53 protein-coding genes and 1 riboswitch are annotated in these 46,807 nt (G+C 69.1%); of the genes, 30 read left to right on the top strand and 23 right to left on the bottom strand.

The window, feature by feature from the left end; translation table 11 throughout:
• Nucleotides 1–343 (top strand): FCD domain-containing protein (locus AOZ53_RS33210; RefSeq protein WP_156333202.1); only part of this gene is annotated, 343 nt, incomplete at its 5' end.
• Between the two features lie 32 nt (nucleotides 344–375).
• Here the strand turns inward: AOZ53_RS33210 and AOZ53_RS01155 are convergent.
• On the bottom strand, nucleotides 376–921 hold the full coding sequence (locus tag AOZ53_RS01155; protein WP_054431535.1) for an antibiotic biosynthesis monooxygenase: 546 nt from the start codon (nucleotides 919–921) through the stop codon (nucleotides 376–378).
• A 208-nt stretch (nucleotides 922–1,129) separates the two neighbouring features.
• Here AOZ53_RS01155 and hpxZ point away from each other — a divergent pair, with 208 nt between their 5' ends.
• Together hpxZ and AOZ53_RS01145 are read left to right on the top strand one after the other, a co-directional pair.
• Nucleotides 1,130–1,507, top strand: coding sequence for an oxalurate catabolism protein HpxZ (hpxZ, locus tag AOZ53_RS01150; protein ID WP_054431536.1), 378 nt, complete (start codon nucleotides 1,130–1,132; stop codon nucleotides 1,505–1,507).
• An 87-nt stretch (nucleotides 1,508–1,594) separates the two neighbouring features.
• A complete protein-coding gene (locus tag AOZ53_RS01145; RefSeq protein WP_054431537.1) occupies nucleotides 1,595–2,149 on the top strand; it encodes an NADPH-dependent FMN reductase in 555 nt (184 codons plus the stop codon).
• 884 nt (nucleotides 2,150–3,033) lie between these two features.
• On the opposite strand, the gene AOZ53_RS01140 is transcribed toward AOZ53_RS01145, so the two are convergent.
• Entirely contained in the window at nucleotides 3,034–3,252 is a 219-nt protein-coding gene (locus AOZ53_RS01140; RefSeq protein ID WP_054431538.1) for a dodecin, read from the bottom strand.
• A 190-nt stretch (nucleotides 3,253–3,442) separates the two neighbouring features.
• Here AOZ53_RS01140 and AOZ53_RS01135 point away from each other — a divergent pair, with 190 nt between their 5' ends.
• Nucleotides 3,443–3,949, top strand: coding sequence for a DUF6496 domain-containing protein (locus AOZ53_RS01135; RefSeq protein ID WP_054486628.1), 507 nt, complete (start codon nucleotides 3,443–3,445; stop codon nucleotides 3,947–3,949).
• Nucleotides 3,950–4,018: 69 nt separating this feature from the next.
• On the opposite strand, the gene AOZ53_RS01130 is transcribed toward AOZ53_RS01135, so the two are convergent.
• On the bottom strand, nucleotides 4,019–4,927 hold the full coding sequence (locus tag AOZ53_RS01130; RefSeq protein ID WP_054486627.1) for a LysR family transcriptional regulator: 909 nt from the start codon (nucleotides 4,925–4,927) through the stop codon (nucleotides 4,019–4,021).
• Between the two features lie 112 nt (nucleotides 4,928–5,039).
• Here AOZ53_RS01130 and AOZ53_RS01125 point away from each other — a divergent pair, with 112 nt between their 5' ends.
• The 5 genes from AOZ53_RS01125 to AOZ53_RS01105 all read left to right on the top strand — a co-directional run bounded on the left by AOZ53_RS01125 (nucleotide 5,040) and on the right by AOZ53_RS01105 (nucleotide 9,106).
• Complete coding sequence (locus AOZ53_RS01125) at nucleotides 5,040–5,834, top strand: SDR family NAD(P)-dependent oxidoreductase (RefSeq protein WP_054486626.1); 795 nt, start codon at nucleotides 5,040–5,042, stop codon at nucleotides 5,832–5,834.
• 27 nt (nucleotides 5,835–5,861) lie between these two features.
• Entirely contained in the window at nucleotides 5,862–6,875 is a 1,014-nt protein-coding gene (locus tag AOZ53_RS01120) for a zinc-binding alcohol dehydrogenase family protein (RefSeq protein ID WP_054486625.1), read from the top strand.
• 117 nt (nucleotides 6,876–6,992) lie between these two features.
• On the top strand, nucleotides 6,993–7,298 hold the full coding sequence (locus tag AOZ53_RS01115; protein ID WP_231689775.1) for a hypothetical protein: 306 nt from the start codon (nucleotides 6,993–6,995) through the stop codon (nucleotides 7,296–7,298).
• 153 nt (nucleotides 7,299–7,451) lie between these two features.
• A complete protein-coding gene (locus AOZ53_RS01110; RefSeq protein WP_156333167.1) occupies nucleotides 7,452–7,844 on the top strand; it encodes a DUF4156 domain-containing protein in 393 nt (130 codons plus the stop codon).
• 2 nt (nucleotides 7,845–7,846) lie between these two features.
• Nucleotides 7,847–9,106, top strand: coding sequence for a DUF418 domain-containing protein (locus AOZ53_RS01105; protein WP_054486624.1), 1,260 nt, complete (start codon nucleotides 7,847–7,849; stop codon nucleotides 9,104–9,106).
• Here AOZ53_RS01105 and AOZ53_RS01100 read toward each other — a convergent pair.
• From AOZ53_RS01100 to AOZ53_RS01085, 4 genes are all read right to left on the bottom strand, one after another.
• Nucleotides 9,064–9,417, bottom strand: coding sequence for an antibiotic biosynthesis monooxygenase (locus tag AOZ53_RS01100; RefSeq protein ID WP_054431545.1), 354 nt, complete (start codon nucleotides 9,415–9,417; stop codon nucleotides 9,064–9,066). The two genes, AOZ53_RS01105 and AOZ53_RS01100, sit on opposite strands and share 43 nt — an antisense overlap.
• 134 nt (nucleotides 9,418–9,551) lie before the next feature.
• On the bottom strand, nucleotides 9,552–9,908 hold the full coding sequence (locus AOZ53_RS01095) for a hypothetical protein (RefSeq protein WP_054431546.1): 357 nt from the start codon (nucleotides 9,906–9,908) through the stop codon (nucleotides 9,552–9,554).
• A 110-nt stretch (nucleotides 9,909–10,018) separates the two neighbouring features.
• Nucleotides 10,019–10,924, bottom strand: coding sequence for an aldose epimerase family protein (locus AOZ53_RS01090; RefSeq protein WP_054486746.1), 906 nt, complete (start codon nucleotides 10,922–10,924; stop codon nucleotides 10,019–10,021).
• 91 nt (nucleotides 10,925–11,015) lie between these two features.
• Nucleotides 11,016–12,032 carry an NAD-dependent epimerase/dehydratase family protein gene (locus AOZ53_RS01085; RefSeq protein ID WP_082385466.1) on the bottom strand — a complete coding sequence of 339 codons (1,017 nt, stop codon included), beginning with the start codon at nucleotides 12,030–12,032 and terminating at the stop codon, nucleotides 11,016–11,018.
• An 86-nt stretch (nucleotides 12,033–12,118) separates the two neighbouring features.
• Here AOZ53_RS01085 and AOZ53_RS01080 point away from each other — a divergent pair, with 86 nt between their 5' ends.
• Nucleotides 12,119–13,018 carry a LysR family transcriptional regulator gene (locus AOZ53_RS01080; RefSeq protein WP_054486623.1) on the top strand — a complete coding sequence of 300 codons (900 nt, stop codon included), beginning with the start codon at nucleotides 12,119–12,121 and terminating at the stop codon, nucleotides 13,016–13,018.
• A gap of 108 nt (nucleotides 13,019–13,126) precedes the next feature.
• Nucleotides 13,127–13,390 (top strand): hypothetical protein, encoded by a 264-nt coding sequence (locus AOZ53_RS01075; protein WP_006390414.1) that lies wholly within the window; start codon nucleotides 13,127–13,129, stop codon nucleotides 13,388–13,390.
• Nucleotides 13,391–13,842: 452 nt separating this feature from the next.
• Here AOZ53_RS01075 and AOZ53_RS01070 read toward each other — a convergent pair whose 3' ends face one another.
• Together AOZ53_RS01070 and AOZ53_RS01065 are read right to left on the bottom strand one after the other, a co-directional pair.
• Nucleotides 13,843–14,454 (bottom strand): hypothetical protein, encoded by a 612-nt coding sequence (locus tag AOZ53_RS01070; RefSeq protein WP_054431548.1) that lies wholly within the window; start codon nucleotides 14,452–14,454, stop codon nucleotides 13,843–13,845.
• A 65-nt stretch (nucleotides 14,455–14,519) separates the two neighbouring features.
• On the bottom strand, nucleotides 14,520–14,726 hold the full coding sequence (locus AOZ53_RS01065; RefSeq protein ID WP_054474257.1) for a hypothetical protein: 207 nt from the start codon (nucleotides 14,724–14,726) through the stop codon (nucleotides 14,520–14,522).
• A 228-nt stretch (nucleotides 14,727–14,954) separates the two neighbouring features.
• On the opposite strand from AOZ53_RS01065, the gene AOZ53_RS34025 reads away from it, so the two are divergent.
• The 4 genes from AOZ53_RS34025 (at nucleotide 14,955) to AOZ53_RS33205 (ending at nucleotide 19,616) form a co-directional block, all read left to right on the top strand.
• A complete protein-coding gene (locus AOZ53_RS34025) occupies nucleotides 14,955–15,185 on the top strand; it encodes a CrpP-related protein (protein WP_156333165.1) in 231 nt (76 codons plus the stop codon).
• 141 nt (nucleotides 15,186–15,326) lie between these two features.
• Nucleotides 15,327–17,981, top strand: coding sequence for a DNA mismatch repair protein MutS (gene mutS / locus AOZ53_RS01060; protein WP_054431550.1), 2,655 nt, complete (start codon nucleotides 15,327–15,329; stop codon nucleotides 17,979–17,981).
• Nucleotides 17,978–19,171, top strand: coding sequence for a ribosomal protein uL16 3-hydroxylase (locus tag AOZ53_RS01055; RefSeq protein ID WP_054486622.1), 1,194 nt, complete (start codon nucleotides 17,978–17,980; stop codon nucleotides 19,169–19,171). The genes mutS and AOZ53_RS01055 overlap by 4 nt, the downstream gene beginning before the upstream one ends.
• A gap of 217 nt (nucleotides 19,172–19,388) precedes the next feature.
• Nucleotides 19,389–19,616, top strand: a complete 228-nt coding sequence (locus tag AOZ53_RS33205; RefSeq protein ID WP_006386500.1) for a hypothetical protein — start codon at nucleotides 19,389–19,391, stop codon at nucleotides 19,614–19,616.
• Nucleotides 19,617–19,779: 163 nt separating this feature from the next.
• On the opposite strand, the gene bamC is transcribed toward AOZ53_RS33205, so the two are convergent.
• From bamC to AOZ53_RS01030, 4 genes are all read right to left on the bottom strand, one after another.
• Nucleotides 19,780–20,904 (bottom strand): outer membrane protein assembly factor BamC, encoded by a 1,125-nt coding sequence (gene bamC / locus AOZ53_RS01045; protein ID WP_054431553.1) that lies wholly within the window; start codon nucleotides 20,902–20,904, stop codon nucleotides 19,780–19,782.
• Nucleotides 20,905–20,921: 17 nt separating this feature from the next.
• Complete coding sequence (dapA, locus tag AOZ53_RS01040; protein ID WP_054431554.1) at nucleotides 20,922–21,827, bottom strand: 4-hydroxy-tetrahydrodipicolinate synthase; 906 nt, start codon at nucleotides 21,825–21,827, stop codon at nucleotides 20,922–20,924.
• Nucleotides 21,828–21,914: 87 nt separating this feature from the next.
• Nucleotides 21,915–22,562, bottom strand: a complete 648-nt coding sequence (locus tag AOZ53_RS01035; protein ID WP_006390425.1) for a site-2 protease family protein — start codon at nucleotides 22,560–22,562, stop codon at nucleotides 21,915–21,917.
• 119 nt (nucleotides 22,563–22,681) lie between these two features.
• Nucleotides 22,682–23,308: an L-threonylcarbamoyladenylate synthase gene (locus AOZ53_RS01030; protein ID WP_006390426.1), complete on the bottom strand. Its 627-nt coding sequence runs from the start codon at nucleotides 23,306–23,308 to the stop codon at nucleotides 22,682–22,684.
• Nucleotides 23,309–23,393: 85 nt separating this feature from the next.
• Between AOZ53_RS01030 and AOZ53_RS01025 the strand changes: the two genes are divergently transcribed.
• From AOZ53_RS01025 to AOZ53_RS01015, 3 genes are all read left to right on the top strand, one after another.
• Complete coding sequence (locus AOZ53_RS01025) at nucleotides 23,394–24,248, top strand: KPN_02809 family neutral zinc metallopeptidase (RefSeq protein ID WP_054486621.1); 855 nt, start codon at nucleotides 23,394–23,396, stop codon at nucleotides 24,246–24,248.
• Nucleotides 24,249–24,478: 230 nt separating this feature from the next.
• Complete coding sequence (locus AOZ53_RS01020) at nucleotides 24,479–25,015, top strand: hypothetical protein (RefSeq protein WP_054486620.1); 537 nt, start codon at nucleotides 24,479–24,481, stop codon at nucleotides 25,013–25,015.
• Nucleotides 25,012–25,779 carry a hypothetical protein gene (locus tag AOZ53_RS01015; RefSeq protein WP_054486619.1) on the top strand — a complete coding sequence of 256 codons (768 nt, stop codon included), beginning with the start codon at nucleotides 25,012–25,014 and terminating at the stop codon, nucleotides 25,777–25,779. The genes AOZ53_RS01020 and AOZ53_RS01015 overlap by 4 nt, the downstream gene beginning before the upstream one ends.
• Nucleotides 25,780–25,861: 82 nt before the next feature.
• Here the strand turns inward: AOZ53_RS01015 and AOZ53_RS01010 are convergent, their stop codons facing one another.
• From AOZ53_RS01010 to AOZ53_RS01000, 3 genes are all read right to left on the bottom strand, one after another.
• On the bottom strand, nucleotides 25,862–26,134 hold the full coding sequence (locus AOZ53_RS01010; protein ID WP_006390430.1) for a hypothetical protein: 273 nt from the start codon (nucleotides 26,132–26,134) through the stop codon (nucleotides 25,862–25,864).
• Between the two features lie 236 nt (nucleotides 26,135–26,370).
• On the bottom strand, nucleotides 26,371–27,021 hold the full coding sequence (locus AOZ53_RS01005) for a hypothetical protein (protein ID WP_054431558.1): 651 nt from the start codon (nucleotides 27,019–27,021) through the stop codon (nucleotides 26,371–26,373).
• A gap of 150 nt (nucleotides 27,022–27,171) precedes the next feature.
• Nucleotides 27,172–27,915, bottom strand: a complete 744-nt coding sequence (locus tag AOZ53_RS01000) for an ArsR/SmtB family transcription factor (protein WP_054486618.1) — start codon at nucleotides 27,913–27,915, stop codon at nucleotides 27,172–27,174.
• A gap of 91 nt (nucleotides 27,916–28,006) precedes the next feature.
• Between AOZ53_RS01000 and AOZ53_RS00995 the strand changes: the two genes are divergently transcribed.
• Nucleotides 28,007–29,269: an MFS transporter gene (locus AOZ53_RS00995; RefSeq protein WP_054486617.1), complete on the top strand. Its 1,263-nt coding sequence runs from the start codon at nucleotides 28,007–28,009 to the stop codon at nucleotides 29,267–29,269.
• Nucleotides 29,270–29,371: 102 nt separating this feature from the next.
• Here AOZ53_RS00995 and AOZ53_RS00990 read toward each other — a convergent pair whose 3' ends face one another.
• From AOZ53_RS00990 to AOZ53_RS00980, 3 genes are all read right to left on the bottom strand, one after another.
• Entirely contained in the window at nucleotides 29,372–30,004 is a 633-nt protein-coding gene (locus tag AOZ53_RS00990; RefSeq protein ID WP_054431561.1) for an FMN-binding negative transcriptional regulator, read from the bottom strand.
• A gap of 178 nt (nucleotides 30,005–30,182) precedes the next feature.
• Entirely contained in the window at nucleotides 30,183–30,668 is a 486-nt protein-coding gene (locus tag AOZ53_RS00985; protein WP_054486616.1) for a GNAT family N-acetyltransferase, read from the bottom strand.
• Nucleotides 30,669–30,698: 30 nt separating this feature from the next.
• Nucleotides 30,699–30,893, bottom strand: a complete 195-nt coding sequence (locus tag AOZ53_RS00980) for a hypothetical protein (RefSeq protein WP_054431563.1) — start codon at nucleotides 30,891–30,893, stop codon at nucleotides 30,699–30,701.
• Nucleotides 30,894–31,339: 446 nt separating this feature from the next.
• On the opposite strand from AOZ53_RS00980, the gene AOZ53_RS34020 reads away from it, so the two are divergent.
• From AOZ53_RS34020 to AOZ53_RS00955, 7 genes are all read left to right on the top strand, one after another.
• The gene (locus AOZ53_RS34020) at nucleotides 31,340–31,585 is read left to right on the top strand and encodes a hypothetical protein (RefSeq protein ID WP_139122249.1); all 246 of its coding nucleotides are present in this window, start codon (nucleotides 31,340–31,342) and stop codon (nucleotides 31,583–31,585) included.
• Between the two features lie 131 nt (nucleotides 31,586–31,716).
• Nucleotides 31,717–33,336: a PQQ-binding-like beta-propeller repeat protein gene (locus AOZ53_RS00975; RefSeq protein WP_054486615.1), complete on the top strand. Its 1,620-nt coding sequence runs from the start codon at nucleotides 31,717–31,719 to the stop codon at nucleotides 33,334–33,336.
• A 54-nt stretch (nucleotides 33,337–33,390) separates the two neighbouring features.
• Nucleotides 33,391–33,762, top strand: coding sequence for a tRNA-binding protein (locus AOZ53_RS00970; protein WP_054431565.1), 372 nt, complete (start codon nucleotides 33,391–33,393; stop codon nucleotides 33,760–33,762).
• Between the two features lie 43 nt (nucleotides 33,763–33,805).
• Nucleotides 33,806–33,976: riboswitch (yybP-ykoY riboswitch) on the top strand.
• 13 nt (nucleotides 33,977–33,989) lie between these two features.
• The gene (mntP, locus tag AOZ53_RS00965) at nucleotides 33,990–34,553 is read left to right on the top strand and encodes a manganese efflux pump MntP (RefSeq protein WP_054431566.1); all 564 of its coding nucleotides are present in this window, start codon (nucleotides 33,990–33,992) and stop codon (nucleotides 34,551–34,553) included.
• A 207-nt stretch (nucleotides 34,554–34,760) separates the two neighbouring features.
• Nucleotides 34,761–35,984: a DUF3440 domain-containing protein gene (locus AOZ53_RS00960; protein WP_054486614.1), complete on the top strand. Its 1,224-nt coding sequence runs from the start codon at nucleotides 34,761–34,763 to the stop codon at nucleotides 35,982–35,984.
• The gene (locus tag AOZ53_RS33200) at nucleotides 35,981–36,529 is read left to right on the top strand and encodes an N-acetyltransferase (RefSeq protein WP_156333163.1); all 549 of its coding nucleotides are present in this window, start codon (nucleotides 35,981–35,983) and stop codon (nucleotides 36,527–36,529) included. Before AOZ53_RS00960 ends, AOZ53_RS33200 begins: the two co-directional genes overlap by 4 nt.
• Nucleotides 36,414–37,049, top strand: a complete 636-nt coding sequence (locus AOZ53_RS00955; protein ID WP_054431724.1) for an IbrB-like domain-containing protein — start codon at nucleotides 36,414–36,416, stop codon at nucleotides 37,047–37,049. Before AOZ53_RS33200 ends, AOZ53_RS00955 begins: the two co-directional genes overlap by 116 nt.
• Here AOZ53_RS00955 and AOZ53_RS00950 read toward each other — a convergent pair.
• Both AOZ53_RS00950 and AOZ53_RS00945 read right to left on the bottom strand, forming a co-directional pair.
• Nucleotides 36,985–38,244 (bottom strand): sensor histidine kinase, encoded by a 1,260-nt coding sequence (locus AOZ53_RS00950; RefSeq protein ID WP_054486613.1) that lies wholly within the window; start codon nucleotides 38,242–38,244, stop codon nucleotides 36,985–36,987. The genes AOZ53_RS00955 and AOZ53_RS00950 overlap by 65 nt on opposite strands.
• On the bottom strand, nucleotides 38,241–38,906 hold the full coding sequence (locus AOZ53_RS00945; RefSeq protein ID WP_054431570.1) for a response regulator: 666 nt from the start codon (nucleotides 38,904–38,906) through the stop codon (nucleotides 38,241–38,243). The genes AOZ53_RS00950 and AOZ53_RS00945 overlap by 4 nt, the downstream gene beginning before the upstream one ends.
• 72 nt (nucleotides 38,907–38,978) lie before the next feature.
• Between AOZ53_RS00945 and AOZ53_RS00940 the strand changes: the two genes are divergently transcribed.
• From AOZ53_RS00940 to AOZ53_RS00925, 4 genes are all read left to right on the top strand, one after another.
• Nucleotides 38,979–39,770: a sulfite exporter TauE/SafE family protein gene (locus tag AOZ53_RS00940; protein WP_369816774.1), complete on the top strand. Its 792-nt coding sequence runs from the start codon at nucleotides 38,979–38,981 to the stop codon at nucleotides 39,768–39,770.
• A gap of 543 nt (nucleotides 39,771–40,313) precedes the next feature.
• The gene (locus tag AOZ53_RS00935; RefSeq protein ID WP_054486611.1) at nucleotides 40,314–40,892 is read left to right on the top strand and encodes a fimbrial protein; all 579 of its coding nucleotides are present in this window, start codon (nucleotides 40,314–40,316) and stop codon (nucleotides 40,890–40,892) included.
• 184 nt (nucleotides 40,893–41,076) lie between these two features.
• Nucleotides 41,077–43,539 (top strand): fimbria/pilus outer membrane usher protein, encoded by a 2,463-nt coding sequence (locus tag AOZ53_RS00930; protein WP_231690538.1) that lies wholly within the window; start codon nucleotides 41,077–41,079, stop codon nucleotides 43,537–43,539.
• Nucleotides 43,540–43,586: 47 nt separating this feature from the next.
• The gene (locus AOZ53_RS00925) at nucleotides 43,587–44,333 is read left to right on the top strand and encodes a fimbria/pilus periplasmic chaperone (RefSeq protein WP_054474269.1); all 747 of its coding nucleotides are present in this window, start codon (nucleotides 43,587–43,589) and stop codon (nucleotides 44,331–44,333) included.
• 39 nt (nucleotides 44,334–44,372) lie between these two features.
• Here the strand turns inward: AOZ53_RS00925 and AOZ53_RS34015 are convergent, their stop codons facing one another.
• Together AOZ53_RS34015 and AOZ53_RS00920 are read right to left on the bottom strand one after the other, a co-directional pair.
• On the bottom strand, nucleotides 44,373–44,585 hold the full coding sequence (locus AOZ53_RS34015) for a hypothetical protein (protein ID WP_156333161.1): 213 nt from the start codon (nucleotides 44,583–44,585) through the stop codon (nucleotides 44,373–44,375).
• A gap of 96 nt (nucleotides 44,586–44,681) precedes the next feature.
• Entirely contained in the window at nucleotides 44,682–46,301 is a 1,620-nt protein-coding gene (locus AOZ53_RS00920; RefSeq protein WP_054486609.1) for a methyl-accepting chemotaxis protein, read from the bottom strand.
• Nucleotides 46,302–46,807 lie beyond the last annotated feature (506 nt).

The raw sequence follows: 46,807 nt of genomic DNA, 5'->3' as shown, positions 1-46,807 counted from the left end.
GCTGGTGGACAGCGCCCGCCAGTCGCACGACGGCGAGTGGCTGGCGGGGCTGGACGAGCGCTTCCACACGGACCTGGTGGCAGCCGCCGGCAACCCCGAGATCGCCCGCGTGCATCGCGCCGCCACCGAACGCATCCGCATCGTGCGGCGGCTCGACTTCACCCAAGCCGAACGCATCACCCGCACCTACGCGGAACACGGCGCCATCCTGCAGGCGATCCTGCGGCGCGACGCCGAACAGGCCACCGCGCTGCTGCGCGCCCACATCGGCGACAGCCAGGCCGCCGTGCGCAAGATCACGCTGCACCGGCTGTACGCCAGCCGGCGCGCACAGGCGGCGTAGCCGGCATGGCCGCGCCCCGGCGCCCGCCCGCGTCAGCGCGGCCGCAGCCAGCGGCCCAGCCGCCGCGTCACGAACGGAATGCAGACGAACACCATCACCGGCGTCATGGTCACGCTGGTGATCAGCGCGCGCCAGAACACCGGCAGCGCGCTGAGGTGTTCGCTCACCAGCAGCGTGAACGCCAGCAGCACCGGAAAGTACGCCAGCCAGATGCTCACGGCCTGCTTCCAGCGCGGCGGCGCGCCGGTGCCGCCCTGCGGGCCGAACCAGCTGTCCATGCCGCTCACGCGGCGCGCATGGCTGGCCCGCACCAGCGCGGCGCCGCGCTCCAGCCACATGCGGCGCGGCAGCGATTGCTCCCAGCGATTGAGGCTGGCCTCGTCAACGAAGCGCAGCACGATCTGGTACTGGTCGCCGCCCTCGGGCGGTTGCAGCACGCCCGAGCCGAGAAAACCGGGAAAGCCCGCGGCCAGGATCTCGCCCTGGCGCATCCAGGACAGGAAATCGCTGTAGCGTTCGGGCGTAATGTGCCGGGTGACCAGCATGGTGACCGGGGCGGGAACGGCGGAACTGGACATGGTGAAACTCCTGGGGCGGCGTGCAGCGTGTTATGTGGTGTAAACCCTAGCAAGCCGCGTGCCAGCCTTGCACCGCAGCATCCGCCCGTGCGCAGCGTGATGGCCGCCCGCTGTCGCCGAATTTGCGCACCGCAACACACACCATATTGGTGATTACCCTAAATAACGCACCATCGTGGTGCATTCAACCCGGAGCCCGCCGCCCGCCATGGATATCAACCTGCCCGACGTCGTCGCCGAAGTCACCGTGGCCTTCGCCCGCTATGAGGCCGCCCTGGTCGCCAACCACGTCGAGGTGCTGGACGAACTGTTCTGGAACAGCCCCCACACGCTGCGCTACGGCGCCGGCGAGAACCTCTACGGCTACGACGCCATCCGCGCCTTCCGCGCCGGCCGTTCGCCGCAGGGCCTGGCGCGGCGCGTGCTGCGCACCGCCATCACCACCTATGGCCAAGACTTCGCCACCACCAACATCGAGTTCCAGCGCGACGGCAGCGACCGCATCGGCCGCCAGAGCCAGACCTGGATGCGCACGCCGCAGGGCTGGCGCGTGGTCTCGGCGCACGTCAGCCTGATGGGCGCGTGACCATAACCTTATAGGTCCGCCGCCATTGAGCCGTCATGAGGACAGGTCTACACTGGGCCTTCCCCCGTCCCCAGGAGCACCTGCCCCATGAGCACCTACAAGATCGCTGTCTTCGTCGGCAGCCTGCGCGCCGCGTCGATCAACCTGCGCCTGGCCCGTGCGCTGGAAAAGCTGGTCCCCGCGGACTTCAAGTTCGATTACGTCAGCCTCGGCGATGTGCCGCTGTACAACCAGGACAACGAGAACAACCTGCCCGCCCCGGCCGCCAAGCTCAAGCAGCAGATCCTCGACGCCCAGGGCATCCTGTTCGTCTCGCCCGAGCACAACCGCTCGGTGCCCGCCGCCATCAAGAACGCGATCGACTGGGGCACCCGTCCGTGGGGCCAGAACTCGTGGGCCGGCAAGGCCGTCGGTATCCTCGGCGCCTCGCCCAGCGCCGCCGGCACCGCGCTCATGCAGCAGCACCTGCGCAACATCCTGGCCGCCGAAGGCGCCAATGCCCTGACCACGCCGGAAGTCTTCCTGCAGTACACCGATGGCCTGGTCGATGACCAGTACAACATAACCAACGAAGGCACGCGCAAGTTCCTCCAGGGCTGGATCGACCGCTACGTCGACTGGGTCAAGAAGTTCAATAGCTGATCGCCGCCGTTGCCGGGTCAGGGGCGCCTCCCCGCCCGGCACCGATCGCCCGTCTACCTCCGGGCGATCAAGCCCTCCGGCTCAAGCCGGAGGGCTTTTTTTACGCGCGAAGCCCGCACCATCAACAACCGATCCCTGCGCCAACGAAAGCTCCCACGCCCCGCCCTGCCCCAACGCTCGCCACCCCGCGCAGCGCCCCCCTCCGCAAAAACAGCCGCCCGGCCGCCCGAAGGCCGGGCAGCCCCCTCGGGGGGCAGCAAGCGCGCAGCGCGCCGCGTGGGGGCCCACATATCCCCGGCAACTGTGGAGAAGCTTGAGGACAGCCATGGGGCAGTTGCAAAAAAGCCCATGGCAACAAGCACTTGCACCCTGCGGTCAAAAAATGCGCAATCCATCCAATGGATGATTTTTGGCGCACTTATCCACCGACCATGGGCGCAAACCGGCGGTTTTCCGGTCGTCGCCGCATCCCCCCGACGCGCCTGTGCATTTGTCCCAGCATTCTGTGGACAAGCATGAGGACAGAATGAGGGCAGGTCCGCTTTTCCCTTTCGCATCAATGACCTGCGAGGGGTGGTCAAGAAAGGCCCAACGCGGAGAAAAGCGGCGCCGGGTTGTCCCCGGGAAATGTGGATAAGGCTGAGGACAGCCTGCGGGCAGCCGCAAAAAACCCTTTGCCGCCAAGGCCTTGCGGGCGGCGGGCAATAAACGCCCAGGTCCGCTCCGCCGGCGCAGCCGCCGGGGCGGACCGACGCGGACCCTTCGGGACCGCCGGGTTTGTCCCCACGAAATGTGGACAAACCTCTGAACAGTCTCATGACAAGCTGAAAAAAGCCTTATCCGGCAATCACTTGGAAGGGCCGCTCAAAAAAGGAGCAAAGACCTCAGACGTCGTTGCCTTCCAGGCGCATGCCGATCTTCAGGCCGACCTGCCAATGCGCCACCTTGCCGTCCTTGATGTGGCCGCGCACCTCGGTGACCTCGAACCAATCCAGGTGCCGCAGCGTCTCCGATGCGCGCTCGATCGCCTTGCTGATGGCATCGTCGGTGGACTTGGTGGAAGAACCCACCAGCTCGATCTGCTTGTAGACGTGATTCGACATGGCTCATCTCCGTTGAGGGGGAAGCGTTGCGAATCGTCGGCCGCGCACGATGTTCCGGCGCTTACGACCGGCAATCCATTCGAACACACAGGATACCGCGTGGGGCATAGAGTGGTGTTACGAGTTCCGTCCACGCGGCCTCGGCCGCGGCCCGGAACCCGCTTTCCGCAACGCAAGCCAGGAGGTTGTCATGCCTGAACGAAAAACGCTGCAACGCGCCGAGCGCGACAGGAAGCAAGGCAAATCCGCATCCACCCAGGCGGGCGAATTCGTCCGCGAGGAAATCGAACACGTGCGCGAGGGCAAGCATGGCGTGCGCTCGACCAAACAGGCCATCGCCATCGGCCTGTCGAAGGCGCGCCGCGCCGGCGTCGATCTGGCGACGCCGAAGAAGGCCAGCGCGTCCACCCGGCGCAAGGCCGAACAGGACAGCGAGGCCGCGCACGACGGCCATGCCAAATCCGCCACGCGCGCCCGCGCCACCACCCGCGCCCTCAAGCGTGAAAGCGCCAAACCGGCATCCAAATCCGCGCTGTCGCGGCATGCGTCCAAGACCGCCGCCACGCGCACGGCCGCGGATCGGTCCGCCGCCGCGAAGAAGGCCGCCGCCACCAAGGGCGCGGCGGGACGCTCGGCCGCGGCCAAGAAAGCGGCGCGCACCCGCGCCGCGAACCAGCGCGCCGCGGCGCATCACTGAGCGGCGCCGCGCCTGCTGGCGTGACCGTCATCGCCCGCGCATCATGGCCTGCGCGTCAAGGCGCGCCGGTCATGCGGCGCCCGCTTCGAACTCGCGCAGACGTGTCTGCAGGAATTCACGCAGGCGCTTGACCGCGGGCGACAGCAGCATGCGGTGCACGCACAGCAGGTACAGCGGCGACGGCTCGCCGGTGTAGTCGGGCAAGGCCTGCACCAGCCGGCCCGCGCGCAGGTCGCTCAGCACGTCGAAGCGCGACTTGTAGGCCACGCCATGGCCGGCCAGCGCCCAGCGCCGCACCAGGTCGCCATCGTCGCCCACCCGGTCGCCCTTGACCGGCACGGTCAGCGCGCCGCCCTCGTGCTCGAAGGCCCAGCGGTCGTGCAGCGATTCGCCCAGCACGAAGCACAGGCAGTTGTGGCGCCGCAGGTCGGCCGGTGTGCGCGGCATGCCGTGGCGCGCGAAATAGGCCGGCGAGGCGCACACCACGCGGCGGTTGTGCTCGCTCAGCGGCAGCGCCACCAGGCCGGAATCGCCGGGCGTGCCGTAGCGCAGCGCGATGTCGACGGGCTGCCGGTACAGGTCCGCCAGGCGGTCGCTGATGCGCACCTGGAAGTTCACGCGCGGATGCTGCTGCTGGAAGTCGTCCAGCCACGGCAGCAGCACGTGGCGCCCCAGGTCCGACGGAATCGCCACCGACAGCGTGCCGGAGATCGCCGTCTTGTCGCGCGCCAGCGCGCTCTGCCCGGCCTGCAGGCTCGACAGCGCGGCGCGCGCATACTCCAGGTAGCGCTCGCCATCGCCGGTCAGCCGCAGGCTGCGCGTCGAACGCACGAACAGGCGGGTTTCGAGCGACAGCTCCAGCCGCTTGAGCGCGGCGCTGGCCACCGCCGGCGTCAGGTCCAGCTCGCGCGCGGCGGCCGAAAAACTGCCGTGGTCCGCCGCGGCGACAAAGATGCGCAGGTCTTCAAACCGAACCATGGGCAACCCATTTTCAAAGAAATATTGAAACTGAGTCCGATGCTAGCCGGTTTTTCACCGTCCGCCACTGGGTAATGATGGCGTCACCCCCGCAACGCTTTTGGAGTCCCCCATGAAAATCGAACTCGACGGCAAGAAAGCCCTGGTCACCGGCTCGTCTGGCGGCATCGGCCTGGCCATCGCCCAGGGCCTGGCCGAGGCCGGCGCCCAGGTGGTGCTGCACGGCCGCAACGCCGACAAGCTCAAGCAGGCCGCCGACGCCGTTGCGCGCCAGCATCCGGGCGCCCAGGTCCACACCGTGCAGGCCGACCTGTCCACCGCCGACGGCGCCGCCTCGATCTGCGCCGCCCATCCCGACGTCGACATCCTGGTCAACAACGCCGGCTACTTCGCGCCCAAGTCCTTCACCGAAATCACCGACGACGACTGGCGCTACATGCTCGACACCAACGTCATGAGCGGCGTGCGCCTGTCGCGCTATTACCTGCCGCGCATGCTGGCCGCCGACTGGGGCCGCATCGTCTTCATCTCCAGCGAATCGGCGCTGCACATTCCCGCCGAGATGATCCACTACGGCGTCAGCAAGACCGCGCTGCTGGGCGTCTCGCGCGGCCTGGCCGAGCTGACCGCCGGCAGCGGCGTCACCGTCAACGCCGTGCTGCCCGGCCCGACCCGCTCCGAAGGCGTGGTCGACTTCTTCGCCGAAATGGCCAGGGAACAGGGCCTGCCGCAAGAGCAGATGGAACGCGACTTCATCGCCCAGCACCGCCCCAGCTCGCTGCTGCGCCGCCTGGCGACGGTCGAGGAAGTGGCCAACATGGTCGTCTACACCTGCTCGCGCCAGTCCTCGGCCACCAACGGCGCCGCCCTGCGCGTCGACGGCGGCGTGGTCCGCACCATCGCCTGATCCCCTTTTCCCGTCCAGAGATCCCCCATGAAAGCCATCGCCTACTTCCAGAACCTGCCCGCCACCGACCCGCAATCGCTGCAGGACATCACCGCGCCCGAGCCCGTGCCCGGCGACCACGACCTGCTGGTCGAAGTCAAAGCCATTTCCGTCAACCCGGTCGATGTGAAGATCCGCGCCAACCGCAAGCCCAAGGACGGCCAGCCCGAGATCATCGGCTGGGACGCCGCCGGCATCGTGCGCGCGGTCGGCGCCAAGACCAGCCTGTTCGCGCCCGGCGACCGCGTCTGGTACGCCGGCGCCCTGACCCGCCCCGGCGCCAACAGCGAACTGCACGTGGTCGACGAACGCATCGTCGGCCGCATGCCGCAGAGCCTGGACTTCGCCCAGGCCGCCGCGCTGCCGCTGACCACCATCACCGCCTGGGAGCTGCTGTTCGACCGCCTGCGCGTGCTCGACAACGCCGCCCCCAGCCAGGGCACGCTGCTGGTCGTCGGCGCGGCCGGCGGCGTCGGCTCGATCCTGGTGCAGCTGGCGCGCCAGCTGACCGGCCTGACCATCATCGGCACCGCCTCGCGGCCCGAGACCCAGGCCTGGGTCACCGAGCTGGGCGCGCATCACGTCATCGACCACACCCGCCCGCTGGCCGAGGAACTCAAGCGCATCGGCCATCCGCAGGTCGGCTTCATCGCCGGCCTGACCCAGACCGACCAGCACTTCGCGCAACTGGCCGAGGCCATCGCGCCGCAGGGCAAGATCGCGCTGATCGACGACCCCTCGGCCATCGACGTGCGCCTGCTCAAGGGCAAGTCGGCCTCGCTGCACTGGGAATTCATGTTCGCCCGGCCGCTGCACAACACCCCCGACCTGATCGCGCAGCACGAACTGCTGAACCAGGCCGCGCGGCTGATCGACAACGGCACCCTGCGCACCACGCTGGGCGAACACTACGGCCGCATCAACGCCGAAAACCTGCGCCGCGCCCACGCCTTCATCGAGAGCGGCAAGGCGCGCGGCAAGGTGGTGCTGGAAGGCTTCTGAGGCGCCCTCCCCGTCCCCCGAAAAAATTGGGACGGGCGTCTCGCATTACAGCGAAGAAAGAGGTAAAAACTCGACTGCGCGCCGCGGGCTGCCAGCCCGCCGCCGCGCTTTCGGGAGTTGGCTCTGATTTCTCACCTGTTCGAACAAGCGCTGGAACCGATGCTCTGGGGCATGGTGGCGGTCGCCCTGCTGATGCTGCGGCTGGTGCCGCTGCAAGGCTGGAAGGCCGTCATCGTCGCCGGCATCACCGCCGGGCTGGTGTTCGACACCATCCAGTTCCGGGTCGGCCCGCCGCGCCTGTGGGATGCCCTGGTGCTCGGCTCGATCCTGGCCGCCTTGCTGGTGGCCGCGGTGCAGGAACTGCTGGTGCTGGTGGCGCGGCGCGTGCGCGCCGCCCTGGCGCGCGCCCGGGCCGGCGCCTGACCCCTCCCCGAGCCGCCGTTACATCCTGTCGGCGCCGCTCTACGTTTCTTCACACAGCTCGATCAAATGGCGCGAAGCCTGGCGCGCCGCTGGCGCCAGAATGGCACGTGCCCGGCCGGCCGGCGGCCCGCGACGCCTCCAGGAGATCGATCCATGAAAGTAGCCAGAGCAGCCATGCTCATGTCGATGGCGGCCCTGTGCGCCGGCTGCGCCGACGGCACCGCCATTCCCACCGGCAACCGCCATGCGCCATCGCTGGCGTCGGCGGTCAGGTTCTATTCTGATCCGCCGCATGCGCCGTATGAGGTGGTCGGCCTGGTCAAGGCCGAGAGCTCGGCCGGCCTCACCGCCCAGGAATCGATGGAATACGCCATCGAGGAACTGAAGAAGCAGGCCGCCAGCCTGGGCGCCAACGGCGTGCTGCTGACAGGCAACGGCGCGCGCACCACCGGCACCGACATCACCTACAACAAGGACTCGGGCCAGATCTCCAGCAACAGCACCACGGCGCAATTCGTCGAAGGCCGCGCCATCCTCGTCAAATAGGCATGGCATCCTCCGCGGCAACGCCGCCGCGCGCCGGCGCGCCGGCCCGGCTCGAGGTGCTGGACGCGCTGCGCGGCGCCGCGCTGCTGGGCGTCCTGCTGGCCAACCTGCGCGCCTTCTCGCTCCACGACTTCCTGCCGGCGGCGGCCGGCGCCGGCCCGGCCGACATCGCCGCGCAATGGCTGATGGCGGCGCTGGTCGATGCCAAGGCCGCCACCCTGTTCGCGCTGCTGTTCGGCGTCGGCTTCGCGCTGCAGCTGGGTCCGGCGCCGCTGGCGCCAGGCCGCCGCCGGCGTCACGCGCTGCGCTTGCTGGCGCTGCTGGCCATCGGCCTGCTGCACGCGTGGCTGCTGTGGTGGGGCGACATCCTGCGCTATTACGCCTTGCTGGGCCTGCTGATGCTGCCTCTGGCCGGATGGTCCGCCCGGCGGCTGGCGATCGTCGGCGCGGCCCTGGCGCTGTTCGCCTGGCCCTTGCTGCTGCCGTGGGCGCGCCTGGCGCTGCCGCCGCAAGTGCCCTCGGCGCAGGCCACCGCCGCCGCGCTGTCGGCCTTCAGCGCGCCAGACCTGATGCGCGCCTGGGCCGCCAACCTGGACTACGACCTGCGCATGCGCATCGCCAACTGGAGCCTGCTCATCTTCGTGCTGGGCCGCCTGATGATCGGCGCGGCGCTGGGCCGCGCCGGCCTGTTCCTCGACCCGGCGGCGCATCTGGCCGCCTGGCGCCGGCTGGCGGGCGCCGCCTTGCTCGTCGGGGTGCCGGCCAGCGCCTTCGTGCTGCTGTGCGACGGCGCCATCCTGTTCGCCGATGGCTGGTGGTCCGGCGGGCCGGGGCGCGACCTGGCGCGCATCGTGCGCAGCGCGGCGTCTTTGGCGCTGGGGCTGGGCTATATGGCGGGTTTCGTGCTGCTGTTCCAGTGGCCTCGGGCGCGCCGCCTCCTGGCAGGCTTCGCGCCGGTCGGCCGCATGGCGCTGACCAACTACCTGGGCCAGAGCCTCCTGGCGATCAGCCTGTTCTACGGCGTCGGCCTGGGGCTGGGGCCCGTCGCCAGCCTGCCTCGCATCCTGGCGCTGGGCGTGCTGCTGTTCATCGTCCAGGCCCTGGCCAGCGCCTGGTGGCTGCGGCGCTACGCGCTCGGGCCCTGCGAATGGCTATGGCGCAGCGCCGCCGCCGGCCGTTGGCAGGCCATGCGCCTGCCCGCTTTGCAGCCCCGGCCGGCTCAGGCCGCGGGCAGCCCGGGCAACACCAGGTCGTCGACCTGATAGGTGTGGAATTCGCTGGTCGATACCGCATCGAGCTTGCGGAATTTCTCCAGGAACACCGGATCGGAAAAGAATTCGTCCACCTTGCCCGCCCCCGAGATCGCCTCGATGTTCACCACGGTCTTGCCGTCCGTGCTCTTGGCCAGGTTGCTCCACAGGAAACCCGGCTTGGTGCGCGCGACGTAATGCACCACGTCCTGGATCGCCTGGAAGGCGTCCTCCTGCCGGCCCGGGTGGGCGTGAATCACATTGACGATGAATACCGTGCCATCCGGCGCGGGCTTGAAGGTGGCGGAAACGGGAAAGGCCATGTCGGCTCCTGCGGTGAAAAACAGGCAACACTATGGCCCGGCGCGACGCCGCGAAAAAGAGGCCGGCGGGCGCGAGAGTACGGACATGGCCGTCCGCAATCGCGCAGCGTCCTTGCCAGGCCTCCCGGCCCGGATCAGGCGTTCCCGTCGCGCTTGGCGCGGGCGTGCGGATCGCGGATCTCGTCTTCCAGTTGCGCGATCAGCCACGCGAACCAGCCGTTCTCGGTGCGGGCATACACCGCCGCGGCCGGCGTCTTGCCGTCGCGCCAGCCCGGCTGGTGCGCGTCCATCCAGGCCGACAGGCTCTTGTGCGGCGCCAGCAGGCCCGACAGCCACGACCAGACATAGTCGGGCACGGTCCGCCGGAAGCCCTTGGCGCTGGCGTAGATGGTCGGCTCCAGCGGCAGGCTGCCCGAACGGGCCAGCCTCGCCTGCACCCGGCGCAGCGTCTCGGCGGCCGCCTGCAATTGTTCGGTGCTGAGCTTTTTCACGTAACGACTCCTGGATTGGGTTTTGCCGGATTATCGCCGGAGCGTCCGGCCGTTGCCAGCGGCGCGCGCGCCTGCCTCAACGCCTGTCTCAAAGCCTGCCTTGGCCCGCCTCAACGCGCGCCGCGCGGCGGCCGCAGCGCCAGCAGCAGCGTCGCGCTGAAACGCTCGCCCGGCGCCAGCACCTGCAACCCGGTACGGGTCTCGCCCGCCGCCGCCAGATTGAAGGCATCGGCCACGTTGGTCACCGGCTCCACGCACAGGAAATCCGAGCCCGGCGCGGTGTAGACCACCAGGTGCGCGAACGCCGCATCGGCGTGCAAGGCCAGTTCGTGCCCGTCCGGCCAGTGCAGCGTGGCGCGTCCGCCCCACTGCGATAGATAGGTATCGCAGCCTTCGGCCGACTGCCCCAGCTCGCGCACGTGCGTGGTCTGGCTGGCGCCGGGCAGGCCATCGTCGTCGGTCGGCCAGATGCGCCGCGCGTGCAGCGCCACGCGCGTGGCGGTGAAATACGGATGGATGCCGCAGCCGAACGGCATCGGCGTCTCGCCCTGGTTGATCATCAGCAGCGTGAGCGACAACCCGCGCGAATCCAGCCGGTAGCGCTGCACGCATTCATACGGCCAGGGCCAGCCCAGCACGCCGGCCGGCTGCTGCAGCACCAGGTCGACCGCGTCGTCGGCCGCGTGGCGCACCTGCCAGGCCTGGTACAGGCCGCCGCCATGGATCGCCTGCGGGCGTCCCGGCAACGATTGCAGCGCATGGCGCGCCCCCTCGAAGGCGAACACGCCATCGCGCACCCGGTTCGAGTACGGCGTCAGCGGGTACGACCCGGCGCGCGGCCATTGCGCCGGCGGCCAGCCGGTCTCGACCAGCGGCACGATCCAGTCATGCTCGCCAGTCGACAGCCGCGTCAGGCGTCCGCCCCCGCCCGGCGCGAACTCGGCGCGGTGGGAACCGTGGGCAATGGTCACGCGTTCGCTGGCGTCCAGCGTGGCGGGAAAGGACAAATCAGGCATCGGGCGCTCCCGCGGCGCTGCAAACGGCCGCGTGGCGCCATTGTGCATGGCGCGGTCCGGCGCCAGCAAGCCGCGCGCGCCGGAGCCCGCGTCAAGCCGTGGCGGGCATCGCCGGCAGCGCTTGCGGCAGGCACCCCAGTCCGCGCAGCGTCGCCTCCACCGCCACGTCGAGCGGCGTGTGCGGCTCGGCGCCCAGCACCCCGACCAGACGCGCGTTGTCCATGCGCAGCGGCTGGCGCCACAGGTAGCGCATCTGCATCAGTTCGCGCAGCGTCTCCGAGAACGGCGCCGCCAGCCGCAGCAGTCCCCACGGAAACGCGCCCACCCGCGGCGCGGCCCCATGGCGGCGCGCGACCCGCACGATCGCCTCGGCCATCCGCGTGCCGTCCGCATCCCAATGCCCCGCCATGTGGAACGTCGCGAACGGCGCCAGCGCCTCGCGCCGCCCCAGCAGTTCGACCAGCGTCCGGCCCACGTCCGGCAGGTAGCTCCATTGATGCCCCACGCCGGGCGCCCCCGGCACGCTCACCCGCCGCAGCGGCCGTCCCGGCTTGACCAGCCCTTGCGAGAACCAGTTGTTGCCGGCGCGCGGCCCGAAGAAATCACCCGCCCGCAACACCACGGCGCGCGCGCCCTGCGCGCTGGCCACCTGCAGGCGGCGTTCGAGCTCGACCCGGATCGCGCCCTTGCGCGTCAGCGGCTGCTGCGGCGAGGTCTCGCGCAGCAACGGAAAGGCGTCCGGCCCGTAGTTGTAGATCGTGCCCGGCAGCACGATCGTCGCGCCCTGCGCGACCGCCACCGCGATGGTGTTGTCGATCATCGGCAGCACCAGCTCGCCCCAGCGGCGATAGCCCGGCGGATTGACGGCATGCACGATCACCTCGCACCCCAGCGCCGCCCGCGCCACGTCCTGGCGGTTCATGGCATCGCCGCGCAGCCACGTCATGCCGTCGCGCGCCGCCGTCTCGGTTTCCAGCCCGCGCGCCAGGGCGCGGATGCCCCAGCCCGCGTCACGCAGCTGGCGCGCCGCCTCGCCCCCCACGCCACCGGTGGCGCCCAGCACCAGCGCGGTGCCCGGCCGGCTCGATTCGATCGTCGTCATGGTCATCTCCCGTGAATCCATGACGTTCATTCTGGCGCCGCGACCATACAAAATAAATTGCCGAACTCAGCCTCGCAGCTATACATTTATGCATGACCAAACCGATCGGCTGGGAACTCTACCGCAGCTTTCTCGCCGTGCTCGCCGAGGGCTCGCTGTCCGGCGCCGCGCGCGCGCTCGACATCACCCAGCCCACGGTGGGCCGCCACATCGCGGCGCTCGAACGCGCCCTGGGCCAGGTGCTGTTCACCCGCTCGCAGACCGGCCTGCTGGCCACCGACGCGGCCCGGTCGCTGCGCGGCTACGCCGAAGCCATGCACAGCCACGCCACCGCCCTGGAACGCGCGGCCGCCGCGCAGGGCCCGGGCGTCGCCGGCACCGTGCGGGTCTCGGCCAGCGAAGTCATCGGCATCGAAGTGCTGCCCTCGGCGCTCGCGCGCCTGCGCCAGGAACACCCGCGCCTGACCATCGAGCTGGCGCCCACCAACCGCGTGCAGAACCTGCTGCTGCGCGAGGCCGACATCGCCGTGCGCATGGCCCCGCCCCGGCAGGAACAACTGATCGCGCGCCCGGTCGGCCAGGTCGAGATCGGCCTGTACGCCCGCAAGGACTACCTGCGCCGCTGCGGCACCCCCACCGCTCTGGCCGATCTGGCCAGCCACGCCCTCATCGGCTACGACACCGAGACGCCTTTCCTGCGCGGCGCCAGCAAGCGCTTTCCGATCCCTTGGGGCCGCGAACGCTTCGCCCTGCGCGCCGACAGCGACCTGGCGCAACTGGCCCTGATCCGCGCCGGCGCCGGCATCGGCGTCTGCCAGGTGGCGCTGGCCCGCCGTGACAGGCAGCTGGTGCGGGTGCTGCCGGACCAGGCCGCGTTCCAGCTGGACACCTGGATCACCATGCACGAAGACCTGCGCGCCAGCCCCCGCTGCAAGACGGTCTTCGACGCGCTGGTGGCCTGTCTGCTGGCCCATACCGGCGCGGCAGGCTAGCGTTCCCCCCAGACCCGCAACGATGCGACATTCCCGACGGGAATCGGTCCGACGTTCGGATATACTGTTCATCCATACAGTTATCCGGCCGCAAGGGAACCCCGCCCCATGACCAGTCTGATCAATTCCCCGCCCAGCCGCAGCATCTGGCTCAGCGCCTTTCCGCGCCTGTCCGGCGTCAAGAACGGCGACTACCTGCCCCTGGACCGCCTGTGCGAAGCCACCGGCCTCGAAGGCGGCCAGAAGCTGCGCGAGGTCCTGGCCGCCGCCGAGCGCGAAGGCCTGCTGCTGATCGACCGCGGCGCCACGCCCGCCAGCTACCGGGCCACCTACGCGCTCGAGCGCCAGGTCACGCTGTTCGCGGCCGACTAGGGCCTGTTCAGGGAACGGCGTCCCGCCCCGGCTCCCGCGCCGAGCGAGTGCTAACGATCCCTTGCAATGCTGTTACATCTGGGGAAATAGAATTTCCCCGGAAATGCACGACACGGAGAAAAACATGCAAGAAGACACCGCCAAGCCCGAACCCACCCGCCGCCGCTGGCCCTTCGGCTACGGCCAGGAAGCATAAGACCGGCGCCGCTGGCGCCCTTGCCGCCCCGGGGCACCGGAATTCCTCCCGTCCCCCGCCTGCCTCCCGCTCGTAGCAGACCCTGTCGAAGAACTTATGTCGGCTGCCGCGGGCCCCCCTCCCGCGATCAGGTGCAGGCGCAACAGACCGTACAGGCCCTTCTGCTCCTGGCCCCACGGGTCATAACGCGTGGTCAGCGGCACATTCATGTCGGGATTCCAGGCATTGCGAGACGCGTGTGGCGGCGACGGTTCCGCTACAGCATCTCGTCCCGCGCCTTTTCCGCGCGCGAAGCGCCAATGGCGGTTGCGACTTTTTTGACTTCCTCGGGCGGCGGCAGCACCGCCGGAAAGCCCAGTGCTTCGATCCACAATTCCCGCGTCCACCCTTTCGAGTGATACAGGTGGTGGTCTTCGTCCTGTTCCACCGCGTCGTGGGCCTTCTTCAGGATCTGCGCCACCTTTCCCGTCAGCTTTTCCGCCACCAGGCCGATCAGCTCCCAATTCTGGTGATCTTTGGTTTCGGCAAGCACGACGCATTCGCCCGCCGCGATCTGCGCGGCCGCGGGATCGCTCCCGCTTTTCGCCAGCGCGATGGCCGTGACCAGCGATTCCCCGTGGTGCCGGACCACGTGGCGGCTCGGCACGTACGCCATGGCGTCCAGGCCCAATTCTTCAAAAACGGTAAGCAGGACCTGCTTGTGGGTTTTGGTTTCCTCGAGATAGCCACGCCATTCCTTGGCCAGGTCCTCGTTGCTCGCGCAGGCGATTGCCGCGGTGTAGACATTGATGCCGCCTAGTTCGGTCTCCAGGGCCTGATACAGCAAGTCATGGATCATCTCCATGTTTCCCTTCGCGTTTGCAGCCATTTGTGGCTCCTCGGTGTAATGCGTGGGCGCGCGTCCAGGAACAGGACGCGCGCGCTGTCCCGGCGTCAATCCGTCCGCTGGTTGGCGGCCGGATCGCCGACAGGCTCCTCGGGCTCGAGGTCCTCCAGGTCCTGCTGCGCGTCTTCGTCCGCGTCGGGCGCGAGCGGCGTCGTGCCGGGTTGCTGTCCCGGCGGCTGGGTCGAATCGGACCGCGGGTCCGTGGGGGGCCGGTTGGTCTCCGGCAACGTGGATTGCGATTGCGATTGCGTCATGGCATCACCTTTAGACGGCCACCTGGCCGCCTCCCCCTACCGCAAGTGCCGCTCCCAAAACAGCGCCCGATCCAGGCACCGCGCGGCGTCCGCCCCGCGGCGGCGCGGCCGCGCCGGCAAGCAGCCTGCGGGGGGTGGCGGCGCACGGGTGCGCCTGGTATGGCCACACTATTGCGGCGCCCGCGCACGCGCCGCATACTGGTTCGACCAAAACCTTCCGGAGTCGCCATGCGAGAAGACCTGCGCAAACTCGGCGCCGACGCCGCCCGCCAGGGGCTCGGTCTGCTTGATTGCCCCTATTTCCGGGCAGGGGCCATGCCGGCACACACCGGTGAATCCATCTCAGAATGGTCGCGATGCGTCCAGGCCTGGGAAATGGGCTGGCGCGAAGCCACCGCCCAACGCCTGGCTCGCTGCGATCGCGCGGCAATGCTGGGCGCGCTGACACACAACCACTGACGTTCCGCCTGCATCCAGTCGCGCCGATGGCGCCGACGCGACGGATGCCCCTTTGCCGCCCGCGCCATCGGCCCGCCGAAACCGTCCGGTCGTTCCCCGCCGGGCGCCCCGCCCCCGCCCCGGCCCGATACAATCACGGGCATGAATTCCGCAACACAGACCACCGCCGCCGAGGCCCACGCCGGCCACACCCCCATGATGCAGCAATACCTCCGCCTGAAGGCGGAGGCCGGCCCCTTGCTGCTGTTCTACCGCATGGGCGACTTCTATGAAATGTTCTATGAAGACGCGGAACGCGGCGCGCGGCTGCTCAACCTGACGCTGACCAAGCGCGGCTCGTCCAACGGCACGCCGATCCCGATGGCCGGGCTGCCGGTGCACGCGATGGAGCAGTACCTGGCGCGGCTGGTGGCGATGGGCGAGTCCGTCGCCATCTGCGAACAGATCGGCGATCCCGCGGCCTCCAAGGGCCCGGTCGAACGCCGCATCGTGCGCATCGTCACGCCCGGCACGCTGACCGACGACGCGCTGCTGCCGGCCAAGGCCGACCGCGCGCTGGCCGCCGTGTTCGTGTCCGGCAATGCGCGCGCGCCGCGCGCCGGGCTGGCCTGGCTGAACCTGGCCAGCGGCGACTTCCGCGTCACCGAATGCGCGCCGGCGCAGCTCGAATCCGAACTGCATCGCGTCGCGCCGGCCGAGATCGTCTGCGCCGACAGCGCCGAATTCGACTTCCCGTTCGAAGGCGCCCGTTCGCGCGTGCCGGACTGGCACTTCGAAAGCGACGGCGCCCGCGCGCACCTGCTGGCGCATTTCAAGACCGACACGCTGGCCGGCTTCGACATCGAAGACATGCCGGCCGGCATCTGCGCCGCCGGCGCGCTGCTGCGCTACGCCGCCCGCACCCAGTCGCAGGCGCTGGCGCACGTGCAGAGCCTGTCGGCCGAGCGTCCCGGCCAGTTCGTGCTGCTCGATCCCGTCACGCGCCGCAACCTCGAACTGACGCAGACGCTGTCGGGCGAGGATTCGCCCACGCTGTTCTCGCTGCTGGACGGCTGCCGCACGCCGATGGGCAGCCGCCTGCTGCGCCGCTGGCTGCACCATCCGCTGCGCGAGAACGAACAGGCCCACGCCCGCCAGCAGGCCATCTCGACGCTGCTGGCCGGCCGCATGGACGTCGAACAGACCTTCGGCTCCGCGGGCCTGCTGGAAACGCTGCGCGGCGCGCTCAACGCCTTCCCCGACATCGAACGCATCGCCGCGCGGCTGGCGCTGCGCTCGGTGCGTCCGCGCGAACTGGCCAGCCTGCGCGACGCGCTGGCCGCCCTGCCCGCGCTGCGCGACCTGGTCGCGCCGATGGCCGCCTCGCCGCGCCTGAACGACCTGATCTCGCACCTGTCGGTGGACCCGGCGCTGGCGGCCCTGCTGGTGCGCGCCATCGCCGCCGAGCCGGCCGTGGCGATCCGCGACGGCGGCGTGCTGGCCGCCGGCTTTGACGCCGAACTCGACGAACTGCGCGGCCTGGCCGCCGACGGCGGCGACTTCCTGGTGCAGCTGGAAGCGCGCGAACGCGAGCGCACCGGTATCAGCAACCTGCGCGTCGAATTCAACCGCGTGCACGGTTTCTACATCGAGGTCACCAAGGGCCAGACCGCCAAGGTGCCCGAAGACTACCGCCGCCGCCAGACGCTCAAGAACGCCGAACGCTACATCACCCCGGAACTCAAGACCTGGGAAGACAAGGTGCTGTCGGCGCAGGACCGCTCGCTGGCGCGCGAGAAGTGGCTGTTCGAGCAGTTGCTGGACGTGCTGGCCGAACACGTGCGCCCGCTGTCCGACTGCGCCGGCGCGCTGGCCGAACTCGACACGCTGGCGGCGTTGGCCGAACACGCGCGGCGCCACGACTGGATCGCCCCCGAACTGTCCGAGCAGGCCGACATCGATATCGACGCCGGCCGCCACCCGGTGGTCGAGCAGGCCATCGAACGCTTCACGCCCAACGGCTGCCGCCTCGATCCGGCGCGCCGCATGCTGCTCATCACCGGCCCCAACATGGGCGGTAAATCGACCTACATGCGGCAGGTGGCCTTGATCGTGCTGCTGGCGCGCATCGGCAGCTTCGTGCCGGCGGCGCGCGCCCGCATCGGCCGCATCGACCGCATCTTCACCCGCATCGGCGCCGCCGACGACCTGGCGGGCGGACGCTCGACCTTCATGATGGAGATGACCGAGGCCGCCGCCATTCTCGCGGCCAGCACGCCCAACAGCCTGGTGCTGATGGACGAGATCGGCCGCGGCACCTCCACCTACGACGGCCTGGCGCTGGCCTGGGCCATCGCCTGCCGCCTGCTGGCGCACAACCGCGCCCTGACGCTGTTCGCCACCCACTACTTCGAACTGACGCGCCTGCCGGCCGAGCAGCCCGCCTCGGCCAACGTGCACCTGGCCGCGGCTGAATCCGCCGGCGGCATCGTGTTCCTGCACGAAGTGCGCGAAGGCCCGGCCAGCCGCAGCTACGGGATCCAGGTGGCGCAGCGCGCCGGCGTGCCCGCCGCCGTCATCCGCCAGGCCACCCGCGAACTCGAACGGCTCGAAGCGCAAGGCGCGCCCACGCCGCAGCTGGGCCTGTTCTCGGCCGCGGCCGACGCCGACGCGCAGGCCTACGCCGCAGCCGATCGCGCCGACGCCATCGAGGCGCTGGACACGCTGCGCGAGGAACTCGCCGGCATCGACCCCGACAGCCTGACCCCGCGCGAAGCGCTGGACGCCCTCTACCGCCTGAAAAAGCACCTGCAATGAACCTCGACCATCCCCTGCCGCTGTTGGGCGACCAGAGCCCCAACGACTTCATGCGCCGCTACTGGCAGAAGAAGCCGCTGCTGATCCGCCAGGCCATCCCGAACTTCAAGCCGCCGGTGACCATCGCCGCGATCAAGAAGCTGGCGCGCCGCGACGACGTCGAATCGCGCCTGATCTGGCGCGAGAACGGCGAATGGCAGATGGAGAACGGCCCCTTCGCCCGCCTGCCCAAGGACAACGAAGGCGACTGGACCCTGCTGGTGCAAAGCGTCGACCTGCACAGCGACGCCGCGGCCGAGCTGATGCAGCAGTTCCGCTTCATCCCCGACGCGCGCCTGGACGACGTGATGATCAGCATCGCCAGCCACGGCGGCGGCGTCGGCCCGCACTTCGACAGCTACGACGTGTTCCTGCTGCAGGCCGCCGGCGAGCGCGAATGGCGCTACGGCCGCCAGAAGGACCTGTCGCTCGAGCCCGGCCTGCCGCTCAAGATCCTCAGCCACTTCCAGCCCGAGGAACAGGCCGTGCTGGCGCCGGGCGACATGCTCTACCTGCCGCCACAGGCCGCGCACGACGGCATCGCCGCGGGCGACGGCTGCATGACCATCTCCATCGGTTTCCGCGCCCCCACGCAGGCCACGCTGGCGCGCGGCCTGCTCGAAGCCGCCGCCGACCAGGTGATGGCGCGCGTCGGCCTGCTGGGCGGCCCATATGGCGAACCGGCGCTGCCCGGCCCCAAGCTGTCGGCCGTCTACCGCGACCCCGCGCAGGCCGCCGTGGCCACGCCGGCGCAGGTGCCGGACGCGCTGGTCGAGGCCACGCTGGAGACGGTCAGCAAGCTGCGTTTCGACGACGCGCTGGCCTCGCGCTTCCTGGGCTGCTGGCTGACCGAGCCCAGCAACCTCAGCGTGTTCGACGGCCCTGAAGGCCTGGACGTGGACCTGGAAGAGGACTGGCCCGCCCACGGCAAGCTGGTGCTGGACCGCCGCAGCCGCATGCTCTATCGCGGCAAGCAGCTCTTCATCAACGGCGAGACCGCCATGACGCCGGCCTCGCCCGCCCTGTGCAAGCTGGCCGACGCGCGCAGCCTGGACTGCGCCGATCCCGCCTGCGCGCGCCTGTCCGACGAGGCGCGCTCATGCCTGGCCGACTGGCTCGACTCCGGCTGGATCCATTACGTCGCCTCGTAGTATCCCGACACCTGCACGTATCCAACTTGCACAGAACGCAATGAGGTCTATGCGCAGGGTCACATAAAGCAAGACATCACACCGCGCGGAAAGGTTTGTTGCCGTTGGGATGCGACCTTTTTAATTTCCACACTCGCATCGCTGACGGGTTCCTGTAGCCTGGGTTCTGGTTTCCCCTGAAGGGGTTTCAAGAGTCGTCATCTACAGGAGTCCAAAAATGATGAGCAAAACCTTGATTATTGCGTCGGTGCTGGCCGTCTCGCTCAGCGCCTGCAACAAGAAGGAAGATGCCCCGGCGCCCGCGAACAACCCCACGCCGGGCGCCAGCACGCCCGCGCCTTCGAGCACGCCGCCGGCCACCTCGCCGGCGCCCGCGCCCACCCCTGGCACCACGCCCGGCGGCGGTTCCACCACCCCCGGCGGTTCGACCACGCCCGCGTCCTGATCGCATCGTCATCAGCGAATCCCCCCGCCGCTGATCACGAAAAAAGCCCTGGCCTCGCGCCAGGGCTTTTTGTTTGCGCGCGTGCCGGCGCAAAAAGAAAAAGGCCCCGTGGGGCCTTTTCGTACTGTCGCGAAGCGCCGGGCGGCGCCTCGCGGCGGACACCTTACATCTTGTCCTTCAGCACGCTCAGCAGGCGCTGGGCGGTGGCGCTGTTGTCGCGCTCGCCCTTGGCGTCGAGCACCGTCACCGTGGTCTGCTCGCCGCTGGCGGTCAGGTGGATGCGGTACTGCGGCGCCTCGGCCTTCTTGTCGCCCGAGAACATGCGGCTGAAGAAGCCCGGCTGGTCGATCTTCTCGCCGGTGTCGGTGTCGACGTAGCGCACGAAGTAGTCGCCGGCCGAACGATCGCGATCGTCCACCGAGAAGCCGCCGCCGTCCAGCGCCACGCCGACACGGCGCCAGGCGCGGTCGAACGATTCGCTGACGATCAGGGCGGCGCCCTGCGCGCGGACATCCTGCTGCACCGCGGGCTTCTGCGGCGCGGCTTCCGCCTGCTGCACCAGCTTGCGGGCGTTGTCGACGTCGGTGCCCAGATAGACCATCATGCGCGCCAGCATGGCGGCGTTCAGGCCCGGATCTTCCTTGCCGTTCTGCCACTGCACTTGCGAGCCGTCGCCGCCGACGCGCTTTTCGAGCATCTGGCGGTGGCTGACGTAGATTTCGGTGTGGCCGTTGACGCGTTCGACGCGGGTGCGGAATTTCTCGCGCTCACCGCTGTCCCAGGCCGATTCCAGCACCGCGCCCAGGGCCTGGCGCAGCCAGCTTTCCGGGATCTTGGCGCGGTTTTCCGCCCAGTCGGTTTCGATCAGGCCGGCGCCGGGGTTGTTGCTGGCGACCGTGAAGCCGTTTTCGGTCCAGAAGTCGACCAGGCGCGGGAACACGTCCTCGGGCGCGCGGTCGACCACCAGCCAGCGCAGGTCGCCGTCGCGTTCGACGCGCATGTCCTGGCGGCCGGGCAGCACGTTGCTGGCCTTGGGCGCGGTGGCCTGGGCCTGGCCCTGCTGCTGGAATTGCGAATAGGTGGTCGAGCCCGACGCCGGCGCGCGGTAGCGCGGATCGCTGGCGGCCTGGGTCAGGTCGGGCGGAATGCTCAACGGCTCGCCACGTTGCGTGACGGCGCTCTTGTAATTGACGGATTCTTCATTGCCCAGGAATTGGTTGACCTCGCTGCAGCCGGCCAACAACACCAGAGACATCAATGCCGACAAACCGGCATGACGCTTGTTCATACGTATCCTCACGATATTTAGAGCAGGCCCGTTTCCTGGAGCACGCGACGCACCGTTTCGTGGTGCTGCGCGCCCAGTTCCACCAGCGGCAACCGGTAGCCCAGTGCGGTGCGGCCCATTTCGGCCAGCGCCCACTTGACGGGAATAGGATTGGCTTCAACGAACAAAGCCTTGTTCAGACGGGCCAGGTGCGCATTAAGTTCACGCACCTTCGGCACGTTGCCCGCCAGGGCGGCGGCACACAAGTCGCGCATCAGCTTGGGCGCGACGTTGGCGGTCACGGAGATGTTGCCGCGCGCGCCCAGCAGGATCAGGGCGGCCGCGGTGGGATCATCGCCGCTGAAGACCTGGAAGCTGGCCGGCGCTTCGCGCAGCAGCAGGCCGCCGCGCGCGATGTCGCCGGTGGCGTCCTTGATACCGATGATGCCCGGCACCTGCGCCAGGCGCAGCACCGTTTCGTTGCTCATGTCGGCCACGGTGCGGCCCGGCACGTTGTACAGGATGGTCGGCAGCTCGACGGCTTCCGCGATGGTGCGGAAGTGGCGATACAGGCCTTCCTGCGACGGCTTGTTGTAGTACGGCACCACCGACAGGCCAGCCTGCGCGCCCACCGCCTTGGCGTGGCGCGTGAGGTGGATGGCTTCGTCGGTGGAGTTGGCGCCCACGCCGGCGATGACCGGAATGCGGCCGGCGGCATGCTCGACCGCCACGCGGATCAGCTCCGCATGCTCTTCCATGGAGACCGTCGGCGATTCCCCGGTGGTGCCCACCACCACCAGTGCATCGGTTCCTTCCTGGATATGCCAGTCGATCAACGACCGGTAGGCAGCGTAGTCAAGGCTGCCATCGGGCTGCATCGGGGTGACGAGGGCCACCATGCTGCCCTGGAAATTAACGCCTGCGGCGGTTGCAGGGGATGCCATAAATGAGGGGCTCCAAAGCCCGGTGGCGGGATGCCTCAGGGCCAGAATCAGTGAAACCGCTGAGTTTAACGGATATTGGCCAAAATCCTACAGAAACCACTGAACGATTGCCGTTCCCAACGCCAATACCGGACGCATCAATATCCAGAGTACGTCGGTCACCAGCAGCACCACCACGATCACCAGGCCATACGGCTCGATTTTCGAGTATTGCCAGGCCAGGCGGTTGGGCAGCAGGCTGAAGAGGATGCGTCCCCCGTCCAGCGGCGGAATCGGCAGCAGGTTCAGCGCCATCAGCACCAGGTTGACCTGCACGCCGGCCATCGCCATTTCGAACCAGAAACTCTCCTGCATGCCGGTTTCGAGAAACAGGCGCAGGGAAAACACCCACAGGATCGCCATCAGCAGGTTGGCGGCGGGACCGGCCAGCGCCACCCACAGCATGTCCTTCTTGGGGCGGCGCAGCCGGCCGAAATCGACCGGCACCGGCTTGGCCCAGCCGAACAGCATGCCGGGGCTGCCCAGCAGCTTGGACATCAGCAGGATCACCGCCGGCACCAGCAGGGTGCCGACCGGGTCGATGTGGCGCGCCGGGTTCAGGCTGATGCGGCCCGCCTGGTACGCCGTCGGATCGCCGAACATGCGCGCGACATAGCCGTGCGCGGCCTCGTGCAGGGTGATGGCGAAGATAACCGGTATCGCGTAGACCGCGATCGTCTGGATGATGTCATTCATGGCGAAGCGGATTGTAGAGGAGCCGCGTGACGAACAGTGCGGCTAAATGAGGAGCGGCGCCATTGCGGCCATCGCGGCGGCCGCAATGGCGCCGCCGCGTGAACGGGCGCTCAGCCGCGTCAGGCCAGGCCCAGCGTGGCGGGATCGCCGCGCCCCACCCGCACCACGACAGGGTCGTCGCCGGTCAGGTCGATCACGGTGGTCGGCGAATGCGGGCAGGCGCCCGCGTCGATGATGGCCGCCAGCTCATGGTCGTAGCGCTCGCGGATGGCCTCGGCATCGTTCAGCGCGTCGGTCTCATCCTTCGGGATCAGCGTGGTCGACAGCAGCGGCGCGCCCATCTGTTCGAGCAGCCCCAGCATCACGGCATGGTCCGGCACGCGGATGCCGATGGTCTTGCGCGACGGATGCGACACGCGCCGCGGCACTTCCTTGGTGGCCTCCAGGATGAAAGTCCACGGCCCCGGCGTGGCGGCCTTGAGCAGGCGGTACTGGCGGTTGTCGACGCGCGCGAAGTGGCCGATCTCGGCCAGGTCGCGGCACAGCAGCGTGAGATGGTGGCGATCGTCCAGGCCGCGCAGTCGGCGCAGGCCGTCGGCGGCGTTCTTGTCGTCCAGGCGCGCGACCACCGCGTAGCTGGAATCGGTGGGCACCGCCACCAGGCCCCCGTCGTTCAGCCATTGGGCGGCCTGCTTGAGCAGGCGCGGTTGGGGATTCGCGGGGTGGATATCTAAATGAAGGGCCATGGGATTATCCTAACACTCTTGAAGGCCGCATCGCCAACCGCGGCCGACGCAACACATGGCGGCGCCAGCCGCCCGGAGACACAGTATGCGCCTGGACGATTCCCGCGAAAGCGACAACGTGGAAGACCGCCGCGCCAGCGGTCCGCGCATCGGCGGCCGAGGCACCATCGGCATCGGCACCATCGTGCTGGCCCTGGTGGCCATGTATTTCGGCGTCGACCCCAGCGTGGTGCTGCAGATGGCCGAGGGCCCCGCCACGCAGCAACAGCAGGCCCCCGCCAGCCGCCCGCCCGCCAACGACCCGCAGGCGCGCTTCGTCTCCAAGGTGCTGGGAGAGACCGAGGACACCTGGAGCGCCATCTTCCAGAAAGACCTGAACCGCCAGTACGTGCCGCCCAAGCTGGTGCTGTTCCGCGGCGCCACGCCCACCGCCTGCGGCACCGGCCAGGCGGCGATGGGGCCGTTCTACTGTCCCGGCGACAGCAAGGTCTACATCGACCTGGCGTTCTTCGACGAACTGCAGAACCGCTTCAAGGCCCCCGGCGATTTCGCCCAGGCCTACGTCATCGCGCACGAGGTCGGCCACCACGTCCAGCACCTGCTGGGCATCTCCGATCAGGTCGACAACCTGCGCCGGCGCAACCCGTCGCAGGCCAACGCGCTGTCGGTGCGCATGGAACTGCAGGCCGACTGCTTCGCCGGCCTGTGGGCGCAGCGCGCCAACGCCGCCCGCAACATCCTCGAAAGCGGCGACGTCGAGGAAGCGCTGGCCGCCGCCACCGCCATCGGCGACGACCGGCTGCAGAAGCAGAGCCAGGGCTACGTGGTGCCCGACGCCTTCACCCACGGCTCGTCGGCGCAGCGCGTGCGCTGGTTCAAGCGCGGCCTGGACAGCGGCGATCTCAAGCAATGCGATACTTTCGCCGCCAGCTCGCTGTAGGACGCTGGCCGCGACGCGATGACCGCTGTATATCCATACAGCCAAAAGCCGAGACCGTCTTCATCTTGTAAGATTACGCCCCCGCGCACTCCCGCTGCGCGGGCCAGAGCTCCCCAGCGAGGGGGCTTTTCCCGTTGGCCGGCCCGACGGGAAAAGCGTGCTCCCGCCCCGCGCGCCCTGCCGCGGCGACAGGGGTGGCACGGCGCATTTCCAGTTACTAGATCCGTTCCATGGCCAACAAGTTCGAACCGTTAATCACCGTTGATGAGGTGCAAGAGATCCTTGCGGAGCCCAAGGAAACGGTCAAGCAGATCACCTGGACCCCGAAGCCGGCCGCCACCAGCATCCAATGGATGGAGTTCGCCAGCCCGTGCCGCGTCAAGGGCGAGGTGCGCGACGACGTCATCTTCCGCGCCATCTACCGCGGCGCCCGCACCGTGGTGCACGGCCAGGCCACCATCTTCCTGGCCGAGGCCTTCTGCGCCAGCCTGTTCGTCGGCCCGCACCGCGTGTTCGGCGTCGATACCGACGACTCGTTCCACACCAGCCTGGTGGGCGAAGGCCGGCCGCAGTACCGCAAGCCGCTGGCGGACCGCAGCCATGAACACATCTGGGTGGACGAAGGCGAAGGCTATGCCGAGCCCATCGTGCCCGCCCTGCACACGATCGCCGAGCTGATGCAGTATTTCCTGCCGAGGGCCAACCTGGCCCTGACCGGCGGTTTCGCGCATCCCCTCAAGGGCCGTCAAATCGAACTGATCCTATGAGCAATTTCCTGGAAGCCTCCGGCTGGACCGTCCTGCCGGCGGGCGAACACGCCATCCGCGCCATCTCGCCGATGACGCTGGGCCTGGACGGCCAGCACGCCGCGTTCTTCATCGCCTACCCGGACGACGCCACGTTCTATCTCACCGACGCCTGTGAGACGTCGATGCATGCCTCCAGCTACGGCATCGAGCTGGCGCCCAAGCGCATCGACATCCTCAACGAAACGCCGGGCGTGAGCCTGGCGCACTTCGACAAGTCGGGCGCCATCGTCGCCACGGGCCCCAACGAGCAATTGCAGGAAGCCCTGTGGGACGCGGTCAAGCTGGCCATGGCGCTGTCGTTCCAGTGCGCCAAGTGGATGCCGCGCTTCAGCCAGCTGCGTTTTCGCGCCCAGGTGGGCCGGGCGCTGGCGGCCGGCGTCGGTCCCAACCGCATGGTCAAGGGCGCGCGCGCCAAGGGCAGCAGCGGCCACACCGCCGACTTCGCCTTCGCCGTGCGCGCCGCCGGCAGCACCGCGCTGACGTACATCGAACCGATCGCGCTCAAGGCCGGCAAGAAAATGGACTGGACCCAGGTCTACCAGACCCACGGCAAGATGTCGGACGTGAAAATGGCCGATGCGCGCAACTCGCGCATGGTGATCCTGGAAGACGGCGCGTCGGCCGAGGAACTCAAGAAGGCCGTGGCCATCCTGGAACAGTCGGCCAGCGTGCTGACGCTGGCCAAGACGCGCGACTGGAAGGCCGTGTTCGCGGCCGAGTGAATACGGCCGCCGCCGGGCGGCGCATCATGGCGACCGGCGCGCCGCGGCAGGGGCGCCGTGGAAATTCCCTCGCCGTCAGGCGTCAGGATGGCACGTGGGTCAGGCCGTCGACGATCTCGCGCCCGTGCAGGATGGCGGCATGCACCGCCTCGCGCGGGCTGTAGACGAAGCCGCCTTCGGCAAAGCGTGGCACGGGGTATTCGTCGCCGCCTTCCAGCACGGCGCCCGCCTGGACCACCATGATCGATGCGATGAAAACGGGGCCGCTGGGCAGCGTCTGAACCTCTTCGCCCGCGCCCCGGGACACCTTGGCCGTCAGCCGGTATCCCTTGTAGATCAAGTTGTTCTGATGCACTTCGGATGCCCTCTTTCTGCGAACCAGCATACCCCGGCTGTTCATGACAGTTCGGATAAGTTTTGTAACCTCGGCATTCGATAGAAACATTGTTGCAATGCACGAATTGCGTCCCCGTTTCCGCCGGACGCGGGGTACAGGCCGGACAGGCAGGCGGTGCGCGGCTGACAGCCAGATGACACTCGATGACACTGTCATCTGGCCGCCGCCGCGCTGATCCGTCCCGGGGATTTCCCCTATGACTGTTGCGAAAGCGCACTTTCGGGCGCCTGCATGCCGGTCGCCCGCAGGTAGTCGGGCCGGGTCCAGCCCCGTCCCAGCAGGAACATGCGGGTATGCAGGTCGCCCAGCACCGGCGGCGTCACCGTGGCGCCCAGATAGGTCAGGCGCTTGCGCCGCAGGTCGACGTAGCCCAGCTCGTAGTCGCGGGCCAGCCCCAGCCACAGGCGATGGGCGCCGGCCGACTGGCGCGCGCCGCTCATGATGCACAGGCCGGCCTCCAGCCCCCAGCGATAGACCGCGGTGGCCAGCCCCATGCCCTGGTAGGGCGCGGCGTACTTCGAGTGCGGCGCGCGCACGTAGGGATCGGCGCGCCGCCCCACCTCGATCAGCCGGTTGAACACCGTATAGCCCGCCAGCCGGCCGCGCCGCGCGTCCACCACATACACGTAATACTCGCCATCGGCTTCGCGGTAGCGAAGCACCATGCCAGGGATGTCGGTTTGAACCTCCGGCAATCCATACAAGCGGTCCGAAGGACGATTCATGCGGTCGTGGATGGCATCGAGTTCCGTCTCCACTTCATGCGGAGCATGGTTGACGTCGATGCGCAGTTCCGTCGCGATTGGCAGAGTGCGGCGGAAAGCGTGCAGGGCCAGCGTAGGCAAGGCCACCTCCTGTGCAGGGCAAATGCCCGATGAAAAAAGCGGTGCGTGCGCCGCCCCGGCCTGCCGGCCAAGGGGCGACGCGTGATGTCGATGGGGTCGTGCGGAAACCGCCGCGGCCTCTCGTCCGCGGCAAAGCGATTTCATGATGGGCTAGGCCGCGGCGTGGCCGCCGCTACGGCGCCAGTCCGCGCTATCGCCGGAGGCCTCGTCGGGCATGCCGAAGAACGCCGGAAACTGGCGCGCGCCCTTGCGCGTGACCGACAGCGCGCGCGAATCCAGGTCCTTTTCGATCCAGCCGCGCACGAGCAGCGCCTCCAGCAACGCGGCGCCGAGCGCGCCGCCCAGATGCGAGCGGCGCTCGCTCCAGTCCAGGCACGGGCAGGCGAAGCGGCGGCGGCGCTGGCGCGCCTGCGCCACGTCGACCCCGACCTGCGCCAGCGAGGCCTCGCCCAGCGGCGTCAGCGCGTAGTCGCGGCCATCGGCCGCCAGCCACTGGCGCGCCAGCATCGCGTCGTGGATGCGCACGGCCAGCGTGCCAGCCATGTGGTCGTAGCAGGTGCGCGCCTCGCGCAGCGCCGACGGCGTGTTGGGCTTGAACGGCGTGCGCTCGGCGCCCGCCACCACCAGCAGCGCCTCCAGCGCGCGCGCGACTTCGGCATTGGCCAGCCGGTAATAGCGGTGCTTGCCCTGCGCCGCCTGCTCCACCAGCCCCTGCTCGCGCAGGCGCTGGAAATGGCTGCTGGCGGTGGAGGCGCCGATCTCGGCGGCCGCGGCCAGTTCGGTGGCGGTGCGGGCGCGGCCGTCCAGCAGCACGCACAGCATGCGCGCCCGCGCCGGATCGGCGATCGCGCCGGCAACGGCCGACAGGTTGATATCGGCGAACTCGGATTCCATGATTCGGTCCCGGCCAAAGTGTTGTCTACAGGGCCAAGCATACTGCGAGTCATCCCAACAAAACAGCCGGCGCCATCGCCAGCCGCTTGCCATGCACACCCCACAGCGTTTTTTCGGCCGGAAAGTCCTTTACGCCACCTTCGTGCTGGCCATCTTCGGCTGGGGCGTCGGCTTCTATGGCCCGCCCGTGTTCCTGCACGCGGTGGTGCAGCGCACCGGCTGGAGCGTGGCGCTGGTGTCGGCCGCGGTCACCCTGCACTTCCTGTGCGGCACGCTGATCGTGGCCAACCTGCCGCGCCTGTACCGGCGCTGGGGCGTGCCGGCGGTCACCCTGGCCGGCGCCATCGCGCTGGCGCTGGGCGTGTCGGGATGGGCCCGCGCGGCCGCGCCATGGCAGCTGTACGCGGCCGCGCTGTTCTCCGGCATGGGCTGGGTCACGCTGGGCGCGGCGGCGGTCAACGCGCTGATCTCGCCCTGGTTCGTCAAGCGCCGGCCGGCCGCGCTGGGCATGGCCTACAACGGCGCCAGCATCGGCGGCGTGGTGTTCTCGCCGCTGTGGGTGTTCCTGATCGCGGGCTACGGCTTCGCGCAGGCGGCCTGGTGGGTCGGCGCGGCGATGGTGCTGGTGATCGCGGTGCTGGCGCGCAAGGTGTTCGCCGTCACGCCGCAACAGCTCGGCCAGCATCCCGACGGCGTGCCGCCGGACGCGCCGGCGCAGGCCGCCGCCGCCGCGCTGGCGCGCGTGCCGCGCCTGTGGCGCGACCGCGCCTTCCTGTCGCTGGGCGCCGGCATGGCGCTGGGGCTGTTCGCGCAGATCGGCCTGATCGCGCACCTGCTGTCGCTGCTGGCGCCGCTATTGGGCGCGCAGACCGCCGGCATCGCGATGGGCCTGGCCACCGCCAGCGCCATCGCCGGCCGCAGCCTGGTGGGCTGGCTGATGCCGGCCTCGGCCGACCGCCGCCTGATCGCCTGCCTGTCCTATGGCGCGCAGATCGCCGGCTCGCTGGTGCTGATGCTGGCGGTGGACCATGCCTGGGCGGTGTGGGCGGGCGTGCTGCTGTTCGGCGCCGGCATCGGCAACGCCACCTCGCTGCCGCCCTTGATCGCGCAGGCCGAATTCGCGCGCGAGGACGCCGCGCGGGTGGTGCCGCTGATCGTGGCCATGTCGCAGGGCGCCTATGCCTTCGCGCCCGCCGTGTTCGGCGTGCTGCGCACGCTGTCCGGCCAGGAGCAGCATCCGCTGTTCTGGTTCCTCGCGGTGGCGGCGGCGCTGCAGGCGGCGGCCATCGCCTGCCTGGCGTGGGGCCGCGGCGCCGCGCGCCAGCGGCGCCTGCAGGCGGCTAGCGCGGCCTGATCGGGCCGCCTGCAGGCCTCGATCGGTGTCGGTCAACCCGTGTGATTCCAGCCGTGGCGTGCAACCGCCATGCTTCATCCGCCGCAATGCAGCGCCCGCCGGTCACGCCAGCCCGCCGCGACGCGCCACCAGTCCGGCCATCACGGCGTCGCCCTGTTCATCGGCCAGCCCCGCCGCCACGCCCTGGCGGTCGGCCACGGTGCGGTTCTGGCTGACCTTCCATTTGCCCTCGATGCGCGTGATCGCGATTTCGACGCCGACGATGGCGCGCATCTGCGCCGCGATGAAATCCTCGGGCGCATCCTCGACGCGCCAGGGCTGCACCCGCGCCTTTTCCTGCGCTTCGGTCAGCGCGCCGATCTGCGCGCGCACCCAGACGGGATCGTCGTGCACCGTCGGCGTGCCCCACACATGCACGGCGACGAAATTCCAGGTCGGCACGACCTTGTGCGTCTCGGCCTTGGTGGCGTACCAGGACGGCGTGATGTAGGCCTGCGCGCCATGGAACACCAGCAGGCAGTCGCCGCCGGCGGCCAGTTCCTTCCATTGCGGATTGGCGCGCGCCATGTGCAGCCGCAGCACCCCGTGCGGCCCTTCCGGATACAGCAGACAGGGAATGTGGTTGGCCATCAGCCCGCCCTCCCCGCTGGTCATCAGCACCCCCAGGGGATGCGCGCGGATGAAATCGTGCTGGACCTCGAGGGAATCTTCACGGAAGGCGGACGGCAGGTACATGGCGGAATAGGCGCGGGAAAGGGAAACACACACCATAGCGCCGCGCTGGCTCCATTGCCAGAGCCATATAACCCTCAATTCATGGAGCCACAATGCGCGTGGCTCCCCGGCAACGGCGTCGCCGGCAGCCGATCACATCAACGGATCGCACCCGCGCATCCCGCCACCGCCCGCCGGATCACGCCAGCGCTTTCACCAGCAGCACCGTCGTGAAACCGCTGTCCCATTCCTCGTCGGGATAGGTGTCGACCTCGGCATAGCCATGCTTGGCGTAGAACGCGCGGCTCTGCGTATTGAAGGTGTCGGTCTCCAGCCGCGCCTCGCCGAAGCCGGCGGCGCGCATGCCATCCTCGGCCAGCGCCAGCAGCGCCGCGCCGACCCCGCGCCGCTGCTGCGCCGGATCCACGTGCAGGGCCCAGATGAAGTTCTTCTCCCAGTCCACCATGCCCGCCACGCGGCCGCCGGCCTCGCACACCTGGAAGCGCGCGCCGCGCTCGGCGACGTATTGCGGGATCTTGCCGCTATCCAGGAAGTGCTGGTACTTCTGCGGCGTCATCTGCGGCCGCCAGGTGCCTTCATAGGTTTGCGTCAATATGTCCTCCAGCGCCGCCACATCGTCGGGGCGCGCCGGTCGGATCGTCAGGGAAGTCCGGGTTTGCGTCATGCGCGGCAGTGTAGCAACCGCGCGCGCGCCCTATCGTCGGACGCGTTCGTAGGCCTGGTTCATGCGCTCGCGCGCGGCCGTTTCATGCGCATAGGCGCGGTCGTAAGTGGCCAGGCAGGCCGCCGTCGGATCGGGCCATTTGATCGCGGCGACGGCCGCGGTCAATTCGTCGCGCGCGCGCTGCCATTCCTTGACGGCGGCGTACCATTCCTTGGTCGTGTCCATAGTTCCCTCCCTATGTGCACGGCCCCATCGTAGTCCCGCCCGCGCCGGCCGCGACTACTGCTTTCAGCGACGCAAATGGATGAGTCCGACCCCGCGCCGGATGGCGACTTTGCGCCGCATCGAGCGCGCTGTTCGCCCGCCAGGCCAGGGCGCCGCGCGGCCAAGGTAAAATGATCGGATGCAACCGGGACCAGCATCGCGGCAGGCGCCGCGGCGGTCCCTTGCATGGATGCCGCGGACGCGGCTTCCCGCCAGCGCCGCCATGACGCCGCGGCTCGCACGGGCCATTCACGCAATGCGCTCATGCGGCGAAATCCAGACACAACGCCTCCAGAAATGAACGCTGCGCCGCCGCGGTGGTCGTAGGGTAGCCGGCCCGCCGCGCCATCGCCCGCCGCACCGCACCCGCGGCGCCGCGCCCTCCGCTTTCCTCATATCACGATGTGATGAATATTGACGTCAACCCTCACTTACTCACGGCCACGGCAAATGCTACTGTTCCGCCTGTGCAAGGAGTACAAGCAATGGATCAGAAAACGAAACCCTGGGCCTTTCCCAAACCCCATCCGGAAAACACCCCGCGGGGCGAACGAAACAAACAGGAGTTCGACACGCCGCCGGTGAGCGAAACGCCCGCGGCCAAGCCGCGCGGCAAGAAAAGCGCCACCACGGCCGCCGCCGCCAAATCATGACGCGTCATTGACGGCCATCCGCCCATGCGCCCGCCCGCCACCGCGCCGATCCCCGCCACCTTCGCGCGGCCGGTGCGCGGCCCGCGAGGCCTGAATCCGCCGCGCGCCCCGGGGCGCCGGCCGCATCAATCATGAACGCGTTCATGAATCCGGCGCTGCGGGGCGCCGGCCGGATCACCGGCGTGTTCTTCCACCCGGCCGGCGACATCGTCGCCGTGGCCTCCGCCTTTCCCCTCCTGATCAATCCGCCTGCGCGCGCCGCCTATGGCGGCGCCGCGCTGCGCTACCGCGTCGGCCTCTACCGCCGCGGCGATCCCGTGCCGTTCGCGGCCTGCGACGCGCCGCGCCTGCCCATCAACGACGTCGCCTTCCATCCGGACCGGCCCGTCATCGCCATCGGCGCGGGCAGCTACGACGGCGGCTATCTGTTCGAGGGCGAACTGATCGCCTGGAATTGGCAAAGCGGCGCCAGCCGCCGCCCCTTCCTCAACGTGCCCGAAGTGGTGCGTTGCCGCTACCTCGACGACGGCCGCATCCAAGCCTGGGTGCGCCCCTGGGATGAATCGTGGGACGAGCAGGACGGCGACGTCCCGCCCGCTTTCGAAACGCTGCTGCCGGTATGGGCCGAGGCCGACGCCGCGCCCGTCACGCCGGACCTGGACCCCGCCGCCGCCGTCCTCGACCCGGCCATGCCACGCGATGACGGCGACCCGGCCTCGCGCCTGGCGCAATGGCTGGACCTGCCCAACCTGGGCCTGCGCGGCGCCATCTGGGACCTGGCGTGGCTCGACGCCGACACGCTCGCCGCGGTCCACGACGGCTGCCTGCTCGAGCGCTACCGCGCCGACGGCGCGTTGCTCGCGCGTCACGACGGCGGCGGCCGCGGCGCCGAGATCCTGCGCACCACGCCGCTCGTCGTGCACGCGATCGCCCCGCCCGATCCCGCCGACCGCTTCCGCCGCGACTCGCGCTTGTACGCGCTGCGCGACGGCGAGCTGACGACGCTGCGCGACGAGGATGGCCAATACACCTTCTGCGCCAGCGCCGACGGCCGCCTGCTCGGCCGCCGCGACCGCATCGATGCGCGCCGCCGCGGCGCCGGCGACGTCCTGCTCGATGCCACCCTGACCGACGCGCGGCGCCTCGATCTCGGCCACTACGACTGCTTCAACCACTACATCGGCATCAACGGCGCGCCCGATCTGTTCACGGTGCAGGGCACGCCGCCCGATTCGCACGAAGGCAAGCACCTGTGCCGGGTCCACGCCGATGGTCGCCTCGAACGCCTGTGGCCATTGCTCAAGCCGGACGGCACGCCCGCCAGCCACGCCATGGAATGCCGCGGCGCCTACGTCGATGACGCGCTCGGCGCCGGCCTGGTGATCGCCGGCAAGCACTACTCGCCCACGGTCGGCAACGCCTATCGCGGCTTCATCTACCGCAAGTCGCTGGCGCGCGGCCAGGAACGCTGGCGCCATGCCACCCCGGCCTCGGCCAGCGCCATCGTCGTGGCCGACGGCCTAGTGCTGGCGGCCTTCCTCGACGGCACCCTGATGCTGATCGACGCGGACAGCGGCGACCTGCTGCTGGCGTCCCGGGTCCGCATCGGCGGCATCGCCACCGTGCTCTACGCCCTCGCCGCGCACGGCGGCAGACTGGCCGTCGGCGCCATCGACGGCCGCATCGCGCGGGTCGAGCTGGCCGCGCTGGCCGCCCTGCGTCCGACCCGCGGCGGCATCGATCTGGCATGATGGGGCCATCGCGGGCATCGCCGCCCGCCCCCCTTGAACCGATCCCCCACGCCCATGCACTACACCCAGGACCCCGCCACCCCGCCCGCCCCCACCGTCAGCTTCGACGACTTCATGAAGGTCGACATCCGCGTCGGCACCATCATCGCCGCCGATCCCTTTCCCGAGGCGCGCAAGCCGGCCTACAAGCTGACCATTGATTTCGGCGCCGGCGTCGGCGTCAAGAAAAGCTCGGCGCAGATCACCGGCCGCTACACGCTCGAACAACTGCCGGGCAAGCGCGTGCTCGGCATCGTCAACTTCCCGCCGCGCCAGGTCGGCCCGGTGCGCTCGGAAGTGCTGGTGCTGGGGCTGGCCGACGCCGCCGACCAGACCGTGCTGGTCACGCCCGAGCTGGACGTGCCCAACGGCGCCCGGCTGACCTGAACCTGAAAATTTCGCCCCGGCGCCCCGCGCCCTTTGCTACACTGCAAGCCTCCCTGGGGAGTAGCCTCTTCCGGCCCCGTCCGGAAGCGCCCGCGTCAACACTCTTGGCCCTTCTGGCCATGGCGCCGGCAACCGACACGGTTTGGCGAGACCACGGACTTTTCCATAGCTTCTGACCGGGCGATATGGAAAGTCTGTGTGTTTCGCCCGGTCGGAGCCTCTCCCGCATGAACGCCCTTTCCACCCTCATCCTGGCCTTCGCCATGTCCACCGACGCCTTCGCCGCGGCGGTCGGCAAAGGCGCCGCCCTGCACAAGCCACGGCTGTCCGAAGCGCTGCGCACCGGCGTGATCTTCGGCGTGATCGAAGCCATCACGCCCGTGATCGGCTGGGCGCTCGGCTCCATGGCCGCCCGCTTCGTGCAGGACTGGGACCATTGGATCGCCTTCGGCATGCTCTGTATCCTGGGCGCGATGATGATCCGCAACGGCCTGGGCGCCGACCACGAAGAAGCCGCGCCGGTCGGCCGCCATTCGTTCTGGCTGCTGGCCGCCACCGGCTTCGCCACCAGCATCGACGCCATGGCCGTCGGCGTCAGCCTGGCCTTCATCGACAACAACATCGCCGTCACCGCGCTGGCCATCGGCCTGGCGACCATGCTGATGGTGACCCTGGGCGTCATGATCGGCCGGCTGGTCGGCAACGTCGCCGGCAAGCGCGCCGAGGTGCTGGGCGGCCTGGCGCTGATCGGCATCGGCGCCACCATCCTGTACGAGCACTTGAAGGCGTAAGACGCGCGCCCGCCACACGCGTGGCGGACGCGCCGATCTCTCGGAAAATAGCGGACGGAATGACCCCGATCGCGCCGTGGGATCGGGCTATCCTGACACGTTTGTTGCAGCGCATATGCATGATCCGCCCCTGCCCGGGCGCATCGGCGCGCCGCAGCCCCCGCCCGCCCGCCGGGCCGGGAACGACGCGAACAGGATGCTCCCCCCATGGCCTTGAAACACTACCGCGACCTCGACGTCCACGAAGCCGCGAAGGCCCGCATCCGCCTGGTGTTCCGGCACTTCGAGCGGGTCTGCGTGGCGTTCTCCGGCGGCAAGGACAGCTCCGTCACCCTGCACCTGGCGCTCGAGGTCGCGCGCGAAATGGGGCGCGGCCCGGTGCACGCGGTCTTCATCGACCTCGAAGGCCAATACCAGGCCACCATCGACCACGTCACCGCCATGTTCGATCGCGCCGACGTCCACCCCTGGTGGATCTGCCTGCCGATCAACCTGCGCAACGCCTCGAGCCTGCGCGAACCCTACTGGTGCGCCTGGGAGCCCGGCCGCGAGGCCGACTGGATCCGGCCGCTGCCGCGGCATCCGTCCGTCATCAACGATCCCGGCTATTTCCCGTTCTACCGCCACCGCATGGAATTCGAAGAATTCGTGCCCGAATTCAATCATTGGCTGGCGCGCGACGCGACCACCGCGTTCCTGGTCGGCATCCGTTCCGACGAATCGCTCAACCGCTATCTCGCCGTCAAGCGCCGCACCAAGAAATGCGCCTGGACGCCGCCCGGCGCGCACAGGCCGCTGGCCTGGAGCACCCGCGACAAGCAGCGCGACAACGCCGTCACCTTCTTCCCGATCTACGACTGGAAGTTCGAAGACCTGTGGCGCTACACCGGCGAAAACGGCCACGCCTACAACCGCCTCTACGACCAGATGCTGCGCGCCGGCGTGCCGTATTCGCAGATGCGCATCTGCCAGCCCTACGGCGACGACCAGCGCAAGGGGCTGGACCTGTTCCACAAGCTCGAACCCGCCACCTGGTTCCGCACGGTCAAGCGCGTGCAGGGCGCCAACTACGCGGCGCGCTATTGCCGCCAGCGCTTCCTCGGCTATCGCGGCGGGCTGGGACTGCCGCCCACCTTCGACACCTGGCGCCAGTACAGCCAGTTCCTGCTCGCCAGCATGCCCGTTGCGCTGCGCCAGGTGTACACGCGGCGCATCGACGTCTTCATCGCCTGGTGGGAACAGCGCGGCCATCCGCTGGCGATGTGGCCCGACGCCGGCATCCCCGACCTCGAGAATCGCAAGGTGCAGCCCTCCTGGCGCCGCATCGGCCTGTCGCTGCTCAAGCAGGACATGGCGCGCTCGCTGTCCTTCGGCCCGGCGCGCCGCGACATCGACAGCCTGCTTCCCGACCCGCACCGCTCCGCGCCATGACGCATCCCCTGAAGCACTACGATTTCCTGCTGCTGCGCTCATACGACGACGAGCCCGCCTTCTTCGCGCAGATGGGCCGGTTCTTCGCCAGCGCCACGGTGCGCCGCGACTGCGGCGGTTATCCCCTGAACGACAGTCCCCGGCACCGCTGGTTCATCGTCCGGCGGCATAACCATGCGCGCGTGCTCGGCTTCATCAGCATCGAACTGCAAAGCGGCTCGGTGCGCATCCGCGACGGCTACATCCGCCCCGAAGCGCGCCAGCTCGGCCTGTTCCGGGCGCTGCGCCAGCGCGTGCTCGACTACATCGACGACCTGGACCAGCCCTGCACCCTGCGCGTGCCCTGGCTCAGCGCCGCGCTGCTGCAACCATACGGCTTCCAGCCGCACACCAGCCGCGGCAACTGGACCACCTTGAAAAGGAATGCGCATGCCACTTCTCGACAGCCTGGAGAACCGGGCCAGGATGCTGTTCAACGAACTGGACAGCCTGCCGATCCGGCAACGGATCGAAGCCATCAACCGGATCCGCCTGTGCCTGCATGAACACAGCCCCTTCGCCGCCGAGCCGGTCGACTGCGTGCAATGGATCCCCGGCGAAGCCGTCGAAGCCAACGACTACAACCCCAACAGCGTCGCGCCGCCGGAAATGCGGCTGCTGGAGCTGTCGATCGAGGCCGACGGCTACACCCAGCCGATCGTCGCGCACCAGGCCGGCCCCGACCGCTACGTCGTCGTCGACGGCTTCCACCGCCAGCGCGTGGGCAAGAAGAAGGGCCCCATCCGCCAGCGCCTGCAGGGCTATCTGCCCATCGTGGCGATCCGCCCCGGACGCGCCGGCGCCGCCGACCGCATCGCCGCCACCATCCGCCACAACCGCGCCCGCGGCGTGCACGGCGTGATGCCCATGACCGACATCGTCGTGCGCCTGCTCCGTGCCGGCTGGAACGAGGCCGACATCGCCCGCCAGCTCGGCATGGACGACGACGAGGTCCTGCGCTTCAAACAGGTGTCGGGCCTGCCCGAGCTGTTTCTCGATCATCGCTATTCGCGCTCCTGGGACTGACGCCGGCGGCCAGCGGCACGCTCAGGCGGCAGCGCAGACCCGCGCCCGGCGCCGACTCCAGCGCCAGCGTGCCGCCGTGGCGCCGCGCGATGGCGGCCACGATCGACAGCCCCAGCCCCGCGCCCTCGCCCTGGCGCCCGCCGCGCCAGAAAGGTTCCACCGCCTGCGCGCATTGCGCCGGGGTCAGCCCCGGCCCGCGGTCGCGCACCGTCACCACCAGGTCGGCCGCCACGACCGAGACGCGGACCTCGACCTCGGCCTGCGCCGGCGAATACTTGAGCGCGTTGTCCACCAGATTGCGCACCGCGCAATCCAGCAGCGCATCCGGCAGCGCCGCCCAGGGCTGGCCGGCGGGCAGGTGCCAGCGCACCCGCGCGGGCTTGCGGCTGGCCACCCGCGCCAGCACCGCGAGCGCGTCGCAGGCCGCGTCGGCGCCGTCATCGTCGGCGCGCGCCAGCATCAGCAGTTGCTCGATCAGGCGCTCCAGCCGCGCGGTGCCCTGCAGCGCATGGGCCACCGCCTGGCGGCTGGCCGCGTCCCCGACGGTCGCCGGCAAGCGTTCCAGCACCTGCAGGTGCGCCTTGATGGCCGTCACCGGCGAACGCATCTCGTGCGCCGCGTGGTCCGAGAAATGCCGTTCGCGCAGCAGCATGTCCGCCATGCGCCGCGACAGGCGCGCCAGGCCCTGGCCGACGCCGAACCACAGCAGCCCGACCCCCACCAGCAGGCCGGCCACGCCGGGCAGCAGCGCCATCCAGGCCATCTGCCGGTGCAAGGCCGCGCGGATGTCCATGCGGCCGGCCGTGGCGATGCGCACCCCGTCGCGTTCGATGGCGTAGGTGCGCCATGGGCCGCCAGCGTGCGCGAGCAGGCCGAACCCCAGCGGCGCGCCATCCAGCGCCGGCCCGCCCGGCGCCCGCGCCGGCGCGTCGCCGGCAGGTCCGCTGACTTCGCAAGCCAGGCCATCGCACAACGGCAGGCCGACCGCGGCCGCCATCTCCACGGCGTCTTCCCGCGGCGCGCGCGGCCATTGCGTCATCAGCCGCGCCACCATCGCCGCCGATGCCGCCAGCCGCGAATCCAGGGCCGCGTCCAGCTCGGCGCTGGCATGCTGGAACGCCCACAGCGTGACGGCGCCGCCGAACACCAGCCAGACCGCGCCCAGCAGCAGCAACAGGCGGGCGCGCAGGCTCATGGCGCCGGCATCCCCAGGCGGTAGCCCCAGCCGCGCACCGTCTCGATCAGGTCGGCGCCCAGCTTGCGGCGCAGCTTGTGGATGTGCACGTTGACCGCGTTGCTCTCGACCCGGTCGTCAAAGCCATACAGGCTGTCGCGCAGCTGGTCCATGGTGAGGATCTGCCCGGGATGCTGCAGCAGGGTCTTGAGCAGCGCCAGCTCGCGCCGCTGCAGCGTGACGCGCCGGCCGTCGCACAGCACTTCGCCGCGCGACAGGAACAGGGTCAGGCGGCCGTGGTCGATGCGGTCGGCGCCATGGCCGGCGGCGCGCCGTATCAGCGCCTGCAGCCGCGCGCCCAGTTCGTCCAGGTCGAACGGCTTGAGGACGTAGTCGTCGGCGCCCGCGCGCAGGGCGCCGACGCGCTGCGCCACCCCCGACCGGGCGCTGAGCACCAGCACCGGCAGGTTCTGGCGCCGCGCGCGCCATTTCGCCAGCAGCGTCACGCCATCGCCGTCGGGCAGGCCCAGGTCCAGCACACAGGCGCTGACGTGGGAGGTCTGCACCGCCAGGTCGGCCTGCCGCAGATCGCCGACCGCATCGACCACGAAGCCCTGCAACCCCAGGCCGGCCTGCACCGCCAGGGCGATGGAGGCGTCATCCTCGACCAACAAAATCCGCATGGCGGGCTCTCCGTTCCGGCGCGCTATACTTATTTGAAGTAATAAGCTAATTGCCAAAAGTAATTAATCATGATGACCGCGACCCTGCTGGGACTGTGCATCGGTGTCTCGCTGGGCCTGACGGGCGCCGGCGGCGGCATCCTGGCCGTGCCCGCGCTGATGTTCGGACTGGGCCTGACGCTGACGCAGGCGGCGCCGGTGGCGTTGATCGCCGTGGGCATCGCGTCGGCGGTCGGCGCCCTGCAGGGCCTGATGCGCGGACTGGTGCGCTACAAGGCCGCCCTGTTGATGGCCGCGGTGGGCGCGCTGACCGCACCGATGGGATTGTCGCTGGCGCGCCGCTTGCCGGCGCATTGGCTTAGTCTGACTTTTGCGGCGGTGATGCTGCTGGTGGCCGCGCGCATGGTGCAGCAGTCGCGCCGCCAGGCGCCGGCCCCGGGCGCGGCCGACGCCCCGCCCAAGGCCTGCCGCCTCTCGCCCGAGACCGGCCGCTTCGTCTGGAACCGCCTGACGGCCGCCACGCTCGGCGGCATCGGCGCCGTATCCGGCCTGTGCACCGGCATGCTCGGCGTGGGCGGCGGCTTCATCATCGTGCCGGCGCTGACCCACTTCAGCGACGCGCGCATGATCAGCATCGTCTCGACCTCGCTCATGGTGATCGCGCTGGTATCGGCCGCCACGGTCAGTTCCGCGCTGCTGCACGGCCTGACGCTGTCGGCCGCGCAATGGGCCTTCGTGGCGGCGGCCATCGCCGGCATGGCGGCCGGCCGCACGCTGGCGCCGCGCGTGCCGCAAGCGGTGCTGCAACGGGTGTTCGCCGCGGTCTGCGTGGTGGTCGCCGCCGTGCTCGCCTGGCGCGCCTGACGCCCGTCCGGCGCCCCACCCGGGCGCCCTGCGGCGCCCCGGGATCGCCCGCGCTTTCCTGACACCGCTTCCCCGAGCGCCCCGCCTGGGCGCCGCGCCCCGGCGCCGCCGCGGCTTCCGATCTGATGCGAGTTAACGCTCAGATAATCCGGACCATGCAAGATGGCCAGCATGACGGAAATATCTCATATCCCTCTGCACGCGTGGCGCTCGAGCGCGGCCCCGCCCGCCTGGCCTGGCTTCATGCTCGCCTCGCCGCATCCGCGCCCGCCGCCCGCGTTCACGCCACCCTTGGCCGACCCTTGTTCCGCCGCGTGAACAAGCGCCCCCACGCCGCGAGCGGCACATCCGCATCGCCGTCCCCGACGAACCGCGAAACGCCTCGACATTCCATGCGAACGCAATAGATCCCCTTTCGGGCGGAAGAAAAACCGGCGCCAAGCCGACCCATAATTTTCTGCGCCCGGCGCATCCGTTTTTTTCAACCACTGCGCGGCATCCAGCGCAGGCAAGCCCCCCCTCGGATATCAATAAGGACTATCCATGTTTAAGAAGACGCTCCTCGCCACCGCAACCACCGCCGCCCTCCTGGGCCCGGTCGCGGCGTTCGCCGCCGGTGATTTCGGTAACGGCACCATCACGTTCACGGGCTCGGTCATCGAGGCGCCTTGCTCCATCTCGGCCGCCGACACGAACATGACGATCGACATGGGCCAGGTCTCCAAGAAAGACCTGACCGCGACTGGCAAGTTTTCCACCTCGGTGCCGATCAACATCCACATGACGGGGTGCACGTTCGATGCCGATCCCGCGCCCCCCGCGGGCACGGGCAACGCCAACGGCAAGTTGTCGAAAATTGGCGTGACGTTCCAGGGCACCTCAGCCACCCCGGCCTCGGGATTACTCACCAACATCGGCGGCGCCGCCAACGTCGTGGTCCAGCTGCTGAACAAGGACAACAACACGCCGATCAATATCGGCACCCCCGCGACGGCGGCGAACGCCCAACAGATGACGGCCAGCAATGGCGTGCTGAACTTCTTCGCCCGCCTGATGGCGACCGGCGTGGGCGGCGCCGGCTCGATCAACAGCACGGCGACCTACTCGCTGACGTATTTCTAAGCGGCCCGCCGCCGCGACTCCCCGCGCCCGAGAACCCCGCCGCCCACGCGGCGGGGGTATCCGACGCCCCCCATTCCGTACCGAGGTGGCCGCGCCGCCACATCGCTGCCGAGGTTTTCCGGCAATCCCTGAGGCCGGAGATACGGCAAAAGACATCATGATCCTGGCCCGCTTGGCATCACTCATGGCAATCAGTACCTTTGTGCTGTCGGCACAGGCCACGGAATTCAGCAGCGGCTTTCTCAATACCAAAGACAAGCGCAACATCGACCTGTCGACCTTCAGCCGCGACGGCTACCTCGCGCCCGGCAGCTATCTGGTCGACTTCTACCTGAATCAGCGCCTGATCCAGGGCCAGTACCTGGTCAAGGTGGTGCCGGTGATCGACGACGGCAGTGTGTTCTGTATCACTCCGGCGATGCTCGACATGCTGACGCTCAAGGACGACGCCGTGGCGCGGCTGGCCAACGTCAACACCGAGGCCGGCCCCTGCATCGACCTGGACACGCCCGACAGCAAGGTCGAGTACCGGCCCGACAGCCAGTCGCTGACCGTGACGCTGCCGCAGGCCTGGCTGCAATACCAGGATCCCGACTGGGTGCCGCCGGCGCGCTGGAGCCCGGGCGTGAACGGCGTGATCCTGGACTACAACCTGCTGGCCAACCGCTACATGACGCGGCAGGGCGGCAACACGGCCAGCTACACCCTGTACGGCACCGCCGGCGTGAACCTGGGCGCATGGCGCCTGCGCAGCGACTACCAGTACAACCGCTACGACAGCCGCGGCGTCTCGCAGTCCAGCTTCACCCTGCCCCAGACCTACCTGTTCCGGCCGCTGCCGCAATGGGGCGCGAAGCTGACGCTGGGCCAGACCTACCTGTCGTCCTCCATCTTCGACTCGTTCCGCTTCGCCGGCGTCACGCTGGCCAGCGACGAGCGCATGCTGCCGCCGTCGCTGCAGGGCTATGCGCCGCAGGTGACCGGCATCGCCAACAGCAACGCGCAGGTGACGGTCAGCCAGAACGGCCGCCTGCTGTACCAGACGCGGGTGTCGCCGGGGCCTTTCGCGCTGCCGGCGCTGAACCGGAACATCAGCGGCAACCTGGACGTGACACTGCAGGAAAGCGACGGCAGCACCCGCAGCTGGCAGATCACGACGGCCAGCGTGCCGTTCATGACGCGCAAGGGCAACCTGCGCTACCAGGTGTCGGCCGGACGGCCGCTGTTCGGCGGCCGCGCCAACAACCAGATGGCGGCCCCCGGCTTCGTGATGAGCGAGGCCACCTGGGGCGCGTTCAACGATACCTCGCTGTATGGCGGCCTGATCGCCACCAACGGCAACTACCACGCGCTGGCGCTGGGCGCGGGCCAGAACCTGGGGGTGCTGGGCGCGCTGTCCGCCGACGTCACCCGCTCGGACGCAAAGCTGCCGTTCTCGAATGCGCCGCGCCGCATCGGCTACAGCTACCGCGTCAACTACGCCAAGACCTTCGACAGCCTGGGCAGCACCATCGCCTTCGTGGGCTACCGGTTCTCGGGGCGGCACTTCCTGTCGCTGCAGGAATACATCTCGCGCGCGGCCTTGCGCGGCGAATACTTCCGCGACGAAAAGCAGAGCTACACGGTGGCGTACAGCCAGTACATCCGCCCGCTGGAGATGAGCGTGTCGCTGTCGCTGAGCCGGCTGAACTACTGGAACGACGGCGCCACCAACAACCACTACATGCTGTCGCTCAACAAGAACGCCAGTTTCGGCAGGCTGCGCAACGTCAACCTGTCGTTGTCGTTCGCCCGCACCCAGAGCTTCTACGGCCAGACCGAGAACCAGGTCTACGCCACCGTCAGCATCCCCCTGGGCGACAACCGCCAGGCCAGCTATGGCTACCAGAGCAGCGACAACGGCCGTATGCAGCACACCGCCGGTTACACCGACTTCAGCAGTCCGGACACCACCTGGAACCTGAGCGCAAGCGACGAGCGCAACGACAACGCGCAGCGTCAGAGCCTGAGCGGCAACATTCAGACCCGCACCCCCTACGGCCGCGCCGGCGCCGACTTCACCATGCAACCCGGCCAATACCGCAACGTCGGCCTGAACTGGTATGGCTCGCTGACGGCAACGGCCGCCGGCGCGGCCTTCGGCCAGCCAGCCGCGGGCAACGAACCGCGCCTGATGGTCGACACCGACGGCATCGGCGGCGTGCCGGTGGACAACGGCAACGGCGTCACCAACCGCTTCGGCATCGCCGTGGTCAACGGCGTGTCGAGCTATCACGAAAGCAGCGTGGCGGTGGATGTGAACGCCCTGCCCGACGACGTGGACGTGATCGACTCGATCATCAGCCAGGTCCTGACCGAGGGCGCCATCGGCTACTCGCGCGTCCGCGCCAGCCACGGCGAACAGGTGCTGGGCCACGTGCGGCTGGCCGACGGCCATAGTCCGCCGCTGGGCGCCCTGGTGCTGTCCACCCGCACCGGCAGGACGGCCGGCATGGTGGGCGACAACGGGCTGGTCTACCTGACCGGCGTGGAGCCGCAGGACCGCGACGCGCTCACCGTCACCTGGGCCGGCGAAAAGGAATGCCGCCTGACCCTGCCCGACTCCACGGCGCTGGCCGAAGGCCCGCAACCGCTGCCCTGCCGCTGAGGCAAGGCATCCCCGCATACCACAACGGTTCCCTTGAAAGCACAGACATGAAACTCAGACAGATGGCCCCGGCGCTTCTTGGCGCCTTGCTGGCATTGCCCACCGCCGGCCAGGCCGCGGTCAACGTGGACCGCACCCGCATCATCATGGGCCTCGAACAGAAATCGGTGTCGATCGTCCTGACCAATGAAAGCGCCGATACGCCTTACCTGGCGCAGTCCTGGATCGAGGACCACGAAGGCAAGATGACCAACGACCTGCTGGCGCTGCCCCCGCTGCAACGCATCGACGCCGGCAAGAAGGCGCAGGTGCGGATCATGCAGATGAGCGCTGCCGCCAGGGCGCGCCTGCCACAGGACCGAGAAACGCTGTTCTATTTCAATGTGCGCGAAATCCCGCCGGCGCCGAAGGACAAGAACGCCAGCATCCTGCAACTGACCACACAGAGCCAGCTCAAGCTGTTCCTGCGGCCGGGCAAGCTGGCCGAACGCGGCGAGGCCGCGCCGGAGCAGGTCTTGCAGATACGGACGAACGGCCAGGCGTTGACGCTCAAGAATGCCTCGCCCTACTACGCCACCGTGATCTGGCTGGGCCAGACCGTCAAGCAACGGCTGCCCGGCTTCGATGCCCCCATCATGCTGGCGCCGTTCTCCGAGCAGACGCTGAAGGCGCAACTGCCCGCGAGCGCCACGGAACTGATGCTGGGCAATGTGGACGACTACGGCGGCCTGCGCATGAACCGCTACCGCTGCGCGGCGGGAGAGTGCGTGTTCAAGGAGCGGATAAGTGAATAGGCGAAGACGGCGTGGCCCCGCCTGCCCGCCGCCTCGCCTTCAGCGTCGACAGACCCCGTAGGCGATGGCCAGCATCCCGACCAGGGTCCAGCCGATGGCCATCGCGGCGTGTTCGCCCTGATGCGAGCCATGGAGGTACAGGCCGCAGACTGCCGCGGCGGTGAACACGATCAGCACCCCAAGGACGAAGGGGCGCCAATGCGTGCGCGCGGTGCGTAAGCGCCCGCTCGATGCAACTCGGGGTTTGCGCATGGACTGGGAAATTGTTTTGCCGGAGTTACATTCTGCCAAATTTCCCATGAACGGAACAGTGTGTTCCGTTATTCGCACTAATGAGACGATTCACTCTCATTTCGCCGCCGGCAGCGCGGGCAGCGGACGCACCGCCAGGACCCGCGCGCCGACGGTCGCATCGACCTGGAAGCGCCGGACCAGTTGCGTCAAGCGGCCGGCCTGCTCGCGCATGCTGGCGGCCGCGGCGGCGGCCTGTTCCACCAACGCGGCGTTCTGCTGGGTGACGCCATCCATCTGCGCCACGGCCTGGTTGACCTGGCCGATGCCGGTGGATTGTTCGGCCGAGGCGCCGGCGATTTCGCGCACCAGCGTCACGGCCTGACCGACGCTGGCCACCACTTCGCGCATGGTGCGGCCGGCGGCGTCGGCCTGGCGCGCGCCGTCCTCGACGCGGCTGGCGGACTCGTTGATGAGGGCGTTGATCTCCTTGGCGGCCACGGCCGAGCGCTGCGCCAGGGTGCGCACCTCGCCCGCCACCACGGCAAAGCCGCGGCCCTGCTCGCCCGCGCGCGCGGCCTCGACCGCGGCATTCAGGGCCAGGATGTTGGTCTGGAACGCAATGCCGTCGATCACGTTCGTGATATCGGCGATGCGGCGCGAGCTGTCGGAGATGGCCTCCATGGTGCGCACCACGCCGTCGACCTCGTTGCCGCCGCGCACCGCCACGGCCGAGGCCTGGGTGACGAGCTGCTCGGCCTGGCCGGCATGGCTGGCGTTCAGTTGCACGGTGCCGGTCAGTTGCTCCATAGAGGCGGCGGTTTCCTCCAGTGAGGCGGCCTGTTCCTCGGTGCGCTGCGACAGGTCGGCGTTGCCCTGGGCGATCTCGGAGGAGGCCGAGGCGATGCCCTCGCAGCCGTCGCGCACGTCGCGCACGATGCCCGCCAGGTTGTGGTTCATGGCCTGCAGCGCGGCCATCAGGTCGCCGGTCTCGTCGCGGGTAGCGACGCGGATGTCGCCGGTCAGGTCGCCGGCGGCCACTCGCCGGGCGGCGTCGACGGCCTGGCCAAGCGGGCGCACGATACCGCGCGTCATGAGCCAGCCCAGCAGAAGACCGAGCACGACGCCGGCGATCGACAGCGCGATCATGAAATCGCTCACGCGCTGGTACAGGCCAGACGCTTGCGCGACCGATTCCGCCGTGACCTCTTCCTTGTTGGCCGCCAGTTCGCTCAAGAGCGCATCCAGCTTCTCCGAAGACGCGATCACGTGTTGCTCGATCTCGGCGGCGCGCGGGTCCTTCTGTATCGGCGGCAGGGCGCTGGCGGCGGAGAAGAAGGCCTCGGCGTCACGCTTCCAGGCGTCTTCAAGCTGCTTGAAGCGGCTCAGCAACTGGCGCCCCCGCGGGGTGTGGTAATAGCCGTCGGCGCGTTCGCGCAGCCTGTCCAGGGCTTGCACGGCATCGTCGAACTGTTTGCGCACGGCCTGGCGTTCGCGCTCGGTGGAGGCCGCCAGGTAGCTGTTGCGGGCGCGGCCGGCGTAGACCAGTTGTATGTTGGCCTCCCTCATTTCGGACAATCCGCGCAGCTCGACGTCATAGAGTTCGCTGTTCATGGCGTTGATATGGGCCATGCCCCAGACGCCGAAGGCGCCGATCGCCCCCCCAAGCACCGCCACCAACAGGAACGCCGCCGACAAGCGGGCGCGAATACGCAAACCAGAGAACAGCCGAAACATGCTTACTTCCTATATCTGCCCCGGCGGAATGGCGCATGGCCTCTAGCTCTTGTCCGGGGCGGTGTTGAACCGGACCAAGAATCGTGATTCTTGGTGGTAGCCAGGGATCCCCCTGGGAACGTCTGACTTGTCAGACCGTTCAACCGAATAAATAAAGCATTTTCTTAATGACATTATGGATTTCATTAATAAGTAGGACTCCACGTAAGACTGAATTTCCAGGCATACGGCATTCGCACGACGGCGAGGACGGCGCCGTTCTGGCGTCCGATATTGCGACGGCAAACCGCGCCATCGCTCGCTGCTAATGGCGGGTTAATGCAGGGCAACGAGCATTGCTGCGAAGGTGTCCATGCGTGCGCAACGCGTGGGCATTCTTATTGCGTCAAAGGTTCCCGATGGTCGGCAGCCACGACGCTCGAGGAAGCTCCACCGCCATGCGTCACCCGCCGTCCCTCCCGTTCGCGTCCAGACTCGCCGTCTCGATCCTGAGCCTCGCCATCCTG

Source organism: Achromobacter sp. 2789STDY5608621, assembly GCF_001299375.1.
GTDB lineage: Bacteria > Pseudomonadota > Gammaproteobacteria > Burkholderiales > Burkholderiaceae_B > Achromobacter > Achromobacter insuavis.
Note: the sequence above shows the minus strand (reverse complement) of the source record. Positions and strands in the feature narration are given on the sequence as shown.

Coding starts and splice junctions, on each gene's coding strand:
- AOZ53_RS01155 (WP_054431535.1), bottom strand. CDS start 921: ATGTCCAGTTCCGCCGTTCCCGCCCCGGTCACCATGCTGGTCACCCGG.
- hpxZ (WP_054431536.1), top strand. CDS start 1,130: ATGGATATCAACCTGCCCGACGTCGTCGCCGAAGTCACCGTGGCCTTC.
- AOZ53_RS01145 (WP_054431537.1), top strand. CDS start 1,595: ATGAGCACCTACAAGATCGCTGTCTTCGTCGGCAGCCTGCGCGCCGCG.
- AOZ53_RS01140 (WP_054431538.1), bottom strand. CDS start 3,252: ATGTCGAATCACGTCTACAAGCAGATCGAGCTGGTGGGTTCTTCCACC.
- AOZ53_RS01135 (WP_054486628.1), top strand. CDS start 3,443: ATGCCTGAACGAAAAACGCTGCAACGCGCCGAGCGCGACAGGAAGCAA.
- AOZ53_RS01130 (WP_054486627.1), bottom strand. CDS start 4,927: ATGGTTCGGTTTGAAGACCTGCGCATCTTTGTCGCCGCGGCGGACCAC.
- AOZ53_RS01125 (WP_054486626.1), top strand. CDS start 5,040: ATGAAAATCGAACTCGACGGCAAGAAAGCCCTGGTCACCGGCTCGTCT.
- AOZ53_RS01120 (WP_054486625.1), top strand. CDS start 5,862: ATGAAAGCCATCGCCTACTTCCAGAACCTGCCCGCCACCGACCCGCAA.
- AOZ53_RS01110 (WP_156333167.1), top strand. CDS start 7,452: ATGAAAGTAGCCAGAGCAGCCATGCTCATGTCGATGGCGGCCCTGTGC.
- AOZ53_RS01105 (WP_054486624.1), top strand. CDS start 7,847: ATGGCATCCTCCGCGGCAACGCCGCCGCGCGCCGGCGCGCCGGCCCGG.
- AOZ53_RS01100 (WP_054431545.1), bottom strand. CDS start 9,417: ATGGCCTTTCCCGTTTCCGCCACCTTCAAGCCCGCGCCGGATGGCACG.
- AOZ53_RS01090 (WP_054486746.1), bottom strand. CDS start 10,924: ATGCCTGATTTGTCCTTTCCCGCCACGCTGGACGCCAGCGAACGCGTG.
- AOZ53_RS01085 (WP_082385466.1), bottom strand. CDS start 12,032: ATGACCATGACGACGATCGAATCGAGCCGGCCGGGCACCGCGCTGGTG.
- AOZ53_RS01080 (WP_054486623.1), top strand. CDS start 12,119: ATGACCAAACCGATCGGCTGGGAACTCTACCGCAGCTTTCTCGCCGTG.
- AOZ53_RS01075 (WP_006390414.1), top strand. CDS start 13,127: ATGACCAGTCTGATCAATTCCCCGCCCAGCCGCAGCATCTGGCTCAGC.
- AOZ53_RS01070 (WP_054431548.1), bottom strand. CDS start 14,454: ATGGCTGCAAACGCGAAGGGAAACATGGAGATGATCCATGACTTGCTG.
- AOZ53_RS01065 (WP_054474257.1), bottom strand. CDS start 14,726: ATGACGCAATCGCAATCGCAATCCACGTTGCCGGAGACCAACCGGCCC.
- AOZ53_RS34025 (WP_156333165.1), top strand. CDS start 14,955: ATGCGAGAAGACCTGCGCAAACTCGGCGCCGACGCCGCCCGCCAGGGG.
- mutS (WP_054431550.1), top strand. CDS start 15,327: ATGAATTCCGCAACACAGACCACCGCCGCCGAGGCCCACGCCGGCCAC.
- AOZ53_RS01055 (WP_054486622.1), top strand. CDS start 17,978: ATGAACCTCGACCATCCCCTGCCGCTGTTGGGCGACCAGAGCCCCAAC.
- AOZ53_RS33205 (WP_006386500.1), top strand. CDS start 19,389: ATGATGAGCAAAACCTTGATTATTGCGTCGGTGCTGGCCGTCTCGCTC.
- bamC (WP_054431553.1), bottom strand. CDS start 20,904: ATGAACAAGCGTCATGCCGGTTTGTCGGCATTGATGTCTCTGGTGTTG.
- dapA (WP_054431554.1), bottom strand. CDS start 21,827: ATGGCATCCCCTGCAACCGCCGCAGGCGTTAATTTCCAGGGCAGCATG.
- AOZ53_RS01035 (WP_006390425.1), bottom strand. CDS start 22,562: ATGAATGACATCATCCAGACGATCGCGGTCTACGCGATACCGGTTATC.
- AOZ53_RS01030 (WP_006390426.1), bottom strand. CDS start 23,308: ATGGCCCTTCATTTAGATATCCACCCCGCGAATCCCCAACCGCGCCTG.
- AOZ53_RS01025 (WP_054486621.1), top strand. CDS start 23,394: ATGCGCCTGGACGATTCCCGCGAAAGCGACAACGTGGAAGACCGCCGC.
- AOZ53_RS01020 (WP_054486620.1), top strand. CDS start 24,479: ATGGCCAACAAGTTCGAACCGTTAATCACCGTTGATGAGGTGCAAGAG.
- AOZ53_RS01015 (WP_054486619.1), top strand. CDS start 25,012: ATGAGCAATTTCCTGGAAGCCTCCGGCTGGACCGTCCTGCCGGCGGGC.
- AOZ53_RS01000 (WP_054486618.1), bottom strand. CDS start 27,915: ATGGAATCCGAGTTCGCCGATATCAACCTGTCGGCCGTTGCCGGCGCG.
- AOZ53_RS00995 (WP_054486617.1), top strand. CDS start 28,007: ATGCACACCCCACAGCGTTTTTTCGGCCGGAAAGTCCTTTACGCCACC.
- AOZ53_RS00990 (WP_054431561.1), bottom strand. CDS start 30,004: ATGTACCTGCCGTCCGCCTTCCGTGAAGATTCCCTCGAGGTCCAGCAC.
- AOZ53_RS00985 (WP_054486616.1), bottom strand. CDS start 30,668: ATGACGCAAACCCGGACTTCCCTGACGATCCGACCGGCGCGCCCCGAC.
- AOZ53_RS00980 (WP_054431563.1), bottom strand. CDS start 30,893: ATGGACACGACCAAGGAATGGTACGCCGCCGTCAAGGAATGGCAGCGC.
- AOZ53_RS34020 (WP_139122249.1), top strand. CDS start 31,340: ATGAATATTGACGTCAACCCTCACTTACTCACGGCCACGGCAAATGCT.
- AOZ53_RS00975 (WP_054486615.1), top strand. CDS start 31,717: ATGAACGCGTTCATGAATCCGGCGCTGCGGGGCGCCGGCCGGATCACC.
- AOZ53_RS00970 (WP_054431565.1), top strand. CDS start 33,391: ATGCACTACACCCAGGACCCCGCCACCCCGCCCGCCCCCACCGTCAGC.
- mntP (WP_054431566.1), top strand. CDS start 33,990: ATGAACGCCCTTTCCACCCTCATCCTGGCCTTCGCCATGTCCACCGAC.
- AOZ53_RS00960 (WP_054486614.1), top strand. CDS start 34,761: ATGGCCTTGAAACACTACCGCGACCTCGACGTCCACGAAGCCGCGAAG.
- AOZ53_RS33200 (WP_156333163.1), top strand. CDS start 35,981: ATGACGCATCCCCTGAAGCACTACGATTTCCTGCTGCTGCGCTCATAC.
- AOZ53_RS00955 (WP_054431724.1), top strand. CDS start 36,414: ATGCCACTTCTCGACAGCCTGGAGAACCGGGCCAGGATGCTGTTCAAC.
- AOZ53_RS00950 (WP_054486613.1), bottom strand. CDS start 38,244: ATGAGCCTGCGCGCCCGCCTGTTGCTGCTGCTGGGCGCGGTCTGGCTG.
- AOZ53_RS00945 (WP_054431570.1), bottom strand. CDS start 38,906: ATGCGGATTTTGTTGGTCGAGGATGACGCCTCCATCGCCCTGGCGGTG.
- AOZ53_RS00940 (WP_369816774.1), top strand. CDS start 38,979: ATGACCGCGACCCTGCTGGGACTGTGCATCGGTGTCTCGCTGGGCCTG.
- AOZ53_RS00935 (WP_054486611.1), top strand. CDS start 40,314: ATGTTTAAGAAGACGCTCCTCGCCACCGCAACCACCGCCGCCCTCCTG.
- AOZ53_RS00930 (WP_231690538.1), top strand. CDS start 41,077: ATGGCAATCAGTACCTTTGTGCTGTCGGCACAGGCCACGGAATTCAGC.
- AOZ53_RS00925 (WP_054474269.1), top strand. CDS start 43,587: ATGAAACTCAGACAGATGGCCCCGGCGCTTCTTGGCGCCTTGCTGGCA.
- AOZ53_RS34015 (WP_156333161.1), bottom strand. CDS start 44,585: ATGCGCAAACCCCGAGTTGCATCGAGCGGGCGCTTACGCACCGCGCGC.
- AOZ53_RS00920 (WP_054486609.1), bottom strand. CDS start 46,301: ATGTTTCGGCTGTTCTCTGGTTTGCGTATTCGCGCCCGCTTGTCGGCG.